This is a genomic window from Nonomuraea sp. B10E15, assembly GCF_039871615.1.
Lineage (GTDB): Bacteria > Actinomycetota > Actinomycetes > Streptosporangiales > Streptosporangiaceae > Nonomuraea.
In genome coordinates this window covers 57,554-112,971 of record NZ_JBDPMB010000025.1, presented here as the reverse complement: position 1 = coordinate 112,971, position 55,418 = coordinate 57,554, and the positions used below count along the sequence as shown (strand labels likewise).

At 71.7% G+C, this 55,418-nt stretch carries 52 protein-coding genes (1 of these 52 cut by a window edge); 30 read left to right on the top strand and 22 right to left on the bottom strand.

All coding sequences use genetic code 11. From position 1 onward, the window contains the following. Positions 1-206: 206 nt before the first annotated feature. Both ABGB14_RS42280 and ABGB14_RS42275 read left to right on the top strand, forming a co-directional pair. Entirely contained in the window at positions 207-1,454 is a 1,248-nt protein-coding gene (locus tag ABGB14_RS42280; RefSeq protein ID WP_347649513.1) for a sensor histidine kinase, read from the top strand. After that, on the top strand, positions 1,451-2,134 hold the full coding sequence (locus ABGB14_RS42275; protein ID WP_347649512.1) for a response regulator transcription factor: 684 nt from the start codon (positions 1,451-1,453) through the stop codon (positions 2,132-2,134). The genes ABGB14_RS42280 and ABGB14_RS42275 overlap by 4 nt, the downstream gene beginning before the upstream one ends. Before the next feature lie 86 nt (positions 2,135-2,220). Here the strand turns inward: ABGB14_RS42275 and ABGB14_RS42270 are convergent, their stop codons facing one another. From ABGB14_RS42270 to ABGB14_RS42260, 3 genes are read right to left on the bottom strand one after another with little or no spacing between them, the layout of a single operon-like run. Further along, positions 2,221-2,703 carry a hypothetical protein gene (locus ABGB14_RS42270; RefSeq protein WP_347649511.1) on the bottom strand — a complete coding sequence of 161 codons (483 nt, stop codon included), beginning with the start codon at positions 2,701-2,703 and terminating at the stop codon, positions 2,221-2,223. After that, positions 2,700-4,199 carry a HAMP domain-containing sensor histidine kinase gene (locus tag ABGB14_RS42265; protein WP_347649510.1) on the bottom strand — a complete coding sequence of 500 codons (1,500 nt, stop codon included), beginning with the start codon at positions 4,197-4,199 and terminating at the stop codon, positions 2,700-2,702. The genes ABGB14_RS42270 and ABGB14_RS42265 overlap by 4 nt, the downstream gene beginning before the upstream one ends. Before the next feature lie 6 nt (positions 4,200-4,205). Beyond that, a complete protein-coding gene (locus tag ABGB14_RS42260) occupies positions 4,206-4,880 on the bottom strand; it encodes a response regulator transcription factor (RefSeq protein ID WP_347649537.1) in 675 nt (224 codons plus the stop codon). A 189-nt stretch (positions 4,881-5,069) separates the two neighbouring features. Here ABGB14_RS42260 and vanY-N point away from each other — a divergent pair, with 189 nt between their 5' ends. Together vanY-N and ABGB14_RS42250 are read left to right on the top strand one after the other, a co-directional pair. Further along, positions 5,070-5,615 carry a D,D-peptidase/D,D-carboxypeptidase VanY-N gene (gene vanY-N / locus ABGB14_RS42255; RefSeq protein ID WP_347649509.1) on the top strand — a complete coding sequence of 182 codons (546 nt, stop codon included), beginning with the start codon at positions 5,070-5,072 and terminating at the stop codon, positions 5,613-5,615. A 67-nt stretch (positions 5,616-5,682) separates the two neighbouring features. Further along, positions 5,683-7,710 carry an ATP-binding protein gene (locus ABGB14_RS42250; protein ID WP_347649508.1) on the top strand — a complete coding sequence of 676 codons (2,028 nt, stop codon included), beginning with the start codon at positions 5,683-5,685 and terminating at the stop codon, positions 7,708-7,710. Positions 7,711-7,738: 28 nt separating this feature from the next. Here the strand turns inward: ABGB14_RS42250 and ABGB14_RS42245 are convergent, their stop codons facing one another. Beyond that, complete coding sequence (locus tag ABGB14_RS42245) at positions 7,739-8,431, bottom strand: aspartate/glutamate racemase family protein (RefSeq protein ID WP_347649507.1); 693 nt, start codon at positions 8,429-8,431, stop codon at positions 7,739-7,741. Positions 8,432-9,023: 592 nt separating this feature from the next. Here ABGB14_RS42245 and ABGB14_RS42240 point away from each other — a divergent pair. Further along, a complete protein-coding gene (locus ABGB14_RS42240) occupies positions 9,024-9,767 on the top strand; it encodes a siderophore-interacting protein (protein WP_347649506.1) in 744 nt (247 codons plus the stop codon). 155 nt (positions 9,768-9,922) lie between these two features. Next, positions 9,923-10,360, top strand: coding sequence for a DUF6640 family protein (locus tag ABGB14_RS42235; RefSeq protein ID WP_347649505.1), 438 nt, complete (start codon positions 9,923-9,925; stop codon positions 10,358-10,360). Between the two features lie 76 nt (positions 10,361-10,436). Here ABGB14_RS42235 and ABGB14_RS42230 read toward each other — a convergent pair whose 3' ends face one another. Continuing rightward, entirely contained in the window at positions 10,437-11,402 is a 966-nt protein-coding gene (locus ABGB14_RS42230) for a YafY family protein (protein WP_347649504.1), read from the bottom strand. Between the two features lie 95 nt (positions 11,403-11,497). On the opposite strand from ABGB14_RS42230, the gene ABGB14_RS42225 reads away from it, so the two are divergent. The 3 genes from ABGB14_RS42225 to ABGB14_RS42215 are packed head-to-tail and all read left to right on the top strand — an operon-like array spanning position 11,498 to position 14,140. Further along, on the top strand, positions 11,498-12,508 hold the full coding sequence (locus ABGB14_RS42225) for an ATP-binding cassette domain-containing protein (protein ID WP_347649503.1): 1,011 nt from the start codon (positions 11,498-11,500) through the stop codon (positions 12,506-12,508). Then, positions 12,505-13,293 carry an ABC transporter permease gene (locus tag ABGB14_RS42220; RefSeq protein WP_347649502.1) on the top strand — a complete coding sequence of 263 codons (789 nt, stop codon included), beginning with the start codon at positions 12,505-12,507 and terminating at the stop codon, positions 13,291-13,293. The genes ABGB14_RS42225 and ABGB14_RS42220 overlap by 4 nt, the downstream gene beginning before the upstream one ends. A gap of 28 nt (positions 13,294-13,321) precedes the next feature. Then, positions 13,322-14,140 (top strand): NAD(P)H-binding protein, encoded by an 819-nt coding sequence (locus ABGB14_RS42215; RefSeq protein ID WP_347649501.1) that lies wholly within the window; start codon positions 13,322-13,324, stop codon positions 14,138-14,140. Positions 14,141-14,240: 100 nt separating this feature from the next. Here the strand turns inward: ABGB14_RS42215 and murF are convergent, their stop codons facing one another. The 3 genes from murF to ABGB14_RS42200 form a co-directional block, all read right to left on the bottom strand. Continuing rightward, positions 14,241-15,620 (bottom strand): UDP-N-acetylmuramoyl-tripeptide--D-alanyl-D-alanine ligase, encoded by a 1,380-nt coding sequence (gene murF / locus ABGB14_RS42210; protein WP_347649500.1) that lies wholly within the window; start codon positions 15,618-15,620, stop codon positions 14,241-14,243. Beyond that, complete coding sequence (locus tag ABGB14_RS42205) at positions 15,617-16,573, bottom strand: D-alanine--D-alanine ligase family protein (RefSeq protein WP_347649499.1); 957 nt, start codon at positions 16,571-16,573, stop codon at positions 15,617-15,619. Before ABGB14_RS42205 ends, murF begins: the two co-directional genes overlap by 4 nt. Positions 16,574-16,736: 163 nt before the next feature. Further along, positions 16,737-17,909 carry an MFS transporter gene (locus ABGB14_RS42200; protein ID WP_347649498.1) on the bottom strand — a complete coding sequence of 391 codons (1,173 nt, stop codon included), beginning with the start codon at positions 17,907-17,909 and terminating at the stop codon, positions 16,737-16,739. Between the two features lie 99 nt (positions 17,910-18,008). Between ABGB14_RS42200 and ABGB14_RS42195 the strand changes: the two genes are divergently transcribed. Beyond that, on the top strand, positions 18,009-18,431 hold the full coding sequence (locus ABGB14_RS42195; protein ID WP_347649497.1) for an NADPH-dependent FMN reductase: 423 nt from the start codon (positions 18,009-18,011) through the stop codon (positions 18,429-18,431). Further along, positions 18,428-19,072: a TetR/AcrR family transcriptional regulator gene (locus ABGB14_RS42190; protein WP_347649496.1), complete on the top strand. Its 645-nt coding sequence runs from the start codon at positions 18,428-18,430 to the stop codon at positions 19,070-19,072. Before ABGB14_RS42195 ends, ABGB14_RS42190 begins: the two co-directional genes overlap by 4 nt. A 285-nt stretch (positions 19,073-19,357) precedes the next feature. On the opposite strand, the gene ABGB14_RS42185 is transcribed toward ABGB14_RS42190, so the two are convergent. Genes ABGB14_RS42185 through ABGB14_RS42170 form a run of 4 tightly spaced genes read right to left on the bottom strand, consistent with a single transcriptional unit; the run spans position 19,358 to position 23,900 of the window. Continuing rightward, a complete protein-coding gene (locus tag ABGB14_RS42185) occupies positions 19,358-20,512 on the bottom strand; it encodes an alpha/beta hydrolase (protein ID WP_347649495.1) in 1,155 nt (384 codons plus the stop codon). A gap of 12 nt (positions 20,513-20,524) precedes the next feature. Next, the gene (locus tag ABGB14_RS42180) at positions 20,525-21,943 is read right to left on the bottom strand and encodes a S41 family peptidase (protein ID WP_347649494.1); all 1,419 of its coding nucleotides are present in this window, start codon (positions 21,941-21,943) and stop codon (positions 20,525-20,527) included. Further along, complete coding sequence (locus ABGB14_RS42175) at positions 21,940-23,013, bottom strand: ABC transporter permease (RefSeq protein WP_347649493.1); 1,074 nt, start codon at positions 23,011-23,013, stop codon at positions 21,940-21,942. The genes ABGB14_RS42180 and ABGB14_RS42175 overlap by 4 nt, the downstream gene beginning before the upstream one ends. Beyond that, on the bottom strand, positions 23,010-23,900 hold the full coding sequence (locus tag ABGB14_RS42170; RefSeq protein WP_347649492.1) for an ABC transporter ATP-binding protein: 891 nt from the start codon (positions 23,898-23,900) through the stop codon (positions 23,010-23,012). Before ABGB14_RS42170 ends, ABGB14_RS42175 begins: the two co-directional genes overlap by 4 nt. Before the next feature lie 275 nt (positions 23,901-24,175). Here ABGB14_RS42170 and ABGB14_RS42165 point away from each other — a divergent pair, with 275 nt between their 5' ends. The 3 genes from ABGB14_RS42165 to ABGB14_RS42155 all read left to right on the top strand — a co-directional run bounded on the left by ABGB14_RS42165 (position 24,176) and on the right by ABGB14_RS42155 (position 27,129). Then, positions 24,176-25,555, top strand: a complete 1,380-nt coding sequence (locus ABGB14_RS42165) for a histidine kinase (RefSeq protein WP_347649491.1) — start codon at positions 24,176-24,178, stop codon at positions 25,553-25,555. Then, the gene (locus tag ABGB14_RS42160; protein WP_347649490.1) at positions 25,552-26,223 is read left to right on the top strand and encodes a response regulator transcription factor; all 672 of its coding nucleotides are present in this window, start codon (positions 25,552-25,554) and stop codon (positions 26,221-26,223) included. The genes ABGB14_RS42165 and ABGB14_RS42160 overlap by 4 nt, the downstream gene beginning before the upstream one ends. 177 nt (positions 26,224-26,400) lie before the next feature. Further along, positions 26,401-27,129 carry a phosphotransferase gene (locus ABGB14_RS42155; protein WP_347649489.1) on the top strand — a complete coding sequence of 243 codons (729 nt, stop codon included), beginning with the start codon at positions 26,401-26,403 and terminating at the stop codon, positions 27,127-27,129. A 125-nt stretch (positions 27,130-27,254) separates the two neighbouring features. On the opposite strand, the gene ABGB14_RS42150 is transcribed toward ABGB14_RS42155, so the two are convergent. Then, complete coding sequence (locus tag ABGB14_RS42150) at positions 27,255-28,412, bottom strand: cytochrome P450 (RefSeq protein WP_347649488.1); 1,158 nt, start codon at positions 28,410-28,412, stop codon at positions 27,255-27,257. Between the two features lie 181 nt (positions 28,413-28,593). Further along, positions 28,594-29,727, bottom strand: a complete 1,134-nt coding sequence (locus ABGB14_RS42145) for a hypothetical protein (RefSeq protein ID WP_347649487.1) — start codon at positions 29,725-29,727, stop codon at positions 28,594-28,596. Positions 29,728-30,165: 438 nt separating this feature from the next. Here ABGB14_RS42145 and ABGB14_RS42140 point away from each other — a divergent pair, with 438 nt between their 5' ends. Continuing rightward, entirely contained in the window at positions 30,166-31,242 is a 1,077-nt protein-coding gene (locus ABGB14_RS42140; protein WP_347649486.1) for a protein kinase family protein, read from the top strand. A 109-nt stretch (positions 31,243-31,351) separates the two neighbouring features. Here the strand turns inward: ABGB14_RS42140 and ABGB14_RS42135 are convergent, their stop codons facing one another. Together ABGB14_RS42135 and ABGB14_RS42130 are read right to left on the bottom strand one after the other, a co-directional pair. After that, the gene (locus ABGB14_RS42135; protein ID WP_347649485.1) at positions 31,352-32,221 is read right to left on the bottom strand and encodes a GNAT family N-acetyltransferase; all 870 of its coding nucleotides are present in this window, start codon (positions 32,219-32,221) and stop codon (positions 31,352-31,354) included. Positions 32,222-32,325: 104 nt separating this feature from the next. Next, positions 32,326-33,060, bottom strand: coding sequence for a VOC family protein (locus tag ABGB14_RS42130; RefSeq protein ID WP_347649484.1), 735 nt, complete (start codon positions 33,058-33,060; stop codon positions 32,326-32,328). A gap of 87 nt (positions 33,061-33,147) precedes the next feature. Here ABGB14_RS42130 and ABGB14_RS42125 point away from each other — a divergent pair, with 87 nt between their 5' ends. The 8 genes from ABGB14_RS42125 to ABGB14_RS42090 all read left to right on the top strand — a co-directional run bounded on the left by ABGB14_RS42125 (position 33,148) and on the right by ABGB14_RS42090 (position 41,131). Beyond that, positions 33,148-33,681 (top strand): PadR family transcriptional regulator, encoded by a 534-nt coding sequence (locus ABGB14_RS42125; RefSeq protein WP_347649483.1) that lies wholly within the window; start codon positions 33,148-33,150, stop codon positions 33,679-33,681. Then, positions 33,678-34,418, top strand: a complete 741-nt coding sequence (locus ABGB14_RS42120; protein ID WP_347649482.1) for an ABC transporter ATP-binding protein — start codon at positions 33,678-33,680, stop codon at positions 34,416-34,418. Before ABGB14_RS42125 ends, ABGB14_RS42120 begins: the two co-directional genes overlap by 4 nt. Before the next feature lie 5 nt (positions 34,419-34,423). Next, positions 34,424-36,214 carry an FtsX-like permease family protein gene (locus ABGB14_RS42115; RefSeq protein ID WP_347649481.1) on the top strand — a complete coding sequence of 597 codons (1,791 nt, stop codon included), beginning with the start codon at positions 34,424-34,426 and terminating at the stop codon, positions 36,212-36,214. 220 nt (positions 36,215-36,434) lie between these two features. Further along, positions 36,435-37,094, top strand: coding sequence for an urease subunit gamma (locus tag ABGB14_RS42110; protein ID WP_347649480.1), 660 nt, complete (start codon positions 36,435-36,437; stop codon positions 37,092-37,094). After that, positions 37,087-38,913: an urease subunit alpha gene (locus ABGB14_RS42105; RefSeq protein WP_347649479.1), complete on the top strand. Its 1,827-nt coding sequence runs from the start codon at positions 37,087-37,089 to the stop codon at positions 38,911-38,913. Before ABGB14_RS42110 ends, ABGB14_RS42105 begins: the two co-directional genes overlap by 8 nt. A gap of 22 nt (positions 38,914-38,935) precedes the next feature. Beyond that, entirely contained in the window at positions 38,936-39,610 is a 675-nt protein-coding gene (locus tag ABGB14_RS42100; protein ID WP_347649478.1) for an urease accessory UreF family protein, read from the top strand. 25 nt (positions 39,611-39,635) lie between these two features. After that, entirely contained in the window at positions 39,636-40,337 is a 702-nt protein-coding gene (gene ureG / locus ABGB14_RS42095; RefSeq protein ID WP_347649477.1) for an urease accessory protein UreG, read from the top strand. Continuing rightward, complete coding sequence (locus ABGB14_RS42090; protein ID WP_347649476.1) at positions 40,334-41,131, top strand: urease accessory protein UreD; 798 nt, start codon at positions 40,334-40,336, stop codon at positions 41,129-41,131. The genes ureG and ABGB14_RS42090 overlap by 4 nt, the downstream gene beginning before the upstream one ends. A gap of 93 nt (positions 41,132-41,224) precedes the next feature. Here ABGB14_RS42090 and rph read toward each other — a convergent pair whose 3' ends face one another. Both rph and ABGB14_RS42080 read right to left on the bottom strand, forming a co-directional pair. Continuing rightward, positions 41,225-43,822, bottom strand: coding sequence for a rifamycin-inactivating phosphotransferase (gene rph, locus ABGB14_RS42085; protein ID WP_347649536.1), 2,598 nt, complete (start codon positions 43,820-43,822; stop codon positions 41,225-41,227). 209 nt (positions 43,823-44,031) lie between these two features. After that, complete coding sequence (locus ABGB14_RS42080) at positions 44,032-44,337, bottom strand: hypothetical protein (protein WP_347649475.1); 306 nt, start codon at positions 44,335-44,337, stop codon at positions 44,032-44,034. A gap of 132 nt (positions 44,338-44,469) precedes the next feature. On the opposite strand from ABGB14_RS42080, the gene lexA reads away from it, so the two are divergent. Next, positions 44,470-45,138 (top strand): transcriptional repressor LexA, encoded by a 669-nt coding sequence (gene lexA, locus ABGB14_RS42075; RefSeq protein WP_347649474.1) that lies wholly within the window; start codon positions 44,470-44,472, stop codon positions 45,136-45,138. Between the two features lie 85 nt (positions 45,139-45,223). On the opposite strand, the gene ABGB14_RS42070 is transcribed toward lexA, so the two are convergent. Continuing rightward, positions 45,224-46,366 carry an agmatinase family protein gene (locus ABGB14_RS42070; RefSeq protein WP_347649473.1) on the bottom strand — a complete coding sequence of 381 codons (1,143 nt, stop codon included), beginning with the start codon at positions 46,364-46,366 and terminating at the stop codon, positions 45,224-45,226. A gap of 160 nt (positions 46,367-46,526) precedes the next feature. Here ABGB14_RS42070 and ABGB14_RS42065 point away from each other — a divergent pair, with 160 nt between their 5' ends. Beyond that, the gene (locus tag ABGB14_RS42065; protein ID WP_347649472.1) at positions 46,527-47,678 is read left to right on the top strand and encodes an NAD(P)/FAD-dependent oxidoreductase; all 1,152 of its coding nucleotides are present in this window, start codon (positions 46,527-46,529) and stop codon (positions 47,676-47,678) included. Positions 47,679-47,699: 21 nt separating this feature from the next. Here ABGB14_RS42065 and ABGB14_RS42060 read toward each other — a convergent pair whose 3' ends face one another. Then, complete coding sequence (locus tag ABGB14_RS42060) at positions 47,700-48,572, bottom strand: UbiA family prenyltransferase (protein WP_347649471.1); 873 nt, start codon at positions 48,570-48,572, stop codon at positions 47,700-47,702. A gap of 176 nt (positions 48,573-48,748) precedes the next feature. On the opposite strand from ABGB14_RS42060, the gene ABGB14_RS42055 reads away from it, so the two are divergent. From ABGB14_RS42055 to ABGB14_RS42040, 4 genes are all read left to right on the top strand, one after another. Continuing rightward, positions 48,749-49,801 carry a 3-oxoacyl-[acyl-carrier-protein] synthase III C-terminal domain-containing protein gene (locus tag ABGB14_RS42055; protein WP_347649470.1) on the top strand — a complete coding sequence of 351 codons (1,053 nt, stop codon included), beginning with the start codon at positions 48,749-48,751 and terminating at the stop codon, positions 49,799-49,801. Between the two features lie 45 nt (positions 49,802-49,846). Then, entirely contained in the window at positions 49,847-50,368 is a 522-nt protein-coding gene (locus ABGB14_RS42050) for an isoprenylcysteine carboxylmethyltransferase family protein (RefSeq protein WP_347649469.1), read from the top strand. A gap of 4 nt (positions 50,369-50,372) precedes the next feature. Beyond that, positions 50,373-51,386: an NAD(P)/FAD-dependent oxidoreductase gene (locus ABGB14_RS42045; protein WP_347649468.1), complete on the top strand. Its 1,014-nt coding sequence runs from the start codon at positions 50,373-50,375 to the stop codon at positions 51,384-51,386. A 167-nt stretch (positions 51,387-51,553) separates the two neighbouring features. Beyond that, positions 51,554-52,864, top strand: coding sequence for a family 43 glycosylhydrolase (locus tag ABGB14_RS42040; protein WP_347649467.1), 1,311 nt, complete (start codon positions 51,554-51,556; stop codon positions 52,862-52,864). 75 nt (positions 52,865-52,939) lie between these two features. Here the strand turns inward: ABGB14_RS42040 and ABGB14_RS42035 are convergent, their stop codons facing one another. Both ABGB14_RS42035 and ABGB14_RS42030 read right to left on the bottom strand, forming a co-directional pair. Then, positions 52,940-53,341 carry a VOC family protein gene (locus tag ABGB14_RS42035; RefSeq protein ID WP_347649466.1) on the bottom strand — a complete coding sequence of 134 codons (402 nt, stop codon included), beginning with the start codon at positions 53,339-53,341 and terminating at the stop codon, positions 52,940-52,942. Between the two features lie 34 nt (positions 53,342-53,375). Further along, positions 53,376-54,362, bottom strand: coding sequence for a zinc-binding dehydrogenase (locus ABGB14_RS42030; RefSeq protein ID WP_347649465.1), 987 nt, complete (start codon positions 54,360-54,362; stop codon positions 53,376-53,378). 217 nt (positions 54,363-54,579) lie between these two features. Between ABGB14_RS42030 and trpB the strand changes: the two genes are divergently transcribed. Next, a protein-coding gene (trpB, locus tag ABGB14_RS42025; protein WP_347649464.1) for a tryptophan synthase subunit beta crosses the window boundary here: on the top strand, positions 54,580-55,418 show its 5' portion. 367 nt of this gene lie beyond the right edge of the window; the window shows 839 of its 1,206 coding nt (coding positions 1-839); the start codon lies at positions 54,580-54,582; the stop codon falls past the right edge of the window.

Genomic DNA, 55,418 nt, shown 5'->3' with positions numbered 1-55,418 from the left:
GTCGGGGTTTGGTGACGAGCGTGAGCGCCCGGCGGGGTTTCACTGACTCGATCGTCGCGCCGTCGACGCAGGCACGGCCTCCGCCTGCGGATGGCTGCCTCTACGCAGTTCCGCGTAGACGGCTCGTGCCCCGGTACGCCCGTCGTCGTAGGCGGCCGCGCCGCTGGGCGGAGTGTTCTCGCGGGCGGCGACCGTAGGATCGAGGCATGAAAGGCCGCGCCGTGTCGTTGCGCCTGCCGGTGCCGGCGCAGGAGGTGTTGCTCGCGCTGTTCATCACCGTGATGCAGGTGCAGGGCACGATAGTCCGCAATGCCGGCGAGGTGGTCCAGCGTCCCCTGACCGACCTCGGAAACCTGGGATATGCCCTGCTGGTCGCCAGTGGTGTGGTCGTCGCCGTCCGCCGCCGGTGGCCGGTTCCGGTGTTCGTCGTCGCCGCGTCGGCCAGCTTGGTGTACTACGGTCTCGGCTTCCCGGACGGGCCCGGCTGGCTCGGGCTCTTCGTCGCCCTGTACACCCTGGCCGCCTACGGTGACGGGCGCCGGGCGCTGGTGATCGCCGGCGTGGGCACCTCGGTGCTCACCATCGGCTGGCTGGTCGCCGCGGCCGACATCGAACCACGCGCCGCCATCGGCTGGGTGTACTTCCGGATCGGCGCGTCGGTCATGAGCGCGGCCCTCGGCGAGTCCGTCCGGTCCCGGCAGGTCATCGCGGCCGAAGCTCAGCAGCGCGCCGAGCTGGCTGAGCGGACTCGTGAGGAGGAAGCGCGGGCGCGGGTGGACGCCGAACGGCTCCGGATCGCGCGCGAGGTCCACGACACCGTCGCTCACGCCATAGCGATCATCAACGTGCAGTCCGGTGTCACCGCGCACGTGCTCGACAAGCGGCCGGAAGTGGCGCGCGAGGCGCTGCGGGCCATCGAGCAGACCAGTTCCCGGGCGCTGCGGGAGATGCGGGCCATCCTCGGAGTGCTCCGTGACGACGACGATGACGGCGGGCGGGAGCCGTACCCCCGGCTGGGGCAGATCGACGAACTGGCCGCCAAGGCACGCCAGGCGGGACTCGACGTCAAGCTCGATGAGGCCTCGCCCGCGACGCCGTTGCCCAGCGCGGTGGGAAGCGCCGCCTACCGGATCGTCCAGGAATCGATCACCAACGTGATCCGCCACGTCGGCCCGACCCGCGTGACGGTGGAGCTGAAGGCAGGGATCGAGGATTTGGAGATCCGCGTGACCGATGAGGGCCGTACCGTCCGGGATCATGACTCGGCGGATCCGCGCCCGCCGGCCCGGCATCCGAGCAGCACGGGCCGCTCGGCCGAGCCCGGCCGCGGGATCGCCGGCATGCGCGAGCGCTGCCGGCTGCTGGGCGGGGAGCTCGACGCCGGGCCGCTCGCGGGCGGCGGGTTCGAGGTCAGGGCACGGCTGCCCCTCGCGCCGACCGGGTCGCGCCTGTGAACGCGGCGGCCGCCTCACCGATCAGGGTGCTGCTCGCCGACGACGAGGCTCTCGTGCGGTCCGGGTTCAAGGTCCTGCTCGACCTCGAGGACGACATCACGGTGGTGGGCGAGGCCACCAACGGCGCAGAAGCGGTCGAACGGGCCCGCGCCGGCCATCCCGACGTCGTCCTCATGGACATCCGCATGCCGCAACTGGACGGGATCCAGGCCACCGCCCAGATCGTCCGGACGCGCGGGCTGGAGCAGGTGCGGGTCCTCATCCTCACCACCTACGACACCGACGAGTACGTCTTCGACGCCTTGCAGGCCGGCGCCAGCGGGTTCCTGCTCAAGGACGCCGGGCCGGCCGAGTTGCTGCATGCCGTCCGGGTGATCGCCGCCGGGGACGCGCTGCTGGCACCGCGGATCACCCGACGCCTCATCGGCGAGTTCACCACCAGGCGAACAGCCGCCCGGGCTGCGGAGGACCGGCTCGCGGAGCTGACCGAGCGCGAACGCGAAGTGCTGGCCCTGGTGGGGCAGGGCCTGAGCAACCACGAGATCGGCGCCCGGTTGTTTCTCAGCCCGGCCACCGCACGCACCCATGTCAGCCGCGCGATGACGAAACTGGGTGCGCGCGACCGTGCGCAACTGGTCGTCATCGCTTACCAGACAGGGCTGGTCAGCCCGGCGACGTAGCGCGCGGCCAGGCCGGGCTCAGGGCAGCGACCGGGCTGCCTTCCTCCGCGTGTACGAGCCCCGCGGAGCTCGGGAGGACACCGTCGTCACCCCGGGCACTCCTGGGGGCCGATGCTCTGGCCCGCACCGAGGACGGTGACCTGGGCGGGGTTCTCCGGCGACAGGGCGGCGGCCGTGCACACGATCTGGTCGACGGCCAGTGCCGGCAGTTCGTCTGCCGGGGTGGCTACGGTCACCACCAGGTGGCCCGGCTTGGCGGCCACCGAGAACGGGGCGGCTTCGCGCGGGATGTCGGTGGTGATCCCTTCCGCCTGTTCGCTCTGCGTGGGTCCCTCCGCCAGCAGCATGAGCGCGTTCGTTCGGGCTGGTCCACGAGCGGATCGCCGCGTCACCGTGCTGAGCCGGCCGTCCTTCACCAGGTAGAGGGTGATCTTCCAGGTAGGTGCGACGGGTCCGCTCGGCGGGGCGCCCGCGGGGATGGCGTCGCTGGGTTGCACGCCGCAGCCGGCCACGGCGACGAACGACACGAGGCCCGCGGCGAGCACGCGGCGGGCGAGCCAGGCCTTCACCCGTGGCCTCCATCCGGGTCGGGTGCCCGGCGTGGCAGGCGGAGCGTGAAGACGGCGCCGCCGTCCGGGGCGTTGGTGACGGTGAGGTCGCCTCGGTGCAGGCGCGCGTTCTCCCGCGCGATGGCCAGGCCGAGGCCGCTGCCCTCGGACCTGGCCCTGGCCGCGCTGGCCTTGTAGAAGCGGTCGAACACGTGCGGCAGCACCGCTTCGTCCAGCCCCGGTCCGTGGTCGCGGACCTCGACGGCGATCCCGTCCTGGTCGGCGCGCAGCCGTACCGACACCGGTGGCTCGCCGTGCCGCAGGGCGTTGCCGACCAGGTTCGCGAGGATGACGTCCACCCGGCGCGGGTCCAGCCGGGCCGTCACCGCGGAGGCCAGTTCGGTGTGCACCCGCTCCGGCCAGCCCCGGGTACGCAGGGTCGCGCGCACCAGCTCGGCCACGTCGACCTCGTTCAGTGCGAGGGCCGCGACGCCGGAGTCGAACCTGCTGATCTCGATGAGGTCGTTCACCAGGCCGGTGAGGTTGAGCGTCTCCTGGCTGACCAGCCTGGCGGCCCTGCCGGCGGGCTCGGGCAGCCCGTCCGCCTCGTCGTCGAGGACGTCGGCGACCGCGGCGAGCGCGGCCAGCGGGGTGCGCAGCTCGTGCGACACGTCGGCCACGAACCGGCGGGCGTCGGCCTCCATCTCGCGCAGCTGCTCGACGTGCCGTTCCAGCTCCGCTGCGGTGTTGTTGAACGTGCGCGCCACGTCGGCCAGCTCGTCGGCGCCGCGGACCTCGACCCTGGCTCGCAGCTCGCCCTCGCCCAGCATGTGTGCCGCCCTACCGAGCTCGCGCACCGGCCGCAGCACGCTACGGGTGGCCAGCAAGGCCAGGACGACCGCGAACGCCAGGGCCGCCCCGCCGGTGAGCCAGGCGCGTGCGGCGAGCTCGTTGATGCTGCGCTGTTCGGGAAGCAGGCTGTGCAGGACGTAGACCTCCATGCCGGACATCCGCGCCGTCCCGTCCGGCTCGGCGATCAGCAGCGGCGCGCCGATGAGCAGGAAGGGCGCCCCCTGCCACACCAGCACGCGTTGCCACGCGACATTGCCGCCGGCCACCTCGCGCCGCAGGGACAGTGGAAGCATCTCGGGACGCACGACCGGCGTGTCACCGCCCTGCGTGCGGAGCCCCGGCGAGCCCACCGGCGGGTCGGCCGGCGCCGGGTCGCCTGTGGAGTACGCCCCGCGGTAGATGGCCATCGCGCGGACGTTTCCTTCGGTCATCTTGTTGGCGATGCCGCGGAGCTCGTCCGGGCCGGGCTCCGCACTCCGCAACGGGAAGAGCTCCTTCAGCTGGCTCTTCGTCGCCTGCACCGCGGCGTCCTGGGCTCGCTGGAGGATGGCGTTGCGAGCCCCGACGTACATCCCGCCGGCCACCGCCGCCGCGGTGACCACACACAGCAGCGCGAACGCGAACAGCAGCCGGGCACGCAGCCCCGGGCTCGGCCGTGGTGCCACCGGCGGTTACACCGGCCCGAACCGGTAACCGAACCCGCGCACCGTCTGCACGTAGACGGGCGCCGCCGAGTCCTCCTCGATCTTCGCCCGCAGCCGCTGCACGCACGCGTCCACCAGACGCGAGTCGCCGAAGTACCCGTGCTCCCACACCGACTCCAGCAGCTGCTGGCGGCTGTGCACCCGGCCCGGCGTGCCGGAGAGCTCGAGCAGCAGGCGCAGCTCGGTCGGGGCGAGGCTGACCGGCACGCCGCGGTGGGTGACCACCAGCCCGGCCCGATCGATGGTCAGGTCTCCGTGCCGCTCCAGCTCAGCCTGGTCCCGGCCGATCCGCCGCAGCACCGCGCGAATGCGGGCCTCCAGCACCCTGGGCTGCACCGGCTTGACCACGTAGTCGTCGGCGCCCGCCTCCAGCCCGGCCACCACGTCCATGTCGTCGCCGCGCGCGGTCACCATGATGATCGGCACCTCTCTGGCGGCCCGGATGCGCCGGCAGACCTCGAACCCGTCCATGCCGGGCAACATCAGATCGAGCACGACCACGTCGGGCAGGTCCGTACGCAGCCGGTCCAGCCCCTGCTCACCGGACTCCACCGCGCGCACCCGGTGCCCGTGCCGGGTCAGGGCCAGCTCCAGGCCCTCCCGCACGGCCGGGTCATCCTCGATCAACAACACTCGCGACACGCCGCCGAGTTTCACCGCACGCTCCGTAGCTCCCCGCAGGTCATCTCCATCCACTGTCGGCCGGTCGTGTCCCCGCCTCGTGCGCGCCGTGTCATGGTCGTGTCACGGTCGCGCCGGCGGTGGCCGCCGTCGAGAAACGATGACATGCGGCGGACAACGCACGCATATTCGGCGCCAATCGTAGTCGCCATGAACGAACCACGCACCATCCCACCTCGGCCCCGCGACCGGCTGTTCGCCGTGGTCACGCTGGTGCTCGCCGTTCTGCTGCTGCCCGCGGCGTTCGTCCGCCGTCCCGGCCGCGCTCGTGAACTGGCGTGCTCCTGGGCGTTACGGATGCGCTTCCCGGCCGAGGACCTCACCGGGCTCGCCGACGGTGCTCTGGCGGCGTTCACCGCGGCCCGTACCAGGGCGCTCTGGGGTCATGGCCAGCTGCTCGGCCTCACCTCGGGCTACCGCGATCCCCTCGTCCAGCAACGGATGTTCGACGAGGAGGTGCGCCGCTCCGGCTCCCCGGCCTCGGCGCGCATGCTCGTGCTGCCGGCGGCGGAATCCAGCCACGTCAAGGGCATCGCGCTGGACGTGCGCCCCCACGAAGGCGCGCGCTGGCTGGAGGAACACGGCGCCCGCTACGACCTCTACCGCATCTACGACAACGAGTGGTGGCACTTCGAGTACCGCCCGGACCGCGGCGGCACACCACCGCCCCGCCGGCCCCACCCCGGCCTGGGCTGACCGGGGCGGGGACGTTGACGGGTTCGCGCCCGAGAACCGACGGGCGATCGGAGAAGGGTCAAGGGATATGTCATCGGGACTGCTGGGATGGCGCCTGCAAGCCGCGAGGGAGACGGCGTTCGTGGGGCGGGAGGAGGAGCTCGCGGTTTTCACCGCGGCGTTGTACGGCAGCCGCTGCAGCGTTCTGTACGTGCACGGTCCCGGCGGCGTCGGGAAGTCGGCCTTGTTGCGGCGGTTCGCCGGCGAGGCCGCGGCGGCGGGGCGGCCGGTGTCCATGGTGGACGGGCTCCTGCCGGAGCCGGCGAGCTCCGAGGCCGAGGCGGCGCTTCGTGAAGCGGACGCGGTGCTGCTGGTCGACAACGTCGAACGCGTGCGGGGCTGGGAGGAGTGGCTGCGCGAGCGGTTCCTGCCGCGCGTGCCCATGGGGGCGCTGGTGGTGATCGCGGGGCGATGTCCGCCGGACATGCGATGGCAGGCCGATCCGGGATGGGCGGGTGCGCTGGAGGTGCTGCCGCTGCGCGACCTGCGGGCCGGAGACGCGCAGGCCCTGCTGGACTCCCGCGGGGTGCCGGCCGAGTCGCGCGAGCCGCTGCTGGCCTTCGCCGGAGGTCATCCGCTGGCGCTGCTGCTGGGGGCGGCCGTGGCGGTGAGGGACGGCGGGGCCGGCAGGCGGTGGACGCCGGATCAGGGCGTGGTGGGCACGTTGCTGGATCAGCTGGTGGGCGAGTTGCCCTCGGCGGCGCATCGGCACGCTCTGGAGGTCTGCGCGCATGCGCGGGTGACGACAGAAGACCTGCTGCGGGCGGTCTTTCCGCGGGACGCCGCGAATTTGTTCGGCTGGTTGCGGCGGTTGCCGTTCGTGGAGTCGTGCCGTCTCGGGCTGTTTCCGCATGACGTCGTGCGCGAGGTGGTGGAGGCGGACCTGCGGTGGCGCGATCCCGAGGGGCACGCGGCGATGCACGACCGGCTGCACGCGCATCTGGCGGACAGGGTGCGCACGGCGAGCGACGTGGACGTGCCAGGCGCGGTGGCGGCGCTGCTCTACCTGCATCGCGGCAACGGGGCGCCGGCCGGTTCGCACCGTTGCCGGGACGAGGACGAGTACCAGGAGGAACCGGTGCGGCAGGAGGACGTCGGCACGCTGGTCCGGGTGGCCGCAGCCGCGGAGGGCGCCGCCTCCGGGGCCGTCTTCTGTGCCGCCTTCTGGGCCGACCGGCAGCCGCAGGCGTTCCGGCTGTACCGGCGGGCCGAAACCGGCGAGCCCGTGGCCTTCTCCGCCTGGTTGCGCCTGGCGGAACCCGACGAGCGGGAGCTGGCGGCCGATCCCGTCGTGGCCGCGGCGTGGACGCATGCGCGGGCCACCACGCCGTTGCGCGCCGGCGAACACGTGGCGGTCGGCCGGATGTGGGCGCTGCCGCAGTATCGCGAGCACTCGCCGCTGTCGGAGGCGATCCGGTGGCGGATGATCGCCGATTGCCTGCGGGCCGAGCGCCTGGCATGGTCCTCCATCGCGCTACGGCATCCGGACCCGGAGTGGGTGGAACAGCTACGGCACTACGGAATGCGTACCCTCTCCGAGGAGCCGCGGCTCGGCGATGACGCCTACACCCTGTTCGTTCATGACTGGCGCGCGGTGCCGGCGCAGACCTGGCTGGAGCGCATGAACCACCCGCTCGTCGCGGGCCCGAGCGCCGCCGCGGCGGAACTGGCGGTGTTGTCGCGGGCGCAGTTCGCCGAGGCGGTGCGCAAGGCGTTGCGCCTGCTGTCGCGGCCGGACGCGCTGGCGGCTTCCCCGCTGGCGCGCACCAGGCTGATCGCCGAGCGGGCCGGGCGGGATCCCGCCGCGGCGCTGGGCGACGTGCTCCGCCAGGCGATCGACGAGTTGCGCGAGGATCCGCGTGCGGTCAAGTTCCACCGGGCGCTGTCCGTCACGTTCCTGCGCGGGACTCCCACCCAGGAGCTGGCCGCGGAACGCCTGGGCCTGCCTTTCACCACCTACCGCCGCCACCTGGCGGCCGGCATCGAACGCGTCTGCGCCGGCCTGTGGCACCGGGAACTGTACGGCGCAGGCGCGCCGGCGGACCGGTCCGCCTGACCCGCCATCCCGCCCACGGCGTGCACGATCAGTCGGCGAGCGCGAAGCCGGCCGCCGCCTCCGCGTGCAGCCGGGCGCTCGGCAGCACCGGGATGGCGCTGTCCTTCTCGCCGACCAGCAGCTCGATCTCCGTGCATCCGAGGATCACGCCTTCGGCTCCGTCGTCCGCGAGACCATCGATGATCCGGGCGTACGCGTCCCTGGACGACTCCCGGAGCACCCCGCGCACCAGTTCGTCGAAGATCACGCGATGGACCAGGTCGCGCTGCTCACGCCGCGGGACGACCACGTCGAAACCGTGGGCGGCCAGCCGGTCCCGGTAGAAGGGCTGCTCCATGGTGAACCGGGTGCCCAGCAGGCCGACCTTGCGCATGCCCCTGGCGCGGATCTCGGCGCCCAGCGCGTCGGCGATGTGCAGCACGGGCACGCTCACGGCCCGCTCGACGTCGTCGCTCACCCGGCTGAAGGTGTTGCTGCAGATGAGCAGGAGGTCGGCTCCGAGATCCGCCAGTTTCCCGCCGGCACCGGTCAGCAACGTGCTCACCTCGTCCCAGCGGCCGGCGAAGATGAGGTCCTCGACGGTCGTATAGTCGACCGACCAGATGAGGCTGTTGGCGGAATGGCTGCCGCCGAGTCGCTCGCGTACCCGCTGGTTGATGATCTGGTAGTAGATCACCGTCGATTCCCAGCTCAACCCGCCGATGAGACCGATAGTGCGCATGAAACCCCGTTTCGCCAGCTTGTGGCGGCAGGCTAGACGGGGTGCCTGCTCATTCTTAAGGCCAGAAGATGTCCAGCCGTCCGGACCCGGCCTGCCGCCGAAGCGGAATGGAGCGTACGTCGACACATGATCGGCACTTGTCGTCTGCTGGTATGTGCGGACACCCCTCACCCCTCACCCCTCAGGTCGTTCCCCTGACCGCCGTTGACATCTTAGGGCATCTATGTTTCCTTAATGCCTCTAAGTAATCTAGAAGCAATAAGGAGTCGTCGTAGAACCTCAGTGGTGGATCCTTCTCGCGGCGATGGCGATGGGCGCGGCCGTATGGTGGCGGATGTCCAGATCCGCCACCATACGGCGGCGTAAGGACTCCTGACGTGACTCCTCCGCTCCGTGAAGGAAGCGGCTTCTCGCCCCGCTTACGCGGGAGACGACGGCCAAGCCCTGACCGATGCCCGAAAGCACAAGCACCATCCTGTCCGCAGGAGGCGACGGTGTCCGAGGTTCTGCCCCTGAACGCCCGGGCCTTGGCGGCCCTCCCGCTCCCGACTCCCCCATCGCCTGAAGGCGACGGTCCCCTCAGGAGGCTCTGATGGCACGCACGATGCGCGACCGCTTGTTCGGCAAGTACGCCATGGAGGGGACCGTCACCGTCGCCGAGCAGGTCACCCCCGCCATGCGACGGATCCGGCTGGAAACCGACCAGCCCATCGCGTTCCCCTACACACCCGGGCAGCACATCAGGATCCAGTTGAAGGACCCGCTGTCGATGTCGGGCATCCTGCGCCCGGCCGAGACACTGCGCACCTACACGATCTGGGACCTCGACCCCGGCAGGACGGCGATCGAATTGCGCGTCCACCTGTATGCGGGCGACGGCATCGGCCTGACGTGGGCGCGGGCGGCCAGGCCCGGGGACCGGACGACCTTCTGGTGGCCGCAAGGCGACTTGTCCATCCGCGAGTCGGCCTACCACGTCTTCATCGGGGAGGAGACCGCCAGCGCCGCCTTCGGGCCGATGATCAGAGCGTTGGAAACCTCGGCCCAGGTGTTCGGCGTCCTGGAGAGCGAGACCCCCGAGCACGACCTCCCCCTGCCCGGGGCGCCGCCGCTGCGCCGCGTCCACCGCCACGGCGCCCCCGCCATCGCCTCCCCGGTGCTGCTCGCCGCCGCGGCAGAGCTCGACCTGCCGGGCAACGCCGGCGCCGCCTACGTGGCCGGCGAGGCCAGAACCTGCCAGCTGGTGCGCGACTTCCTGGTACGCGAGCGCAACTGGCCACGGACCTCGATCAAGACCAAACCGTTCTGGGCCCCGGGCAAGCGGGGCCTGCACTGACCGTCAAGGAGACGTACACGTGAAAGCGATCAGGCCGGAGCCGCCGCGCACTGGACTTCCGCGCCGCTGACCACCCTGCTGGACGCGGTCCTCCCTCTCCTGCCCAACGGGCTCTTCGACCGCTCACTCACCCCCGCCCACACCTGGACGATCTGATGCCTCTCCCGAGAGTCCTGCTCATTGCCGTCGCAGCGATCACGACGGTCAGCGCCGTGCTCGCCGACCTGGTCATCCCCGACCTGGCGGCACAGCACGCCTTCAACCCCGCCTGGCCGCCGCACGCCAAATTTCACGACGCCCAATACATGGTGATGACCGTGCTCCTCGGACTCGCCGGCCTGGCCCTCGCACTACGGCCTGGCCGCAACACGCTGCTGCACGCCGCCGCCATCCTGGCCACCCCGTGGCTCGGCATGATCGGTGCGCTCCCGTTCCCCGGCACCGCGACCTACGACCCGGAGTTCGCCGACCGGACCGTCTTCGTCCTCGGCCTGCACGGGCAGGTCTTCATGGCGATCGTCCTGCTCCTGTCCCTGCTCGTCGCGACAGCGGCGGCAGTGCGCATGCCCATGGACTCCCCTACCCGGTCATGAGCTGAGCGCCGAGCGCGGCGGCACAGCGCGTGGCTCGACGGCCAGCGGGTGTTCACCGTCCACCCTTCACCGGCCGTCACGGGCTCTCTTGGGTGCCGGCGGTGAGGCGTCGTCCCCAGGCGCGCATGTAGGCGACGGCTTCCGGCGGGCCGTGGACCACCACGGGGGCGTCCAGCGCTCCGATGCAGAAGGTGGCCCAGTCCAGGGAGTCCGTGGCGATCTCCACCCGGCACGAGGTGTCGTCGACGGGTTCCACCGTCCCGTAGTGCGCGATCTCCTCCCGGACCCGTTCGGCGGGGGCCCCGACCGTGGCGCGGACGGGATACCTGGCGGGCATCGCCCTGATCCGGGCGCGCACGTACTCGACGGGGTCGTCGGCGGGGAGGGGGCGGGGGGCGAACGTCGTGCCGGTGCGGCCCGCGTCACCGATGCGGTCGACGCGGAAGGTGCGCCAGCCGGCCCGGTCGAGGTCCCAGGCGATGAGGTACAGGCGGTTCTCGACGCGGACGATGTGGTGCGGGTGGACTGTTCTGGCAGCGGTCTGGCCGGTGCGGGTGCGGTAGGCGAACTGCACCGTCTCGGTGTCGCGGCAGGCCAGGGCGAGGGTCGTCAACGAGGCGACATCGGTGATGTCCACCCGCGCCTCGGGGTTGCGCGCCGGGACGGCGACGGCGCGAAGGCTGTCGATGCGGCGCCGGATCCGTACGGGAAGCACCTGGACGATCTTGGCCATGGCGCTCAGCGCGGCGTCGGCTGACGTCGGGGAGGGGCCGGAGGTGATCTCTTGGAGCCCCATGACGATGGCGGCGGCCTCGTCCTCGCTGAGTACCAGGGGTGGGAGCGAGGCGCCGGGGCTGAGTTGGTAGCCGCCGCCGGTGCCCCGTGTGGCGGTGATCGGATATCCGAGCTCCTGGAGGCTGTCGATGTCGCGGCGGAGCGTGCGCTGGCTGACGCCGAGGCGGCGCGCGAGCTCGTGGCTGGGCCAGTGGCGCCGGTTCTGCAGCAGGCCGAGGAGTTCGAGGACGCGGGTGCCGGTCGACATGAACCCACTCTAGGCCGACTTGTGGACATATAGCGGCCACAAGCCCGGTGATGATGGGGACCGCCATCGAAGCGGAATGGAGCGTACGTCGACACATGATCAGCACTGGCAATCTGTCCCGGAGTTTCCGGGCTCCCGACGGCGATGAGGTCCGCGCCGTCCGTGGCATCGACCTCTCCGTGGCGCGCGGGGAAACGGTCGCCGTTCTCGGCCCGAACGGCGCGGGCAAGAGCACGCTCATGCGGATGCTCTCGACGCTGCTCCCACCCACGGGAGGCACCGCGCGCGTCGCAGGCTTCGACGTGCGGACCCAGGCTCCGCTGGTGCGCGAGCGCATCGGCTATGTCGGCCAGGGCAACGGCGCCGGGCACGCCCAGCGAGCCCTGGACGAGGTCGTCACCCAGGGCCGCATCTACGGCCTCGACCGGGCCGCGGCCCGCGCCCGGGCCGCGGAACTGCTCTCGGCGCTCGGTCTGGAACAGTTGGCGCGCCGCAAGACGCAGGCGATGAGCGGCGGCCAGCGGCGGCGCCTCGACCTGGCGATCGGGCTGGTGCACCTGCCAGCGTTGATGTTCCTGGACGAGCCGACGACGGGCCTCGACCCGCAGAACCGCACCAACCTCTGGGACCACATCACCGGGATGCGGCGCCGCGGCGACATGACCGTCGTCTTCAGCACCCACTACCTGGAGGAGGCCGATCAGGAGGCGGATCGGATCGTCGTCATCGATCACGGGCGCATCATCGCCGAGGGGACGCCGGCCCAGCTCAAACAGCGTCATGTCGGAGACCGGCTGACGCTGGAAACAACCGACCACGCTTCCGCCGAGCGCCTGCGCGGGCTCATGGCGGCGATGGACGGTGTCGCGACGGTGACCCGGCAGGGTGACGCGGTCACCGGGCAGGTCGCCGACGGCCGCGCGGCACTGCCGAGCGCGATCGCCGCCGCCCGTGACCAGGGGATCACCGTGGTCGCCGCCGACACCCGGCTCCCCACGCTGGATGACGTGTTCCTCGAACTCACCGGCCGGAGCCTGCGCGACGCCGGCGGGCGACCGGACACCGGCACCGGGGACCGCGACCAGACACCGGAGAGGGTCGCATGAGCACCATCACCCCACCGCGCAGACGCAACGTCGCAGGCGACATCCTCATCGTGATGACCCGCGAGCTGCGCCCCGTGGCCGGTGACCCGTTCTCCCTGGTCGTCGGACTGATCCAGCCGCTGTTCTTCCTGCTCCTCTTCGGGCCCCTGGTCGTGCACGACACGACGACCGGGACCGCACACCAGTCCCCGTGGGCGTGGTTCGTCCCGGGGATCCTCGTGATGACCTCGCTCTTCGGAACGGCGGGGACCGGATCGAACCTCCAGTACGACCTCCAGGGCGGCTCGCACGAACGCCTCCTGGTCACGCCGTTGGCGCGCTCGTCGCTGTTCGTCGGGCGCGCGCTCAAGGAGTTCGTGCCACTCGTCGTCCAGGCCGTCGTGATCGTGCTGATCATGGTCCCGTTCGGGTTCCGCCCCGATGCCGGCGGCGGCGTCCTGGGCCTGGTGCTCCTGGGTGTCCTCGGCGTCGGGATCGGGTCACTCAGCTACGCGCTGGCCATCGCCGTGCGCGCGCAGGACTGGATGTTCTGGACCGTGCACCAGACGGTCCTCTTCCCGCTGATGATCCTCTCCGGGATGCTGCTGCCCCTCGATGAGGGACCGCAGTGGATCCGCGTCCTCGCGCAGTTCAACCCCCTCACCCACGTCGTCGAGGCCGAACGCGACCTCTTCGCCGGTCAGATCGCGACCCCCGACGTCGGCTACGGACTCCTCGCCGCCGGCACGACCGCCGCCCTCGGCTTCGTCCTCGGGCTTCGCGCCCTGCGCGCCAGCACCGACTGACAACACCCGCACGAAAGGACCTACGAACATGCGCATCCTCGTCACCGGAGCGACCGGCCAGGTCGGGCGGCACCTCGCCGCGCAACTCCACGAAGCCGGGCACGCCGTCCGCGCGCTCTCCCGCACCCCCGCCAAAGCCGCCCTCCCGACCGGTGTCGAGGTGGTGGCGGGCGACCTCACCGATGCCGCCACGCTCGAAGCAGCCTTCGAAGGGGTCGACGCGATCCACCTGATCACCTTCGGCGGCGACGGCGACCTGACCAACGGCCCCGAGATCATCGACCTCGCCGCACGCCACGGCATCGCGCGGGCCACGGTCCTCGGCGGCTGGTCGCCCACCAGTGTCGAAAGCGCCCTGGAGTCCAGTACGATCCGGTGGACCCTGCTCCAGCCGGTGGAGTTCATGTGCAACGCGCTCGAATGGGCCGACGAGATCCGCTCCCGGGGCACCGTGTCCATGCTCGCCACCTTCCCCAGCGCGATGGTGCACGAGGCCGACATCGCCGCCGTGGCCGCCACCGCGCTCACCCACGAGGGCCACGAGGGCCGTAGCTACCCGATCACCGGGCCCGAGGCCCTTACCCCTGCGGAGCGCACCCGGATCATCGCCGAGGCCACCGGGCAGGACATCGCCTTCGTGCACCTGAGCGAGGAGGCGGAGCGCGCCCGGCTGCGCGGCTACGGATACGACGAGGACTACGTGGAGTTCGGGATCCACCTGGCCACGAACCCGCCCGAGGCCGGCGGTGTGGTCCTGCCCACCGTCGAGGACGTCACCGGCACGCCCGCGCGAACCTTCGCCCAGTGGGCGCGGGAACACGCTGAACGGTTCCGCGCCGCGCCCTGACCCGCGCGGGCCGAACCCGGCAGGCCGACCCTTGCCCCCGTGACGTGCGGATGCGCCGGACGGTGTCCGCGTCCGGTGTCCGCGTCCGCGCCGGGACAGGTCAGGCGCCGGCCAGCGCGCGGGCGCACGCGCCGAGCCCGATCTCGCTGGAGGCCTTGACGAGCACCACGTCTCCCGGTTCGAGCAGCGCGGTGGCCAGGCTGAGGGCCCCGGCCACGTCCTCGACGGTGTGGACGGCCATCTCCGGGTTCGACGACCGCGCCGCCTGCGCCATCGCGACCGGATCTCCTGCTCCGACCGCGATCAGCACGTCGAAGCGGAGACCGGCGACGAGCCGGCCCATCTCCGCGTGCCGGGCGCGCGAGGCGTCCGCCTGCTGCCCCATCGTGCCGAGCACGGCGACGGTACGACGGACTCCGGCCAGGGCCTTCACCGCCCGCAGCCCGGCCCGCACGGATTCGGGGCTGGCGTTGTAGGCGTCGTTGACGATGGTGATGCCGTCAGGTCGTTCGGCGATTTCCAGCCGGCCCGCTGAGCGCCGCACGGCGGCGCTCAGCCCGTCGGCGATCTCGGCGGCGCCCAGGCCGAGCACGGTGGCGACGGCGGCGGCGGCCACGGCGTTGCTCACCTGGTGCTCGCCTATGAGGTCGAGCTCGACCGGGGCGCGACCGGAGGGCGTCACCAGCTCGAACGCGGTCCGCCCCCCGTCGATCATCCGCACGTTCCCGGCGCGTACCTGCGCCTGCGCCGACCGTCCGTACGACAGGATCCGCGCCCTGGTCCGGCCGGCCATGCCCCTGACGTACGGGTCGTCGGCGTTGAGCAGCGCGAACCCGTCCGCCGCGAGCGCCTCGACCAGCTCGCCCTTGGCCTCGGCCACGTCGGCGGGCCCGGCTCCCATGCGTTCCACGTGTGCGGTGCCGACGTTGAGCACCAGGCCGACCTGCGGCGGCGCGAGCCCGGTCAGATACGTCAGGTCGCCCTTGCGGCCCGCGCCCATCTCCAGCACCAGGTAGCGGGTGGTGGCATCGGCACGCAGCACGGTGAGCGGCAGCCCGAGCTCGTTGTTGAACGACCTGTCGGTGGCGACCGTCGCGGCGTGCCGTTCGAGCACCTGGGCCAGCAGGTCCTTGGTCGTGGTCTTGCCCACCGAGCCGGTCAGGCCGATCACGGTCGGGCTGATGCGTTCGAGCAGGTGCCTGGCCAGCAGGCCGAGCGCGACCTGGACGTCCTCGACCACGAGGGCGGGCACGCCGAGGGGCCTCGAGGCCAGCACGGCGGCGGCGCCGCCCGCGACGGCGCCGGCCGCGTAGTCGTGACCGTCGACGTTGGCGCCGGCCGTCGCGGCGAACAGGCCGCCGGGCAGCACCTCGCGGGAGTCGACCGCCGAGGGCGCCGTCACCGTCGCCTGCGGGTCGCGCACGTCGTGGAGGCTCGCGCCGACGACCCGCGCGATCTCGTTCAGCGTCATGGGGATCATGAGCGGCTCCTGGCGAAAGCCAGGTCGATGAGGCGGCGCAGCAGGTCCGGGTACGGGACACCGCTGGCGGCCCAGGCCCTGGCGTAGACGGAACGGGACGTGAAACCGGGCATGGTGTTGATCTCCAGCACGTACAGGCGTCCCGTGTCCTCCTCGTAGAGGAAGTCGACACGGGACAGGCCGTAGCCACCGATCGCCCGGAACGCGCGCAGGGCCAGCTCGCGCACGTCCTCGGCCACGCGCTCCGGCAGCGCGGCGGGGATGGTGGCGATCTCGGCCCCGCTGAGGTATTTCGCCTCGTAGTCGAGCCAGTCGCCGGGCACGATGAGCTCGCCGGGCACCGAGACGTCCGGCGCGTCATGGCCGCCGAGCACGCCGCAGATGATCTCGCGCGCCGTCACGCCCTGCTCGACGACGGCCATCCCGTCGTGGGCCAGCGCCAGGTCCACGCCCGCGCGCAGCTCCTCCATGGAGGTGACCCGCGAGATGCCGATGGAGGAGCCCATGCCGGCCGGTTTGACGTACATCGGCCAGTCGAGCGACTTCACCAGGCCCCAGGGGTCGGTGGTGGTGCGCCACTCGTGCTCGGTGAACCACACGTGGGGAGTGACCGGGATGTCCTCCGCCGAGAACGCGCGCCGCATCGCGACCTTGTTCATGCCCACGGCCGAGGCCAGCACGCCGCAGCCCACGTACGGGATGCCCAGCGTCTCCAGGAGGCCCTGGACGACGCCGTCCTCGCCGAACGGCCCGTGCAGCGCGGGGAAGACCACGTCCGCCAGATCGGGCCGCGGCTCCACCGGCCATCTGCCCTGCCGGTCGATGATGACGGGGACGGGCTCGTACAGATCTTGCGGCAGGGCGTCGAGCACGGCCTGCGCCGACTGCAGCGACACCTCGTGCTCGGCGGACGGTCCGCCCGCCAGCACGGCCACGCGCACGCGTTCGGTCACGATCGATCAGCCTTCCTCGGTGGCACGGAGACAACGCCGCCGGCGGTACGGCGTTCCGCCGTCGCAGGACCAGCCCGCCGAGTGTCGGCTCTTCGCCTGACCGGTTACCAGGCCATTCGCTGTCCGCTTCCCGACCGCGGCGCGTCCGCGGGCGCCGCGGGTTTCACACGAGCAGGAGAGTGGCCAGTGCCGGGCCGAAGGCGCCGCCCAGCTGGTAGCACAGGGTGAACAGGCTCACGGCGGTGGCCCGGTGCTCGTGCGGCACGACCTCGCCCACGCGGGCCGCGTACCAGGCCATCGCCGCTGTGGCGGCGAACACCGCGAACGCGGTGGACGCCGCGATGAGCACCGGCCACGGGGCGACCAGCGGCAGGGCGACGGCCACGGCGCCCGTGGCCGGCAGGACGGCCCGGGTGACGGCCGCACCGAGCCGGGAGGTCCACCGGGTGAACAGCAGCGAGGCGATCGAGCCGGCGGTCAGCATCATGAGCGTCATCCACCCGATCCGCTCGCTCGTCCAGTGGTGTTCCAGCAGCCGGGGCACGGTGTAGAGCAGAGCGAAGTAGGAGGTGGACAGCGTGCCGGCCGCCGCTGCCGCGGTGATGAACGGCCGGGAGCGGATGACCGGCCGAGGGACGAACCCGGCGGGTTTCCTGCGGACGTGCCGGGCCAGCAGCAGGCCGGCCACGGCCGCGGCGGCGGCCGCCGCCAGTTCCAGGCGAGGGATGAGGACGAAGGCGCTGACCAGCGCCATCACCAGAAGGGTCCCGACGGTGTCCGTACGGGTGGCGCCGGCGGCTTCGCGGCTGTCGTGATGGGGGGCGCGGCGCAGGACGGCGGGGACGGCCAGCAGCGCGGGCAGGGACAGCAGCAGCGGCACCCGCCAGGAGATCGCCGACAGCGTGGAGCCGGCCAGCGGGCCGAATGCGCCGACCAGGCCGACCCCGGCGGTGACGGCGCCCGCTCGCGAGGTGGTCCCGGCCAGGGTGATGGCGATGGTGACCAGGCCGCCTCCGCCGGCGGCTTGGGCGGCGCGTCCGGCCAGCAACGTCGGCAGCGTCGGTGCGCCGGCGACCAGAAGGGTGCCGAGGAGGACGAGCGCGGCGTTGGCGAGCGTGGCGGCGCGGACGCCGCGGGTGCGCAGCAGCGCGGCGGTGAGCGGGGCGCCGAGGACGCCGCCCCAGCCGAAGGCGGTGGCGGCCCAGGTGGCGTCGGCGGCCGAGACGCCCAGGGCGCGGGCCAGCTCGGGGATGACGGTGATGGTGCTGTTGGCGCTGAGCGAGGTCGGCGTGGCCAGGAGCACGAGGTAAATAACGGCGATTCGTCTCTTTTGCACGGTTACGGCGATCACGTGCCTCAAAGTACACCAAGCTGTTTCCTTTTGACACTGACTGGTGTACTTTTTCGTCGTTGGCGAGAACCCATGAGGAGAGACATGACCGAGCTCAACATCCTGGCCCTGTCCGGCAGCCTGCGCGCGGACTCCCACAACACGGCCCTGCTGCACGCGGCCCGCGCGCTCGATCCCGGCGGGGTCGCCATCGACATCGATCGCGACCTGGGCCGGTTGCCCCTCTACAACCAGGACCTGGACACCGGCACGCCACCCGCTCCGGTCACCACGCTGCGTGCCCGCATCGCCGGAGCCGACGCCCTGCTGATCGCCACGCCGGAGCACAACGCCTCCGTTCCGGTCTTCCACTGCGACACCCGCTTCACGCACGATCGCCGGCTGACCGACCCCCACACCACCGACCTGCTGCACGAACTGCTCGACGCCCTGGCCGGCAAGGCCCGCCCGCGCGCCGGACACCCCTACACTGCACCGAGGAGTCTCCAGCGGGAAGGACGTCGATGACCCTGCGCCAGGCCGAGCCGTACGGCCGGCCGGAGAAGCGACAGGCGATCACCCGGGCCGCCCGCCGCGTCTTCGGCCGCGACGGCTACACCCGGGCAGGCGTGGACGCGATCGCCGCCGAGGCGGGGGTGTCCAAACGGACCATCTACCGGCACTTCACCGACAAGGAGCAGCTGTTCCTGACCGTCGCGCTCGAAGGCGCCGACGAGGTCACCGCGGCCATCGCGCAGATCATGGACCGGCACCTGCACAAGATCGTGGACCTGGAGCAGGACCTGATCGACTTCTCCCTCGACCGGGTCGCCGCGGTCACCGCCTTCCCCGACCACTTCGCCCTGGTCCGGGCCATCGAGGCTGAGGCGGCCCACATCCCGCCGCCGATTCTCGAGGCGTGGGTCGTCGCCGGCCCGCAGACCGGGCATCTGCGGCTGGCGCCGTACCTGCGCCGGATCGCCGAACGCGGCCTGCTCCGGATCGACGACGCCGACGTCGCCGCCGCCCACCTCACCCTGCTGACCGTCACCGACGTGAACCAGCAGACCTTCTACGGCGCCGTCCCCCTTCCCCAGGAAGAAGTCACCCGGCTCGTCACCGCAGGCGTGCGGGCCTTCCTCCGCAGCTATGCGGCCTCCGCCGCATAGCGCACATGCCCACCTCGTGGCGGACGCCGCTGGTGACGTGCTGTTTTGCAACACTCGGGCTCCCGGCAGCCGAAACCCCGATGAGCCGGAATGGGAAGATGGCATCCCTAGCACCTGAAGCATGTGTGGCCAAAGGACCCGCGACGGGAGCAGCCTGTCCGCAACCTGGACCGCATGCAATCTGGCCAGGGGTTGTGGTGCGGCGCCCGACGAAGAATGCACCCGGGCCAGGCAGGCATCCGGCGTCTTCAGCATCCCCCGCGCGGCTGCAGGGGCCGCCGGGCCTCAGGAGTGAGCGCAGGTCGTGGGGCAGAACCTGGCCTCGGGGTAGCGCGAGGACGGCTTGTCCAGGAGGGGGTGCCGCTGCGCTTTCAGGTGTTGGCCGAGGAAGGCCGCCACGTACGTGCGGGTGAGCTCGGCGGCGCGTGCCGCGGGCAGGACGCCGGCGGTGGGCGTGATGCCGAGAGCGTCCGCGAGCAGCGGGGTGTCGGTGAAGGACTGGTGTTCGGTGCCCGACAGCACGATCCAGCGTTTCCATCCGGTGAGCAGCTTCCAGTCGCGGTCCCAGGTGGGGGCGGGGCCTCCGGAGACGCGCTGCGCCGAGCCCAGGAACATGAACGGCCGGGAGAAGCCGCTCTTGGGGATCCGGGCGTAGGCGGTGCCGTCCATGTCGATTCCGGCCCGCACGCGGGGGTCTTCGAGCATGGTCGCCATGACACTGGACCCGCCGATCGACTGGCCGGCCATGGCGATGCGGGAGCGGTCGATCCGGCCGGCTCCGTCCCACTTCGAGGGCAGCTGGTCGAGCACGAACGAGACGTCGGAGGCCCGGCCCTGGACCAGGCCGGCGCCGAAGCCGGGATCGGAGTTGCTGTCGCAGGCGAGGCATTCGGCCACCCGCCCATCGGGAAAGGTGGTGGCGTAGCTTTCGTAGGCGTGGTCGATGCCGGCCGCGACGTAGCCGCGGCTGGCCAGGTCCTCGGCCAGGGAGGTGAGGGTGCTCATCGGCTTGGTGAAGCCGGGAGAGAGCACTACCAGTGGCAGCATTTTGCCTGCGGGTTCGGCGTCTTTGATGGCGTTCGTCCGGGTCTTGCTGAGTGTGTCGTACGGCGCGCTCGCGATTCCGGTGCCTTTCAGGAGGAGTTCGGATTCCTTGGGCGTCATGTACGGCGCGCGCTGCCCGTCGCGCTGCTCGGTCGGGTACCACAGGGTGACCTTGAGCTCCCGGGCTTCGGCGTCGAGGTTCCAGGGGTCGGGACGGGAGGTGTCCTTGAGATAGAGGGCGGTGGTGCCGACCGGGTGGGGGCCGGTGGGGGCGGGCAGGGTGACGGGGCCGGCCGGCGTGGGTGACACGGCGGCGGCTCGGGGCGGGGTGGGTGCGGAGCACGCGGACGTGGCGAGGAGGGCCAGCCCCGCGGCGACGGACAGGAGGTGTCTCATCGGGAGGTCCGTTCACTTGTGCAGCAGGGTCAGGGCCTTGGCCAGGGCGGGGTCGCGCCCGGTGGCGGCGTCCTCGGGGGTCAGCGGCACATAGTGGTCGGGCGGCACGCCGATCCGGTCGATGACCTCGCGGTTCGGGCCCAGGTGGTGTTTGGCGGGCAGGCTGAGGATGGTGTTGTTGGCGAGCAGGTACCGCTGCGCCGGCCCGGAGATCATGCCGGCGGTTCTCGTGCCGACCAGCAGGCCGGCTCGCAGGTCCTTGACCGCGGAGGCGAAGTGCTCGCACGCCGAGGCGCAGTCGCGGTCGGTGAGCACCGCCAGCGGCAGGCCGAGCAGCTCGACGGTGTCGTCGGTCCGCAGGCTCTGGCAGGTGTCATCGGCGGTGCAGTGATAGGCGGTGACCTTGCCGTGGGCGAACGCGCTCAGCAGCCGGGTCGCTTCCGTGATGCTGCCTCCGCCGGCGCCGCGCGGGTCGAGCACGACACCGGACAGTGTCCGGCCCCTGCGCAGCCGGGAGATCGCCCGCACTATCCGGTCCGCGGAGTCGGGCAGGAAGCTGGCCACCCGTACGTGGGCGATGTCGTCGTCCAGCAGCTTCGACCGCACCACCTGCAGGTCGGAGAGGTCCTGCTGGTAGAGGCCGGGCTGGAGCGTCACGCTCCAGCGGCGGCCGGAGCGGGGCCGCAGGAGGCTCAGCTCGACGGGGCGTGCCTCCGGATATCGCGGATAGAGGGCGGGGATCGCAGTGGTGGCCTTCTGGTCGGTGAAGGGCGCCGAGCCGTTGATCGATTCGATGACGTCGCCCGGGCGCAGCCTGGCGGCCCGCGCCGCGCCGCCCCGCACGGCGATGACGAACAGCGGCGGTACGGCGGCGGCGAGGTTGCCGTCCGACTGCGACGCGCCGACGTTCGCCTCGAGACCCAGGCCGTAGCCATCGCCGTCGTAGTGGTCCAGCGGCTGCTCGACGTCGTGAGCCCAGGAGGCGTGCTCATCATCGAGGGCGGCCACGATGGCTTCGAGGGCAGCGACGGCGAGCTTGTCGCGCAGGTCGGGCACCTGGCCGGTGATCTTCCGGTAGACGGTTTCGAAGACGGCCCAGTCGGCTTTCCGGTCGCCGTTCAGCGCCGGCATGGTCGCCTCGGGCAGGTCGCGTCCGTTGCGGTCGAGCTCCTGGGTCAAGGCGGCGAATCCGGCGGTCAGCAGGGTGCGGGCGTCCAGCGTGGCGCCGCTGTGGTGGTTGGCGAGGAGGCAGAAGTACGCCTGCTCGATGACGTCGATCGTGGTGGCGGTCTCCTTGCCAGGGGTGCCCTTGGGCGGCGCGCAAACCGTGCCGGCCGCCGTGCTGGTCTCGCCACGCGGCGGCGCCGGCGCCGTGCAGGCGGCCGCCATGAGGAGGGCGAGCCCGGCGGCCGCTACCCTGACGGCGGTCATGACAGGCCTCTGCGTACCCGCCGGAAGCAGAGCCAGGCGAGAGCGAGGGTGAGCAGGGCGTAGATCCCGGTCTCGATCCACTGCAACGGCCAGAAGCGCTTCAGAGGCTGGTAGGTCGCCTGCTGCCGGTAGCCGAGCCGGTTGATCTCGGCTGTGCACGCCTCGGTGCCCAGTCCCCCCGTGGGTGCGCAGGGTCCCGACGTCGTGGAGACCGGGACGGACCGCGCGACCGTCGAGGACGGCCCCGAGGCTCCATCGCCGCCGACGACGCGTCCGGACGGATCGACCAGGTAGCTGGACAGGACCCAGGCACCCGCGTGGCCGGGCACGGCCGACGTGCTCAGGAAGATGTGCATGGCTCCGCCTTGCCGGCCTTGCGGCACCATGCCTTCCACGTTCGTCCGGCCGAGCTCGAACGTCGACGTGACCGGGGGCATCAGGTGAGGCCGGACCAGCAGCGGCATGGCGAGCTGAATCGCGGCGAAAGCGATCAATGTGAGGGCCATGGCGGGCAGGGTGCGGCGCACCAGCACGCCCAGGGTCACGCCCAGGACGAAGGCGAAGGCCGCGTACCCCATCGGGGTGATGCCGCGCGCGCCGAAGACCAGAGGAGCCATGCGCGCCATTTCCGGAACGGCCGACTGGTCCAGCGGGTCGGACCACCAGGTCACCGCAAGACCGCACACCCCGGCGGCGGCCATGGCGACCAGGCCGGTAAGCCCGAGCTTGACGGCCAGCCAGCGGGCGCGGGTGATGCTCTGGTTCCACACCAGCAGGTGCGTGCCCGCCTCCAGCTCACGGGTGACCAGCGGAGCGCCCCAGAACAGCCCGGCCAGCGCCGGCAGGATCAGCACGACGAGGGTGAGGGCCAGAAAGGGGATCTGGTACTCGCCGAAGAACCGGTCGAAGAAGTCGGCGCAGGTGTCGTTCGGGGTGCAGCCGGCGATTCCGGCGGCGTAGCGGGAGGCCAGACCCGGACCGGTCACAGCCAGGGCGATGCCGAGGACGACGAGTACGGCGGCCGTCATCGCGGCCGAGCCGCGGAACTGGCGCCAGGTAAGCCAGATCATCCCCGCACCTCCTGGGCATCCCGCCGGTGTTCGGCGGTGCGCCGGTCCATGTGGGCCAGGACGAGCTCTTCCAGGTCGATCCGGCTGACCGTCCAGGCCGGATCGTGCATCGGGGTACCGGCACGGACCACGAAGGTGCTCTGCCGGCCGGTGTGCCGGGCGGAGACCACGTACTGGCCGGCGGGCAGCCTGCCGGGATCGCAGCGCGGGCCGGTGAGCCGGTAATGGGTGGCCACCAGCTGGTCGATCCTCCCGGCGATCCGGACGTGGGAGTCGACGAGCACGACCAGGTAGTCGCAGACCCGTTCCAGGTCGGAGACCAGGTGGGAGGAGAGCACCACGCTCAGCTCGTGCTTGGCGGCGGCCTCCGTCAGGTGCTGCAGGAACTCGTGACGGGCCAGCGGGTCGAGGGCGGCCGCGGGCTCGTCCAGGATCAGCAGGTCGGGCCGCTTGGCCAGGCCCAGGGTGAGGGCGAGCTGGGCACGCTGGCCGCCCGACAGCCTGCCCGCCCGATGTGCGGGGACGAGGCCGAGCCGCGCGATGCGTTCGCGCGCCATGCCGTCGTCCCAGCGGGGGTTGAGCCGCGCGCCCAGCCGCAGATGGTCGGCAACGGTCAGGCTCGCGTAGACCGGGGTGTCCTGGGCGACGAACCCGACCTTGGCCAGTTGCGCGGGCGTGCTCCCCGGCCGGCCGCCGAGCACGGCGATGCCGCCCACGGTCGGTTCGAGCTGGCCGCAGGCCAGCTTCAGCAAGGTGGACTTGCCGGCTCCGTTGGGGCCCACCAGCCCCACGATGTGGCCCGCCGGAATGTCGATGGTGCACTCGCGCAGCGCCCAGCGTCTGCCGTACTTCTTGCCCAGTGCCTGGGCTCGCAGGACAGCGGTCACGCCATGTCCTCCTGGGTACAGGGTCGAAAGGATGATCATGAACAGCGCCTCGATCGTCGAGGCCGCCATGCGGGGCCGCGGCTGCACCGCGGCCTGGTGCCGGGAACGAAGCTAGGCGCCGCTCCTGCTGGCGCGCTTCGGCCGTGCTGCCGAGATCACCTAGTGCTTGAGAACGAGGCGGGGCCAGGTCATCCCTGCGGCCTAGCCCCGAAGAGCGTGCAGCCCCGTCACGACGGCCGATGTGGGACGGACGGGGCAGGCGTGACAATGTGCCGGTGGAGACCAGCGAACGACGGCCGTGGTGGCGGCGTGTGCTCGACCTGTACAGCCGGCTGAACGAGGACGGCTCGGCCCGGGACGCGCCAGGGCGGAGCGGCGGCGGGTCTCCGGGACTGTCGCGCCGGGCCCTCGCCTTCGACGTGGTGTTCGCGATCGTCCTGACGGTCCTCGCGGTGACCGTGGCGGCGGAGTATCCAGCGATCGGCGCCTCCGCACAGCACCCCGCAGTGATCGAGAGCCTGCGGCTCCGGGCTGACCCCCCACCGCCTCCCCGAGGCCTGCCCCATAACCCGTCAGAGCTCTTCGGTCAGCCGCCTGTCCAGCTTCCGTCCCAGGAGGCGCCCGCGTTCCTCGTGGCGCTGACGGCGTTGCCGCTGGCAGTGCGGCGCCGGTACCCCCTCATCGCCTTCTGGGTGGTGCTGCTGGCGGCGCGGGCCACACACGCGGACGCGACCTGGATCACAGTGCTGACGTGCACGATCGCCGCGTACGGCGCCATCGTCCACAGCCGCAACCGGGTCCTGGCGATGGGCGGCCTGGTGCTCGCGGGCGGACTCCTCGGCGCCGGGTTCGGGGACATCGCGCCTGTGCTGCCAGGTTGGATGGGTCCGTTCTTCGCCTTGCTGAGCGCCGGCGTGCTCGGGAACTTCGTCCGCTTCTGGCGACGCCAGCTGACCGAGGTGCGGCAGGAGCGGGCGGACGCCATGCGCAGGGCCGTCACGGAGGAGCGCTCCCGGATCGCCGCCGAGCTCCACGATGTGGTGACCCACAATGTCAATGTGATGGTGATCCAGGCCGGCGCCGCCCGCAGCGTAATGGACGTAGAGCCGGAACAGTCGAAACAGGCCCTGTTCGCGATCGAGTCCGGCGGCCGGGCCGCCATGGCCGAGCTGCGCCATGTCATGGGCCTGCTGGCCGGTCCGGGCGGCGAACGCCTCGACGGGCCTGCCGACGGGCTCGAACCCCAACCCGGGCTCGACCGGCTCGACGCCCTGGCGGAACGGGTCCGCGCCGCCGGAGTGCCGGTGGACGTCACGGTGTCGCCGCCCGGGCCGCTGCCTCCCGGGATCGAGCTCGCCGCCTACCGGGTCGTGCAGGAAGCCCTCACCAACACGATCAAGCACGCACCCGGGGCCGCCGTGTCCGTGACGATCGGCCATGACGGCGACTGGCTGGAGATCGAGGTCACCGACACCGGCGGCACACGCGGCGCCAGGCCCCGGACCGGCAGCGGCAGCGGCAGCGGCAGCGGCAGCGGCAGAGGGCTGATCGGGCTGCGCGAGCGGCTCGCGGTCTACGGCGGAACCCTCGACGCCGGACGGACAGCCGGGGGCGGATTCCGCATCAAGGCCCGCGTCCCGTGGAGGACCGCATGACCGAGCCCTTGCGCGTCGTCATCGCCGACGACCAGGCACTGGTCCGCACGGGATTCCGCATGATCCTCACCGCCAACGGCATCGAAGTGCCGGCCGAGGCCGCCAACGGGGACGAAGCCGTCGCCGCGGCCCGCCGTACCAGGCCCGACGTCGTGCTCATGGACATCCGGATGCCGCAGATGGACGGCCTCGAAGCCACCCGGCGCATCCTGGCAACCGGCAGTGAGGACACCCGCGTGCTGATCCTAACCACCTACGACCTCGACCACTACGTGTACACCGCGCTCACCGCGGGCGCGAGCGGGTTCCTGCTCAAGGACGTCTCACCCGAGCACCTGGTGGCCGCGGTACGCCTGGTGCGCTCCGGCGACGCCCTACTCGCGCCCACCATCACCCGCCGCCTAGTCGAGCGGTTCGCCCGCCGCGACCACCTGAAGCCCGCCCTCCACCGCGACCTGTCCGACCTGACGCCTCGGGAACTGGACGTGCTGCGCCTGCTCGCCACCGGCCTGAGCAACGCCGAACTCGCGGACCAGCTGACCCTCAGCGTGGCCACGGTGAAGACCCACGTCGCCAGCATCCTGTCCAAGCTCGGCCTGCGCGATCGTGTCCAAGCCGTGGTGGTCGCCTACGAGACCGGCCTGATCTCTCCCGGCGGCACCGGATGACCTGAGCCCACCCGGACAGCAACTCCCGGCAGATCCGGACTCGAGCACGGTCAGTGACCGTCGAGCTCGCTTCACCCGCAACATCCAGCAGTTGAAGAGGCGAGCACGCCGATAACTACACAACTCCGTATCACCCCCCGCTCGTGAGCCTTGAAGGCATGACTCACCATGGTTGTTGTGACCGAGGAGCCTCTCCCTGGCGGGAACAATGCCCTGCAAGTCGTGCGGGCCGGCGAGACGGTGCGCCGCACGCGCGATGCCGGTTCCGCGTTCGCTGCCCGGGTCCTGACGTACCTGGAGTCCGTCGGCTACCTCCACGCGCCGCGCTACCTCGGCATCGACGACCACGGACGCGACATCCTCAGTTTCATCCCCGGCACCACCACCGATCACCCCACCCAGCGAGCACACGGCGCCTACGCTGCCGGCGGCCGGATGCTTCGCGAGCTGCACGCCGTCACCGCTGGCCACGCCCTGGCCGCCGACCGGGAATGCGTGATCCACGGCGATCCCGGTCCGTTCAACGCCATCTTTCAGCAGGGGCTGCCGGTGGCCTTCATCGACTGGTCGTCCTGCCGCCCCGGCGACCGGCTCGACGACTTGGGCTACATGGCGTGGACCTGGTGCATCCAGTCGCAAGGCCGGGTAACGATCGCCGAACAAGCCTGGCACCTGCGGGAACTTCGCGACGGTTACGGCACGGTCGAACCGGCGCACCTCCTGGAGGCGATGGTGCGAAGGCAGACGCACATCGCGGACGCGGAAGCGGCGAACATCGACGATCCCACGCTTACGCCCGCTCGCCGCCGCCACGCGCAGGCAGCCGTCGCCTGGGCCACAGCCGATCGCGAACTCATCCACCGGCACCAGCCGCTCCTGCTGTCTGCACTGCAACGGACCGGCTGACCTCCGACCGTCCCACTCCAGATCCGCATCCACGGATTCTGATTACGTCAGCGGCGCATGAAGCAGGTCTACCGCTGGAGATCACGGTCAGTTACTGCCGCCCTCTGCTCACACCAGGCACGGCTTCACCAGGTGACGTGGAGAGCCTTCGGGCCGGCGTCGACCCCGTCGCGGACCCACTCGACGCTCTCGGCCGTGCCCGCCAGGCGCAGACCGGGCAGCTGCCGGGCCAGCGCTCCGATCACGGCCGCGACCTCGAGGTGGGCCAGTGGCGCGCCGAGGCAGTAGTGCACGCCGTGCCCGAATACCAGTGACGGGCTCGATGTCCGCTCCGGCACGAAGGCGTCGGGATCGGCGAAGTGCCGGGGGTCGCGGTGTGCGGCCTCGAGCCGTACCAACACCAGGTCACCGGCTTGGATCCGCGTCCCGGCCAGCTCGACGTCGGTCTGGGCGAAGCGGGGGAAGGGCTCGCCGGTCTGCCCGGACTGCAGGCGCAGCACCTCCTCGACGGTCGCGCCGAGCCGCTCGGGAGCCGTGGCCAGGTGTCCCTCGCGCAGCAGCCTGAGCACGGCCGCGGAGATGGCGTTGCGGGCCGACAGGTATCCGGCGGAGACGATGGTGGCGGCCATGGCGACGAGCTCGCCGTCGCTGAGCCTGCCGTCCTCGGCGTCCCGTACGGTGATCAGGGAGCTGAGCAGGTCATCGCCGGGGTCCTCGCGCCTGGCCTCGGCCAGGGTGGCGGCGTACGCCAACAGTTTCTCCCATGCCTGCGCGCCCCGGGCCATCTCCTCCTCGCCGCCGAAGACGAAGTCGACACCGCCGGCGCCCACGGCCACGGCCTGGAAGTGCTCGCGGTCGGCGATCTCCACCCCGAGCAGCTCGCTGATCGCTGCGATCGACACGGGCCCAGCCACTTCCGCCACGAGTTCGGCGGGCGGTCCGCCCCGGGCGATCGCGGCCACGTGGTCGTCTGCGAGCCGCTCGACTCGATCGCGCAGCGCCTCGATCCCGCGCGGCCCGAACGCCTTCGACACCAGCCGCCGCAGCCGCCCGTGCGCCTCGCCGTCCTGGAAGAGCGTGTCGTTCCCGGGGTGCGCGGTCCCGGGCGGGGCGAGCCCGAACCTCCGGTCCGCCAGGATGTCGGCAACGGCGTCGTAGGAGGTGACGAGCCAGGCGGGCCCGCCGCCGGGGGTCTTCACCTGGGCGACGGGGGTGGTCTCGCGCAGGGCCGCGTACTCGGGAGGGGGCGTGAGGGGATCAGGGCGGTCGTACGGGAGCGTCATCGCCTTCGGTGCCTTTCTTGATGGGCAGCGGGTGGTTGCCCGCCTGGCCAAGTCAAGACGTTGACGTCGCGTCAAGGTCAAGCCGATGGGATTCCGGCTCTCTTGACCAACCCACCACAGGGCGGCCACATGCCTCCGTCAACGCAGGTAAGAGGCTACTTCGGTGGAAATTTCTTCATCGCTACGGGAGCCCCACTCCCGTCAGCCGGTCATAACGGTAGACCCGCACGCTGGAATCGGCGCGGTCCCGCAGCCCTTCGACGCGCACGACCAGCACGCCCTGGCGGACGCGGTCGTCGGTGCTGACGCGCAGCCAGGGCTCGCCGTCACGCAGCGCGGTGACCTCCTCCACCAGATCGCCCCCGCGCCCGGCCGCGATGGCGTACGTGCGGCCCTGCGGCGAAACGATGTCGATGCCGCCGTCCTGCCGGAGGGTGAAGGTGACGACGAGGTCGCCACGGCCGCCGTTCGCCTCCCCCACGAAGTCGTACAGCGGCGCCGGATCGCCCACGTAGTACTTCAGCCGGCCCAGACCGGTGACGTCCATGCCGTTGTAGAAATTACGGCCGGACGGGTCGAGCCAGAAGTGCGGATTGTGGGTGGGCGCGCTGAAGTCCGCACCGGAGTTGTACGAGATGTGCCAGTGCGGAGGATTGTCGGCGTGCAGCGTGTTGTTGGTCTCGATGCCCATCAGCACGAACCGGTGTCCCTTCGCCGCGGCGACGTCGACCATGCCGGAGTCCCGCAGGATGGTGTGCGCCGCGACGAGCTGGTGGATCACCGATCTGACCGGGCCTGCCGGCCACGGCACCGTCGTCCATGGGCCCGCGGCGCGGTCAGGGTCGTTGTGCTCGATCCGCCAGTTCATGCCTGGCGAGACGTCGGGATGGCTCCACACCTGCAGCGTCGGCTGGTTGGCGTCGGGCGAGGGCTGCGTCATCGGCAGCGTGAACGACACGCTGTGCCTGTCGCCGGGAACGCGGCGCAGCTCCAGCCGCGTGTCCTGGTGGACGACGGCCTCGACCCGCTCGTCCGGCCAGCGGACCGTGACCTCGATCCCCGCGGCGGTGTGCGGGCCCTGGACGAACGTGTAGTACTCCGCCCGAGAAGCCACGGAGTATTTCTCACCGGGCAGGATCTCGTAACCGGCGGGCAGCACGACCTCGGGCCGGCCGGGCTCGCCGGGGCGGCGACGTACGACGCGGAAGGCCGCGTAGGCGCTCTCCGCGGCCGAAGCGGCGCCGGGCAGCGCGACCGCCAGGCCGACGGCGGGCACGCCGGCCAGTAAAGCTCGCCGGGACAGGGAACCTGACATGGGGACGTTCCTCTCGATCGCGCCATGGGGCTGGGCCATCCGTCATACGGGAGGCACACCTTCATCCTCCGTCTCGCGGCCACCAGCGAAACCTCCCCTCCCCTAACGATCGGTGAACAGGGGAGCATCTATCCACGCCCTCACGACCGTGCTCGAAGCGGCGTGAGGCCGGCACACCGCTCCCGGCGACGTGCCGGACGGTTGACGCGGACCGCGGTGCAGCGCAGGTCGTCCCTGATGACGCCCAGCTCGCGCTCTTCACTAAGGTGCAGTCAGTGGGCGCTCAGGTCTGTCGTCTTCTACGGATCTTGTCCGCCCTCCTGCCCGTTCCGGAGGCCGATCCGCGGAGCCACGCGCCGTTGCGCTGGGCGCGACTGCGCGGCCATGGTGAGAATCGAGGTCGGCGCCCAGGTGGAAGCCGCAGTGAAGTGTCCTGACATGTCCCGCGGTGCGCGCCTGACCGCCCACGGTTCCGTCTCCACGGCCCTGGCTCTGCGCAGCGATCGCGCCCTGCGCGAGCTCGTGGACACGGCCCTGCCGATCGGATCCGGCATCGGCGGGACGTCGGCCCTGCTTGAGGTCGCCGGAACCCCGGTCTTCGTGAAGCGGGTGCCCCTGACCGACCTGGAGAGGCGGCCCGAGCACGTCCGGTCCACGGCGAACCTGTTTGATCTGCCCGACTTCTGTCACTACGGCGTCGGCATCATCGGCGGGCCGGGCTTCGGAGTCTGGAGGGAGCTCGCCGTGCACACCATGACGACGAACTGGGTGCTGGCGGCGGAACACGAGGGCTTTCCCCTGATGTATCACTGGCGGGTGTTGCCGGACTCGACGCCCCTGCCCGACGAACTGGCCGACGTCGAGCGGGCTGTTGCCTACTGGGGCGGCGGATCGCAGGTACGCCGCCGGATCCAGGCCCTGCGGCAGTCGTCGGCGAGCGTCGCGCTGTTCCTGGAGTACATCCCGCAGAACCTGCACCAGTGGCTGGGCGCTCAGGTCGAGGCAGGGGGCCGAGCCGCCGGCCGGGCCTGCGTCATGGTGGACAGGGAACTGGCGGCCGGCGTCTCCTTCATGAACAGCCGCGGGCTCCTGCACTTCGACGCGCACTTCGAGAACATCCTGACCGACGGCCGGCGCCTGTACTTCGCCGACTACGGCCTGTCCGTCTCCTCCGGGTTCGAGCTGTCGCCGGCCGAGGCCGGCTTCTTCGACCGCCACCAGACCTACGACCGCTGTTACAGCGCCACCTATCTGACGAACTGGCTGGTCACCGCTCTGTACGGACTCCGGAGAGAGGACAGCGAGGGGCGCTACGCTCTGGTGCGCGCCTACGCGGAGGGCGAGCGCCCCGCAGGAATCCCGGAGGAGGCCGCGGCCGTCCTCGCCCGGCACGCGCCGGTCGCCAAGGTGATGTCCGACTTCAACCGCGCGTTCCAGCGCCAGAGCAGGCGGACCCCGTACCCGATGGAGGCGATCCGCCGGCTCGGCGGGATGCGGAGCTCATCGTCATGCTGACGTACGCCTGGAGGCCGGCCCCGGCATGGATGGCTCACCGGCTTCCCGGCGCCCGTAGGTGTCGCCGGCAGGACGCAGGGAACCACCGGCCGGCCTGAGCATCGAAGCCTCAGGAAGCGTCGCGGTACAGGTCACGTCTCTCGGGCAACGGCTCGAGGCCGGCCGACCGGTAGGTGGCGACGGCGCCGACGTTGGAGCTGGGGGTGCACACGTCCACGCTGGACGCGCCCGCCTCCTGGAGTGCGCGCGCCGCGGCGACCGTGATCGCCCGGCCGTAACCGTGACCGCGGTGCGCGCGGTGCACCCCCAGCGGCTCTATCAGCCCTGGCCTGCCCGCACCCGCCGACCACACCGTCACGGCCGCCACCGCCTCGCCCCGCTCGTCGCGTACGGCCAGGCACCGCGCGCCGGCATACGGCGCGCCTGCCGCCATCGCGTGCCAGCGCTCCTCGGTGAACGTCGACCCGTCGAACGACGCCCGCAGGACCGCGGCCCACTCAGGCGCCTGTTCCGGCCCGACCACCTCGACGCGAAAACCGGGATCCGGCACAGGCGCGCCCAGGTCACGCCGGAGCGGCGTCCACGCCTCGCCGCTCTCCCAGCCGTCCCCGGACAGCAGGTCCCGGACCAGGGCGCCCATCGGCGCCTCGACGTACACCTTGCCCTCGGGCAGCACACCGCGCTCAGACGCCGACACGTCGCCGGCCACCTGCCGCGCCAGCTCCTCGTCCTGCCACGCCTGCGGAGCGAACGCCAGCCGCACCAGGTCCGCGCCATCGAGCAGCCCGACGGCCAGAATGTCCCCAGCCCGGCTCCAGGTCCGCGTAGCCTGCGCAGTCCGCTCCGCGCCGAACCGCCAGAACCACCCCAAGTCCCCCGGATGCACCTGCACGGGCTGCCCGTCGTGCTGCCACTCCCCCAGCACTCGCACCACGTCACCGAGCCCGTCGACCCCGGGCCCGCCCATCTCGATCGTCATCCCCCAATCACACACCACCCCGCCGCCCCTCCGCACCCGGATTTCCGGCCCGCGGCCGGCGACCGCGGTCGCCGTGGTCACGCCCCGCGCCCGGCCGCCCCGCGTCAGGCCGGGCCGAGGACGCAGAACTCGTTGCCCTCCGGGTCGGCCAGGACCGTCCACGGGACGTCGCCCTGCCCCACGTCGGCGGGCGTCGCGCCGAGGGTCTGCAGCCGGGCCACCTCCGCGGCCTTGTCGCCGCCGTGGTACGGCAGGAGGTCGAGATGGACGCGGTTCCACACGGTCACGCGCGGCGTGCGACGGAACTTCAGATACGGGCCGACACCCGTCGCGGAGCGCAGCAGCGCGCGATCGTCGGTGACCTCGAGCAGGACCCAGTCCGTCGCCTCGTCCCAGAACCTGGCCATCGCCCGCGGGTCCGCGCAGTCGACCACCACGGCGGCGATCGGCCCGGTGTCCCGGTGGCTCTCCCGGGGTTCCGACACGCAGAACACGTTGCCCTCCGGGTCGGCCAGGACCGTCCACGGGACGTCGCCCTGGCCCACATCGGCGGGCGTCGCGCCGAGCTCCTTCAGGCGCGCGACCAGCTCCGCCTGATGGGCCGCAGAGGTGGTGGCGAGGTCGAGGTGCACGCGGTACTTCACCGTTTCGGGGTCCGGGACCCTGACGAGGTCGACGTAGAAGGCGCCGGGGTCCGGCCAGGCGAAGCCCTCGGGTTCGAGGTTGGTCACGCCGGGTCCCTCGCTGGAAACGCCCCAGCCGAGCGCCTGCGCCCAGAACCGGCCGAGCGCCGAGTCGTCCCGAGCCTTGATGTTCACCTGGACCGGTCGCAGTGCCATGCCGCCAACCCTATGCCCGGAGGATGCCGTGCTTTGACACCTCCTATGGATAACCGCTATCTATTAGCCAACCGTTAGGGAGGTGCCATGCAGGACGCGGTGCTGGCGATGCTCGCCAAGGAGCCGTCGCACGGATACCACCTGCACGCTCGGCTGCGGCGCAGCCTTGGCCCGCTGGGCGAGTCGATGAACCGCGGTCAGATCTACGTGACGCTGAACCGGCTGGAGCGAGCGGGGCTCGTGGCCTGCGAGCGGGCGGACGGCCTGCCCGAGCGGCCGGAGCGCAAGGTCTACGCGCTGACGCCGGCCGGGCAGCAGCGCGTGGCCGCCTGGCTGGCCGAGGTGGGCTGGCCGAAACCGGACCTGGCGGAGTTCCATCTCAAGCTCGCCGCCGCCGCCGCGGCCCGGCTGGCCGACCCGGTGGAGCTGGTGGCGGCGCAGCGCCGCGAGCTGCTGCGCCGGCTGCGCGAGGCGCAGCAGGCCGCGCTGGCCGAACCGGCAGGATCGGGCGCCGGCCTGCTGCTGGAAGGGGTCGTGCTGCGGCTGCAGGCCGACCTGCGCTGGCTGGACGCCTGCGAGCGTGCCTGGTCCAAGGCCGACGACGAAGTCGAGGGTGGATGAACGTGCCGAGTGCCGCGGTCCGGGCCTGCGGGCTGGTGAAGACGCATGGCCAGGGACAGAGCCGGGTCCGCGCGGTGGACGAGGTCGACCTGGAGGTGCCTCAGGGACAGACGCTGGCGGTGATGGGGCCAAGCGGCTGCGGGAAATCCACGCTGCTGCACCTCCTTGGCGGCCTGGAACGGCCAACCGGCGGGGAGGTGTGGGTGGCCGGGCGGCGCATCGACACGCTGAGCGAGCGGGCCCTGGCGCGCATGCGCCGCCGGTCGGTGGGATTCGTCTTCCAGGCCTTCCACCTGGTGGAGGAGTTGTCGGCGGCCGAGAACGTGGAGCTGCCCGCGCTGCTGGCCGGACGCTCGCGCCGCCAGGCCAGGCGCCGCGCCGGCCTGCTGCTGGAACGGGTCGGGCTCGCCGCGCGCTCCCGGCACCTGCCCTCGCAGCTGTCGGGCGGGCAACGCCAGCGGGTCGCCGTCGCCCGCGCCCTGGTCAACGACCCGCTGGTCGTCCTGGCCGACGAGCCGACCGGCAACCTCGACACCGCGGCGACCCTCGATGTGCTGAGGATCTTCCAGGAACTGCGTTCCGCCGGGCAGACCCTCGTGATCGTCACGCATGACGAGCGGGTGACGGCCACGGCGGACCGGCTGGTCTCGATGCGCGACGGGATGTTCGTCGACGACACCCGGCTGACCGGCTCGCACCCGCGCGGGCTCGGCGGGCTGATCGGGCTGGAGGGCTGAACGTCATGGGTTCCATCGTGCTCGTCCTGCGCCTGGTCCTGGCCGACCTGCGCAGGCACCGGGCCCAGGCCGCGATGCTGCTGCTCGCGGTGACCGTGGCCACCGCCACGATGGCCCTGGGCCTGTCCCTGCGGGGCGTGAGCGACGCGCTGTACGAGCAGACCCGCGCGGCCACCGCCGGGCCGGACGTGGTGGCGCTCTCCGGCGCCGCGGGCCCCGCCGTGACCTCGGCCCTGGCCTCGCTGGCGAGCGCTCCCGACGTGATCGCCCACCACGGCCCCTACCGCATCGTCTACGCCGACCTCACCACGCGCGATGCCACGCCGTCCCGCGTGGTGGTGCACGGCTTCGCCGACAAGCCCGGCCCGGTCAACCGGCCGCTGGTGACCGCGGGTCACTGGGTACGCTCCGGCGGCACCGTCCTCGAGCGCGGCTTCGCCACCGCGCTGGGCGCCGGCGTCGGCGACCGCGTCACCATCGCCGGCCGGCCGTACCCCGTCGTCGGGATCGCCGTGACCGCGGCCACCTCCGTCTACCCCGGTGCGTCGCAGATCGGCCCGGGCGGCGGGGGGAGCGACTACAGCGGCCTGGCCTGGATGACCCGGGAGGACGCCCGCACGCTGGCCTCGTCCCGTGATCTCCCGGTGACCACGGCCGTGGACCTCAAGTTGCGCGACCCCGCCGCCACCGAAGCCTTCCGCGACGCCCACCGCGACCCCGCCATGCCCGTCAACTTCCACTCCTGGCAGTTCACCGCCGCAGCGGACATGGGCCTGCTCAAGAACAGCCAGCCGATCCTGGTCGTCGGGAGCTGGCTGCTCAGCTTCCTGGCCATCACCGGAGTGGCGGCACTGGCCGCGGGACGCGCCGTCGAGCAGACGCGCCGCGCCGGGCTGCTCAAGGCCGTCGGCGCCGCACCGGGCCTGATCGCCGCCGTCCTGCTCACCGAGTACCTGGCGCTGGCGCTGGCCGGCGACGCCCTGGGGCTGGTGATCGCCCGCCTGGCCGCGCCCGTCATCGCCAGCCCCACCGCCAGCCGGATCGGCGAGGCGGCAGGACCGAGCGGCGCCACCGTGGCCACGGCGACCGTCCTCGCCGTGGCGGTGGCGGTCCTGTCCACGCTGCGTCCCACGCTGCGCGCCCTGCGCACGGCGACCGTCACGGCGCTGACCGCGCCCGCGCACCAGCCCCGCCACCGGCCGTGGCTCACCTCGCTGTCGGCGCTGCTGCCCACGCCGCTGCTGCTCGGGCTGCGGCTGACCGCCCGCCGTCCGGGCCGCGCCGTGCTGCAGGCGTGCTCCACCGCCACCACGGTGATCGGGATCGTCACCCTGCTGACCCTCCACGCCCAGCCCGAGAGGGGCTACGGCCTGAACGGCTCCGCCGTCCTGCCCAACCTGCGGGGCGAGCACGACCGCCTGCTGATGCTCGCCGTCACCGTCCTGCTGATCGCCCTCGCCGTCGTGAACACCATCACGTTCACCTGGACCACCGCCATGGAAGCCCGGGCGACCATGGCCGTCGCCCGCACGCTCGGCGCCACCCCGGGGCAGGTCTCCGCAGGGCTGTCCGCCGCCCAGCTCCTGCCCGGCGTGCCCGGCGCCCTCATCGGCGTCCCTCTCGGCACCGGCCTGCTCTCGCTCTTCGCCGCCAGGAACGCGGTGGACCCTCCCTCGTCCTGGCTGCTCGGCGCCGTGATCGCGACGCTCCTCGCGACGGCGGCACTCACCGCCCTGCCCGCACGCCTGGCGGCGCGCCGGCCCGTGGCGCAGGCCCTCAGCACCGAAACAGCGTGATCCGGACCGCCGCCGGAACCGCATAGGGACGAGCGCGGTCCGCCCTGGGCTGATCCCGGCCACGGGTGAGGGACCCCTCACCGTCACGCAACATCACACAAAGTATCCGGCGCGTTACGTTCAGTAGGCGATAGCCGATCTTACAGGCGGGCACCACTCCCCGCCCCAAGCGAACCGACGGCTCCGGCGGACCCGGAGCGCAGCGAAAGCGAGGTGGCGGGTGCATCTGACCCCGCACGAACAGGAACGCCTGCTGATGCACGTGGCCGCGGACGTGGCACGCAAACGCAAAGAACGGGGGATCACGCTCAACTACCCGGAGGCGGTCGCCATCCTGACGGCCTACGTGCTCGAAGGCGCCCGGGCGGGCACAAGCGTGGAAAAGCTCATGGCGATGCCGCAACCGCCAGAACCACCCGTGCTCACCCCCGAAGACGTCATGGACGGGGTCGCGGAGATGATCCGCGACCTCCAGATCGAGGCCACCTTCCCCGACGGCAGCAAAATGGTCACCCTCCGCGACCCCATCCCGGCGATCACCAGAAAAGCACCACTCCTTCACCCCGGCAAGATCGACCACCCGCGCGACGCCGGCCCTGTCGCCTTCAACACCGGCCGCGAGGTCACGACCGTGACGGTCACCAACACCGACGACCGTCCCGTCCAGGTCGGCTCCCACTACCACTTCTACGAGGCGAACGCCCTGCTCGACATCCAACCCGGCCGCGACCTCGCCTACGGCAAGCGCCTGAACATCCCCGCCGGCAGCTCGGTGCGCTTCGAACCCAACTGCCCACTGGAGATCGAACTGGTGCCCATCGAAGGCACACGCATCATCGAAGGCCTCAACGGCAAGGTCGGAGGCGAACTCCATGCTTAAGCCCCCGGCACCAGAGCCCGCCCCGCCCGCGCCCCAGCCCTCACGCCACGAACGCCATCAGCCACTCACCCGCGAGCAGTACGCCGACCGGTTCGGCCCCACCACCGGAGACCGCATCCGCCTGGCCGACACCGACCTGCGGATCGAAATCACCGAGGACTGGTGCGGCGGCCCCGGCCACAGCGGAAACGAGATGATCTTCGGCGGCGGCAAGGTGATCCGGGAATCGATGGGCCAATCCTGCGCGCCACGCGACTCCACCCGCTTCGGCTCCCCCGAACCCCCCGACACGGTCATCACCGGCGCGGTCATCCTGGACCACTGGGGCGTGGTCAAAGCCGACATCGCCATCCGCGACGGCCGCATCACCGCACTCGGCAAGGCCTACAACGACGAAACCATGGACCGGCTGCACGACGGGCACACCACCGCCACCGACTTCGTGATCGGCCCGGAAACCGAGGTCATCTCCGGCAACGGCAAGATCCTCACCGCGGGCGGCGTGGACACCCACGTACACTTCATCTGCCCCGAACAGATCCACGAGGCACTGGCCTCCGGAGTCACCACCCTCATCGGCGGCGGCACCGGCCCCGCCGAGGGAAGCACCGCCACCACCGTCACACCGGGCTCCTGGCACATCGCCCGGCTGTTCGCGGCGCTGGATGCCTTCCCGGTCAACATCGGACTGCTCGGCAAAGGCAACACGATGTCCACGGAGTCGCTGCTCAACCAGGTGGAGGCGGGCATCCTGGGCTTCAAGATCCACGAAGACTGGGGCGCGACCCCGGCCGTCCTGCGCCGGTGCCTGCAAGTGTGCCGCACGACCGGCGTCCAACTCGCCCTGCACGCCGACTCCCTCAACGAAGCCGGCACCGTCGACAACACCATCGCCGCCATCGGCGACCACCCCATCCACGTCTTCCACGTCGAAGGCGCGGGCGGCGGCCACGCCCCAGACATGATCAAAATGGCGGGCCTGCCGAACGTCCTCCCCGCCTCCACCAACCCCACCCGGCCCTACACCGTCAACACGGTCAAAGAGCACATCGACATGGTGATGATCTGCCACCACCTCAACCCGATGGTGCGGGAAGACCAGCAATTCGCCGATTCGCGGGTCCGGCCCGCCACGATGGCCGCCGAGGACATCCTGCACGACCTCGGCGCCATCTCCATCATGTCGTCCGACGCCCAGGCCATGGGCCGCATCGGCGAAGTGATCATGCGGACGTGGCAGACAGCCCACGTGATGAAACACCGACGCGGCCCTCTCGAGAACGACCGAAACGGCGCCGACAACCACCGGGCCCGCCGCTACATCGCCAAATACACCATCAACCCGGCCATCGCACACGGCATCGACCACGAGGTCGGCTCAGTCGAGGTGGGCAGGCTGGCCGACCTGGTGTTGTGGGAGCCGAAGTTCTTCGGCGTCAAACCGCACCGAGTGATCAAAGGCGGCCAGATCGCCTACGCCCAGATCGGCGACGCCAACGCCTCCATCACCACGCCACAGCCGATCCTGCCCCGCCCGATGTGGGGAGCCACCGGCCACGCCCCCGCCGCCAACTCCGTCAACTTCGTCACCGCACGGGCCATCGAATCCGGCCTTCCCGGACGGGTCAACACCGACAAAACGTTCAGACCCATCCGCGACACCCGCAAAACCTTCAAAAAGGACATGCGCCACAACGGCGCCACACCCCGCATCGAAGTCGACCCCAACACCTACGAAGTCACGATCGACGAGGAGACCATCGACCACCACCAACCACCGGCCGACCTGCCCATGGCCCAGCGGTACTTCCTGTTCTGACCACCACGAACAAGGACACCCCATGAACCGCGCCGCACTGCTCCTCCTCGCCGACGGCCGCTTCCCCTCCGGCGGGCACGCCCACTCGGGCGGAGCCGAGGCGGCCGTCACCACCGGGCGCGTACACGACGCGGCAAGCCTGCGAGAATTCTGCCGCGGCCGACTGCACACCAACGGCCTCGTCGCAGCCGGACTGGCCGCCGCAGCCGCCACCGGCCACGACCCACTCCTCCTGGAAGAAGCCGCCGACGCCCGCACCCCCACCCCCGCCCAACGGCAGGTCACACGCACACTCGGCCGACAACTCCTGCGCGCCGCCCGCGCCACCTGGCCCTCCCCCGAACTCGACACCCTGGCCGCAGCCCGGCCACGCGGCACACACCAGCCCATCGTCCTCGGCCTGACCGCCCGCGCCGCGGGCCTGACCCCGCAAGACGCCGCCCACGCGGCCGCCTACGACAGCGTCAGCGCCCCCGCCACCGCCACCGTCCGCCTGCTCAGCCTGGACCCCTTCGACGCCACCGCCATCCTCGCCCACCTGACCACCGACCTCGACCACATCGCACAACACGCCACCGACGCCGCGCAACGCCTCCGCACCGAGGGCGTCGCGGCCCTGCCCGCACGCTCCGCCCCACTACTCGACATCACCGCCGAACAACACGCCGCCCGCCCGACGCGCCTGTTCGCCTCCTGACCCACCCGTCCACCACAGGAGCACCATGCACCTGCACCACAACCACGAACCCCCCGAAAATCACCCGCACGGCCCCGGCCACTCCCCCTCCCCACACCCCGGCAGCCACCACCGCGCCCTGCGCATCGGACTGGGCGGACCAGTCGGCACCGGCAAGACCGCCACCGTCGCCGCCCTCTGCCGCGCCCTACGCGACGACCTGTCCATCGCCGTCATCACCAACGACATCTACACCCGCGAAGACGCCGAATACCTGCTACGTGAAGCCGTCCTGCCCACCGAACGCATCAGAGCCGTCGAAACCGGCGCCTGCCCCCACACCGCCATCCGCGACGACATCTCCGCCAACCTCGAAGCCGTCGAAGACCTCGAACACCGGCTCGGCCCTCTCGACCTCATCCTCATCGAATCAGGCGGCGACAACCTCACCGCGACCTTCTCCAAAGGCCTGGCCGACGCCCAGATCTTCGTCATCGACGTCGCCGGCGGCGACGACATCCCCCGCAAAGGCGGCCCCGGCATCACCACCTCCGACCTCCTCGTCATCAACAAAACCGACCTCGCCCCACACGTCGGCGCCGACCTGCACACCATGGCCCGCGACGCCAAGGCCCAGCGCGGCGACCTGCCCGTCGCCTTCACCGCCCTCAGAACCGAAGACGGCGTCAAACCCGTGTCCGACTGGCTCCGCCACCGCCTGACCGCCTGGACCACGGCCACCACATGACCCTCACCACCCAGACCGCACCCGGCGAACCCACCACGCTCGGCGTACACGCCACCGCCCGCATCAAAGCCACCCGAACAGGAAAGACCACCACCCTTCCCCTCCTCCACGGCTCCGGCCCCTTCGACCTGCGCCGCACCCACCCCCACGGCGACCACGCGCGCGTCTGCATCATCGGCGCCATGAACGCCCCCCTCGGCGGCGACCGGCTCCGCATCGAAGCCACCGCCGAAGCGGGCGCCCACCTGCACATCACCACCGCCGCCGCCACCATCGCCCTGCGCGGCCCCACCCCCGGCCACGCCACCTACGACCTGCACCTGACCGCGGCCGACCAGGCAAGTCTGCACTGGCTGCCCCAGCCGCTGATCTCCGCCGCCGGCAGCAACCTCCGCCAAACCTGCACCGTCGAACTGGCCCCCACCGCACGCTTCGTCCTGCGCGAAGAACAGGTCCTCGGCCGCACGGGCGAGACGCCCGGCCGGCTGACCACCCGCCTCACCGTCAGCCGCGACGGCCACCCACTCCTGGACCAGGAGACCCGCTACGGACCGGACGCCCCCGGCTGGGACGGCCCCGCCGTCCTGGCCGGCCACCGCGCCGCCGGCCAGCTCCTCATCGTCGACCCGGCCCTCGACGACCGGCCACCCACCGTCAGGCTGCTGGACGATGACCCGGCGCACGGGCAGGCCGTGCTGACCCCGCTCGCGGGCCCCGCCGTCCTGGTCACCGCCCTCGCCACGGACACGCTGCACCTGAGCCGCCTCCTCGACGCGGCTCAGGCCCTCACCTGAACGCGGAGCTCTCTTGCAGTGGAGTACGGGCGAAGCCCGTGCCTTGTGGGAACAGGAGGTCAGTGAAACCGGCCGGGGCCTTTACATTGTAGATCAATCGAGGATCTCGACGTAGCCGTCAGTCCCGTGAACGCGGATCCGCTGCCCGTCCCGGATCAGCCGGGTGGCCTGCTCCACGCCCACCACGGCCGGCAGGCCGTACTCCCGCGCGATCACCGCCCCGTGCGTCATGAGGCCGCCCACCTCCGTCACCAGTCCGGCGACGGTGACGAACAGCGGCGTCCAGCTGGGGTCGGTGAAGGCGGTGACCAGAATGTCGCCCTCCTCCAGGTCGGCCCGCGCCATGTCCATGACGACACGGGCACGGCCCTCGACGGACCCGGCCGAGACCGGAAGGCCGACCAGCGCGCCGGGCGGGGCGTCCTCGCTCCGGTACCGGCCCGTGATGACCTCGCCGTCCGACGTGAAGACCCGGGGCGGAGTGAGCGGCTCGTACGAGCGGAACGCCGCACGCCTTTCCAGCACGAGCTCGGCGTCCACCTTGTTGGTGCGCACGACGTCCTGCAGCTCCTCGAACCTGAGGAAGAAGATGTCGTCATTCTCGCGCAGAACGCCGGACGCGACGAGGCGATCGGCTTCCTGCAGCAACGCCTGCTTGTAGGCGAAATAGCGGCGGATCATGCCGTACTTGGGGTATTCCCGGTAGCCGGTGAAGGTGCGGACGCGGTCGATCATCCGCTTGGTCTCCTCCGCCTTCTGCTCCCCGTGGGGCAGGGCGCGCAACCTTGCCAGCAGTTCCTGCTCCTTCCGCTGCGCCTCCTGGCGTCCCTGTTCGAAGCGTCGTTCGCCGGCGCCCGGCTCGAAGTTCTTGATGTTGCCGAGAATGGTGCGCACGAGCATGGCGGGATTCTCGCTCCAGCGCGTTCTGGTGATGTCGATCTCGCCCGCGCAGCGCATGCCGTACTCGTCGAGGTAGGTGCGGATGGCGTCATGCGCCTCCTGCCCGCCGGCCAGCCCGGGCAACTCCCCCAGGAAGGCGTCGCCCTCGCGGCCTTCGTCCACGACGCGGTGCAAGAACGCCACGACGTCCGCGTGCGGCCGGATCGTGTCAGCGACGTCGAGGAGCGCCAGCCCCATCTCCGACGTGACGTTGTGGGGGACGGACTGCGTGAGCGTGTCGGCCGCGTTCTTCTCGCCCAGCCACGCCTCCAGGCGGTCGTTGAGCCACCAGGCCGCATCGAACCCCGCCATGATCACCTGGTGGCTCCGCGGGTCGAACAGGACCCGCTTCAGCTCCGCGATGTCGTCCAGGATGAAGTCGAGCAGCGCCGGCCCGGACAAACTCCGGATCTTGCCCCGCAGGGTGGCGACGGACTCCTCGTTGTTCCGGATCAGCTGGGCCACGATGGCCGGATCGGCCTCGATCGGTGCGGGTGAGTCACCGGCGGGCGCGGCGCCGGAATCGTCGTCAGGAAGCGAGGGCAGGAAGTCGCCGCGGTCGACGACGCTCTGCAACGCGTCCCTGATGAGCGGGTCGGACCTCCCCAGCCCTTCGATGAGGTTCGCGCGGCCCGAGGGCCTCGCCAGGAGGGGGGCCACGTCGACGAACAACCGTCCGCCGGCCTCGTGCATCGACCGTGGGGTGGTCAGACACCACAGGGAGAGTCCCAGCGGCTTCATCGCGTCGGTCATCATCTGCTGGTGACCGACGGAGACGTAGAGGTGGTTCTCCTGGTCATCGGTCGCGGGAAGGGGGAACAGGGTGGTGATCGGCCGGCTCTGGACGATGTGGAAGTCGTCGCCGGCCAGGCACCACTCGATGTCCTGGGGCCGGCCGAAGTGCTCCTCGACGCGCCGGCCCAACCGCACCAGGCGCACGACCTGAGCCTCCGTCAGGGCCGGCTGTGCCTGCCGCCCCGGATCGGTCGGCGCCTCCCGCGTGCCGCCCCCCGGCGACGCCTGGACGAAGCGCGTCTTGGTGGCGACCTCTGCGGTGACGACCTGATCGTCGCGCACCGTGTAGACGTCCCCGGCGACCAGACCGGACACCAGCGCCTCGCCGAGCCCCCAACCGGCCTCCACGGTGGCGACCCTCCGGTTGGAGGTCACGGGATCCGCCGTGAAGAGGATCCCGGCCGCGTCGGGGAACACCATCTGCTGGACGACCACCGCCATCCGTACCTTCCGGTGGTCGAAGCCGTTACGGCACCGGTAGGTCACCGCCCGCTCGGTGAACAGCGAGGCCCAGCAGCTCCGGACGTGCCGCACGACGGCCTCCACGCCCACGACGTTCAGGTAGGAGTCCTGCTGGCCCGCGAAGGACGCGGTGGGCAGGTCCTCGGCCGTCGCGCTGGAACGCACCGCGTAGGAGGTCCGCTCCCCGAACCGGGCGAGCGCCCCGCTGATCGCCGCCACGAGATCGTCGGGGACCGCGACGCCTTCGACGGCGCGCCGGACATCGGCGCTCAGGGTGCGGATCGCCTCGCGATCGTCCGGGTTCACTCGCGCCAGCAGGTCAAGCTGAGCGTCGATCGACGGGGCCCCGGCCACGACCCGCTCGAAGGCGTCCGTCGTGACGCAGAAGCCGTCCGGCACGCGGACGCCGTCGATTCGCGAGAGCTCGCCCAGGTGCGCCCCCTTCCCTCCGACCTCTGCGATGTTCGTCGCATCGATGTGCTCGAAGCCCATCACGTAACCCAATTTTCCGTGCTCCATCGTTCGTCGGGTCGTTCGCAGTGGGCAAGTATGGAGCACTTTCCGAGGTCTCATGAGGCGCCAGGATCTGCTATAAAGTGAAAGTGGCGGGAGGAGGCTCTCAACCCTCGCCAAGGCCTTGACGCTCAGGCTCGGCCCTCTCTTCCCTTTCAGGGCCCGATGTCCCGCGCAGGCAGCGGAAGCAGTCAAGAAGAGTGACGCATCCAGAGCATCTCCAGCCCCAGGACGATGGCGCACAACACCGCCACGGACCCCGGAACGGCCACCGACGCCACGTGGATCAGGCTGCTCTCGTCCGGCAGGAAAAGGTCCACCCATCCCAAGGCGAGGGCCAGGGCGGTGGAGATCCCGCCGACCCTGGAGGTCCATCCGAACATGCGCGCATGCCACGGGCCCGAGGCCGCCGACTCCCTCGACCGCACGTCGATGCTGAAGAAAATCAACAAGACGGCGAGAAACGAGATCAGGGTGACCATCTCGGCCGACGGCATCGGGCGCATGGTACGGACCATAACCCACCGTCGATTCCCGCCCTTCGCGGCCCGCGGGGCGTGTCCGTCAAGGTCATGGCGCTTCGATCCGCACAACCAGGAGCAGCGGCTCGCACCGACCCGGCCTTTACCATGTCGCAGGTGACCACCTACGGCGACACCGACGCGTTCGAACATCTCGACTTCTCCGTTCTGCCGCAGCGCCAGCAGCGCATCCTGGCCACGATCCGGGACTGGGTGGTCAGGTACGGTTATCCACCGAGCACACGCGAGATCGGCCGTGCGGTCGGGCTCCGGTCGTCCTCGTCGGTGGCGAGACACCTCAGAAGCCTGGAGGAGCGGGGTTTCCTCCGCCGGGGCACGTCGATGACCCGGCCGATCGACGTGCGTCTGTTCCTGCGGGCCGCGTCGCCGGAACCGGCCGCGGACGTGGTGACCGTGCCCGTGGTCGGGGACATCGCCGCGGGCATCCCCATCCCGGCGGACGAGCACGTGGACGGCACGCTGCTTCTCCCCCGCGACCTCACCGGACGCGGCGACGTGTTCGCCCTCCGGGTGCGGGGCGACTCGATGATCGACGCGGCGATCTGCGACGGCGACATCGTCGTCGTACGGCAGCAGCCCGAGGCTCACTCGGGCCAGATCGTCGCCGCGATGATCGACGGTGAGGCCACCGTCAAGGTGTTCCGCCGGCGCGACGGCCATGTCCGTCTCGAACCACGCAACCCCGCCTACGACATCATCGACGGCGACGATGCCGTCGTGCTGGGCATCGTCGTCTCTGTCGTACGCAGCGTCTGATCCACCGGCCGGCGGCTGCGCGACGCGGCGTGCGTGCATTCCCAGCCAGCCCAGGTGGCGTGGCCGGATGCCCGTGAGCAAGCGATCAGGACGGGTACGGGCCCCACGCGGCCCGACCCGAGGTGGACGGCTTGCGGCCCAGCTTGCCGGCCCGCACCTGCACGGCGAGGCTGTCGAGGATGACGCGGCTGCTCATCAGGCAGGTCATCTCCGCCCAGTCGTAGGGCGGAGAGCACTCCACGATCTCGATCCCGGCCAGGCCGGGCTCGGAGACGAGCCGTACCAGGTTGAGCGCCTCGCGGGGCAGCAGGCCGCCGGGCTCCGGCCAGCCGGTGCCGGGCACGAACCCGGCATCGATCACGTCGATGTCGAAGGACAGGTAGACCGCCCTGGCATTCTTCCAGGCGATCTCCAGCGCCATCTCGGCGACCTTCTCCACGCCGGCGCGTTCGACGTCTCCCACCGTGATGATCGTGGTGCCCCGCTCCCGGCCCACCTTGACGCCGGCGCGCGGCGATTGCCAGCCGCCGATCCCGATCTGGACGAGGTTGGTGGCCGGGGCGTTCTTGATGTTGGTCGCGTGGAACCAGGGCGTGGTGTGCATGCGCTCGTCGAGGTCGGTCTCCTGGGTGTCCACGTGCCGGTCGAAGTGGATGATGCCGATGTTGCCGTCCACGTGTGGGGTCAGGCCGCGGACGGTGGGGAAGCCGATTGAGTGGTCGCCCCCCAAGACGACCGGGAAGACGCCCTGCGACATCACGTGCGACATCGCCTGGCTGATCTGGTCGAAGGACTTCTCCAGGTTGCCGGGGATGGTGAACACGTCGCCGATGTCGACCATGTTGAGCTGCTCGCGCAGGTCCACGCCCAGCTCGTAACAGTACGTGCCGAACAGGCCGGTGCAGCGGCGGATGCCCTGGGGACCGAACCGGGTGCCCGGCCGGTAGGTCGCGCCGGCGTCCAGCGGCACGCCGAACACGGCCACCTCGGCGTCGCCCACGGCGTGGACGTCGTCGATGTACGGGCATTTCAGGAAGGTGCCGGTTTCGCCGGCGAAATGCGGTAGCTCGCCTCTGGCGAAGGTCGAGATGGTCCGGTCCTCGATCGTGGGGGCGCCCTCCAACCCGTGCGCCAGGCGTTGTTCGATCTCCTCCTGGTGCCTGCGCGTGGGCAACTCGCCCTCGACCCGCTGGGCCCACGCGCCTTCCCGGTCAGTCTGCTCGGCCATGGAACCTCCTCTGCGAGTCAGGGGGAGTGGAGAAGCCGTACCCGGGCAGGAGCAGGTCACACGGGATCAAGATCAGCCGCGGACGCACGCCGAGCCGGTGGGCGAGTTCCCGCGGAGCGTGAGGAGTTTCCGATCGGGCGTGCGGTGGGACAGACCTCGCATGGACCGCATGTGGGACGTGGCGATCGTGGGAGCGGGACCGGCGGGCTCGGCGGCGGCGCTGCGGGCCGTGCAACTGCGTCCCCAGCTGCGGGTGCTCCTGCTCGACAGGGCCGACTTCCCCCGCGACAAGCCGTGCGGTGACGGCATCGCCGCCCACGGGCGCGACGAGCTGGCCCGGCTGGGAGTGCCCGCGCTCATCGACGACTACCGGCCTGCTCCCCGCCTGACCGTGGTCTCGCCGGGCGGCATGCGGGTCTCCGCCGAGGCCGCGCGGCCCAATCACGTGGTGCCGCGCCGGGTGTTCGACGCCCGTCTGGTGGCCGCCGCGCGGGCCAGGGGCGTCGAGGTACGCCGGCACCGCGTCAGGGATCTCGGCTTCGACGGGTCCTGCGTGGTCATCGACGGAGGGCTGCGGGCCCGTACGGTCGTGGCCGCCGACGGGGCCGGCTCGGTCGTGCGCCGCCTGATCGGCCTGCCCGCCGCCGCCGAGAAGCACACCGCCATCGCCGTGCGCGGCTACGCCGACGTGCCCGAGGAGGACGATGTCCAGCTCATCGCCATGCAGAAGGCGGGCTGGCCGGCCTATGCGTGGTCGTTCCCCATCGGCGACGGCACCGCGAACGTCGGCTTCGGCATGCTGCTGCCGAAGCTGCGCGCGGCGGGAGCGCCGGGGCGTCAGGTGCTGCACGGCAGGCTCGCCGAGTTGCTGCCCGACCGGCACCCCCGCGATCTGCGCGCCCACCACCTTCCGCTCTCGACCGGACGGCCGGCGCCCGGCGCCGGACGGGTGCTGCTCGCCGGTGACGCCGCGGGCCTGATCAACCCGCTCACCGGGGAGGGCATCTACTACGCGCTGCTGTCCGGGCGGCTGGCGGCCGAGGCGGCGGTGGAGTCGCCGGGCGATCCGCTGACGCTGTACCGGAGCAAGCTGCGCGAGGCCCTCGGACGGCACCTGCGCACCACCGACGTGCTGGCCCGCCTGGCCCAGTCCCCCGGTTTCATCGACGCGGCGATCGCGACCGCGGCGCACCGCAAGGAGGTGTTCGACCTGCTGGTGGAGGTGGGACTCGGGGCCGGTACGGTGCCCGCCCCGCTCGCGCTGGCCGTGGCGACGCGGTGGCTGCGCGGATCCCTGCGCGCCGGGCGGTGAACGGGCCGGGAACCGTGCGCGTCACGCGGTGAGCGAGGCGCCGCCGGCGATCAGGAGGATCACGTCCACGGCCGCCACGGCGACGGCGGTGACGAACGGCACCCGTGACGACCTGGCCGCCGGCAGCAGCCCCGTGGCCGCGAGGACCGAGGCGGCGGCCACGGCCAGCCAGCCCGCCACGCCGGGCGCGCCTCCGGGGCCGAGGACGAGCAGGCAGGTGGCGGCCAGCAGCGGCACGGGAACCACAAGCCGTACGCGTGAGGCGCCCATGCGCTGCGGCCAGCCGCGTACGCCGGTGTCCAGGTCACCCGCGATGTCCGGCAGCACGTTGGCCAGGTGTGCGCCCACTCCGAGCAGCGCGGCGGCCAGGACCGCCCACCACGCGGGCCACGGCTCGCCGGGCAGGCCCAGCGTCACGAAGGCCGGGAGCACGCCGAACCCCATGGCGTAGGGCGCCCACGACAGGAGCGTCGCCTTCAGCCCGAAGTCGTATCCCCAGGCCGCCAGCACGCCGGCGAGGTGCAGGGCGCCCGCCCGCCAGCCGGAGGCCAGCGACAGCGGGACGCAGCAGGCCAGCGCCACGAGAGCGGCGATCCGGACGGCACGCGCGCTCACCATGCCGCCCGCGACGGGCTTGCCCGTGCGCCCGGCCGCCGCGTCGCGCCCGGCGTCGATCGCGTCGTTGCACCAGCCGATCGAGAGCTGCCCCGCCAGCACGGCGGCGCCCGCCAGCACGCACCCGGCCGCGTCGCGTCCCGCGGCCACGGCCAGCGCCGTGACCAGAGCGGTCACGGCCACGGTCGGGCCGGGGTGGCACGCGAGCACCAGCCCGACGGCCGGCCGTCCCGGCCCGCCGTGCACGACCGCGGCGGCCGCGGGGTCGCGGTCAGTCACAAGGTGATCGTAGTCCGGGCGATGGCCGCCGGGAATTCCCGTGCGGCTCGGCGGCTCCCCTGGCGTGCTCGGGTACGCGTTCGGCGCGAACTCCGCCGTCCCGGCGTGGCTTAAACGACCGGTCGGACGGGAAACGTGCGGGAAGCAGGAGTTGTCGGCTGACGAGGGAGAACTGCATGACCCGTATCGCCGCAGTCCGTTGTGCCTTCCCTCCCCACCGCTACCCGCAGTCCGAGCTCACCGACATGGCCGCCCGCATCTGCCTGCCGGAGAACGGCGACCGGCGCCTCCTCGACCGCCTGCACCGCAGCGCCCGGGTGGACTACCGCAACCTCGCCCTGCCCGTCGAGCAGTACGAGAAGCTCAGCGGCTTCGGCGCCGCCAACGACGCCTTCGTCTCGGTCGCCGTGGATCTGGGGCTCGAAAGCGTGAAGGCCGCCCTGGACGCGGCCGGGCTGGAGCCGGCGGACGTGGACATGATCATGTTCACGTCGGTGACCGGCATCGCCGCGCCGTCCGTCGACGCCCGGCTGGCGGCGGCGCTCGGACTGCGGCCCGACGTCAAGCGGGTGCCCGTCTTCGGCCTGGGCTGCGTTGCCGGAGCGGCGGGCATCGCCAGGGTCCACGACTACCTGCGCGGCTGGCCGGACCACGTGGCCGTGCTGCTGTCGGTGGAGTTGTGCTCGCTCACCGTCCAGCGGGGCGACTCCTCGCCCGCGAACCTGGTCGCCAGCGCGTTATTCGGCGACGGCGCGGCCGCGGTGGTGGCCTGCGGCGGCGCACGCGAGGCGGCCGGTCCCACCGTGGTGGCCACGCGCAGCCACCTGTATCCGGGTTCGGAGCACGTCATGGGCTGGCAGGTGGGCGACACCGGGTTCCGGGTGCTGCTGGACGCGAGCGTCCCGGAGGTCGTGCGGCGGTATCTGGCCGACGACGTGCACGGCTTCCTGGCCGAGCACGGCGTGACGGCCGGGGAGGTGACGGCGTGGGTGTGCCATCCCGGCGGGCCGAAGGTGCTCGAAGCCGTGTCGGACGTGCTCGCCCTGCCCGCGGACGCCCTCGAGGTGACGTGGCGCTCGCTGGCGGCCAACGGCAACCTGTCCTCGTCCTCGGTCCTGCACGTGCTCGGTGACACCCTCGCCACCCGGCGGCCGGAGCCGGGGGCCTGGGGACTGATCATCGCCATGGGGCCGGGCTTCTGCTCCGAACTCGTCCTGATCCGCTGGTGACCGTGCCCGTTCCGTGCTCATGACCCGATTGCTGGTGCCTGCCTTATGACCTGGTATCTGCTGCTCGTCGTGCTGGTCGGCCTGGAACGTGTGGCCGAGCTGGTCGTCGCCCGGCGCAACGCCGCGTGGAGCATGGCCCGCGGCGGTGTCGTCTCCGGCCAGGGTCACTATCCGTGGATGGTGGCCCTGCACACGGGGTTGCTCGTCTGCGCGCCGCTGGAGGTCGTGCTGGCGCAGCGGCCCTTCCTGCCCGCGCTCGGCTGGCCGATGCTCGCCCTCGTCGTGGCCGCCCAGGGGCTGCGGTGGTGGTGCATCGCCTCGCTCGGGCCGCGCTGGAACACGCAGGTGATCGTGGTGCCCGGCCTGCCGCTGGTGACGCGCGGCCCCTACCGGTTCCGGTGGCTGCGGCATCCCAATTACGTGGCGGTGGCGGTCGAAGGGCTCGCGCTGCCGCTGGTGCACACGGCCTGGATGACCGCGCTGGCGTTCACGGTGCTCAACGCCGTGCTGATGGTGGTGCGGATCCGCTGCGAGAACGCGGCTCTCACCCTCGCGTCCGAGCGGTGACGGCGTGATCGACGTGCTCGTCGCGGGCGGCGGCCCGGCGGGGCTGGCGACGGCCGTGCACGCGGCGCTGGCCGGGATGGAGGCGGTCGTCGTCGAGCCGCGGGCCGGGCCCGTGGACAAGGCGTGCGGCGAGGGCGTCATGCCGGGCGGGGTGGCGGCGCTGGCGGCGATGGGGGTCGAGGTGGAGGGACACGCGTTCCGCGGCATCCACTACCTCGACGGCCGGCGGGAGGTGCGGGCCGCCTTCGCCGCCGCTCCCGGCCTGGGCGTGCGCCGTACGCACCTGCACGCGGCGCTCGCGCGGCGGGCCGCCGAGCTGGGCGTCACGACGGTCACCGGCAAGATCACCCGCGTGGAGCAGGACCGGGACGGCGTGCGGGCCGCCGGGCTGCGGGCCCGCTGGCTGGTGGCCGCCGACGGGCTGCACTCCCCGCTGCGCCGCTCCCTAGGCCTCGGCCTGCCCCCGCGCGGACCCCGCAGGTACGGCCAGCGCAGGCACTACAGGATCGAGCCGTGGACCGACTTCGTCGAGGTCCACTGGTCGCGCGCCGGCGAAGCCTACGTCACGCCCGTCGCCGGGGACCTGATCGGCGTCGCGATCCTCAGCTCGGTGCGGCGCGGCTACGACGAGCACCTGCGCGACTTCCCCGGCCTGAGCCGCCGCCTGCGCGGCCCGGCCGTCACCGTGGTGCGCGGCGCGGGCCCGCTGCGCCAGGCGGTGCGCGCCCGCCGCTCCGGACGCGTCCTGCTGGTCGGGGACGCCGCCGGCTACGTGGACGCGCTCACCGGCGAGGGTGTCTCGCTGGCCGTGCGCTCGGCCGAAGTGCTGGTCAGGTGCCTGGCCGAGGACCGGCCTGAGGACTACGACGGCGCGTGGCTGCGGCTTTCTCGCACGCACCGGCTGTTGACGGGCGCGCTGGTGCAGGCCGCCCGCCGCCCCGGCACGGCCCGGCTGGTGGTGCCCGCCGCCCGCCGCCTGCCCGGCCTGTTCACGAACATCGTGAGGATTCTCGCCTGACTCGCGTACGCGATCCTCGCGCGGCAGGCGACACCACCCACCGCCGCACGGGGGCGGCCGGACGAAGCAGCTGATTTCTTCCGACTTATTGACGTAAATCAACCGACTTCGGCAGACTCTCCGCATGCCGGCCGCTGGGCAGTGGCTGACGCGAGAGGACGTGACCGATGACTGATGCCGGAAACGAGCCGCAGGTGAACCGGAGATTCTTGCTGGCCGGAGCCGCTGGAGTGGTGGGGGCGGCGGCGCTGCCCGCGAGCGCGGAGGCCGCGTCGATGCGGAGACACCCGTCCAACTGGCCCGACCCCGAGCCCTACGGCCTCGCCGACACCCGCCCGGACCTGTGGCCGCGCGCCGACAACTCCTTCATCCTGCCGCTGGAGCTGCGCCCCAGGGACGAGGAGCTGGGCCGGGTCTGGATGCGGGACACCTACGTGAACTGCTTCGTGGTCAAAGGCCGTCCGGTCTACGTCGCCACGGGCACCACCCGGGCCGCCGGCCAGAACGGGCCGGCCCCGTGGAACGACGGCATCTTCGTCTGGGTGTCCTCGTCGCTGCGAGGGCCGTGGAGGCTGGCGGACACCACGCGCATCCGGCCCGGCGCCGAGAAGGGCAAGGTGTGGTCGCCCGAGTTCGCCGGCGAGAACCGGCCGGGAAGGGTGGTGGTCGCCCCGTGGCAGGAGTACTGGAACGACGAGCAGTTCGGCAAGCGGGCCGCGGCCTGGGCCCCTGAGGTGCACCACTTCCGCGGCACGTGGTACATCGTGGCGTGCATGGGCGACCACTCCCGGAAGGTCGGCTCGTTCATGCTCGTGAGCGAGGGCGGGGTCGAAGGGCCGTACCGGCTCGTGGAGGGCAACCACGACAAGCCCTTCGGCGACTCCTTCATCGGCGGGCCCGGCTTCATCGAGCCCGGCGCGTACCACCACATCGACGGCAGCCTCTACACCGAGGGCGGCGACGCGTGGCTGGTGCTGCACAACCACCTGTACGCCAAGTTCAGGGACGACATGGAGGACATCGTCCCGGTGACCGGCCTCCCGGCGTTCCGGCAGACGCCCTACGCGCCCGAGCCGTACCTCGAAGGCGCGTACGTGTTCAAGCACCACGGCAGGTACTACCTCCTGCACGCCGCCTGGAACCGCAGCTCGGCCAACCCCGACGGCAGCACCCGCTACGCCTACGACCCGCCCGGCGAGGGCCGCGCGCAGTACCACTACGACGCGGTCGTCGCCGTCTCCGACCGCTTCGAGGGGCCGTACTCCGAACGGTGGACCATGGGCGTCGGGGCCGGCCACAACAACATCTTCAAGGACCACGAAGGCCGGCTCTGGGCGACGTTCTTCCGCAACCCGCGCTTCGGCTACTGGTCCGACCCTTCGCGCCGCGACGAGGCCGCCGTACCCGGCGTCGTCCGGCTGGAATGGACCGGCCCGCGAGGCCGCCGCCTGTACGTCCGCCGCCGCGACCACGGCTGAGGTCCGGTTTCCGCCGCTCCGCGGCCCCAGACCCGCGCCGCGACCGGCCGCGGGGCGGATTCCGGAGAGCGGCCGTCATGCGGGATTCTCTGACGGCTGCAGGACGCAGAACTCGTTGCCGTCGGGATCAGTGAACACGTGCCAGGCCAGGCCGCCTTCCACGACGAGATCGCCGGTGACGCGCCGCCCTCCCAGGGCCACCACCCTGGCCGCCTCCGCCTCCAGGTCAGGCACCCGCAGATCCAGGTGCACCCGGTTCTTGGCCGCCTTCGGCTCGGGAACCTGCTGCAACAGCAGCTCGACGCCGTTGCCTCCTGGAGGCAGGAGCCGGCGACAGTGCCCGGCCGAGCTCGCCTCAGCGGTGTAGCCCAGGACTCCGCACCAGAACGCCGCCGACCGGTCGAGATCGGCGCAGTCCAGGACCACGACCAGGACGACATCATCTCGCCCGCCGAAACGAGCCGGTCCATCGGTCATGGCGACACGCTACGCCAGTGCCGGACCCGAACGTCTAGGGACGGGCACCGCCGGCGGTGATCAGAGTCTTGCCGAACACGGTGCGGCTCTCGATCGCGGCATGGGCCGCCCCGGCCTGGTCGAGCGGGAACGTCTGCCCGATGGCCGGCGCGATCACGCCCGCGGCCACCTCGCGCAGCGCCTGCTCGATGTAGCGCGTACGGTCGTGGTCGGCGAGTTGCGCCACTTCGATGCCGGTCACCGAGAGGTTCAACGCGTCGGCCACCTGCCGGTCGACGCTCGAGAAACGGCCGCCGGCCGCGCCGTGCGCGGAGAACCGCCCGCCACGGGCGAGCAGCGTCGAGGCGGCTTCGCCGAGCGGAGCGCCGATGTTGTCCAGCACGACATCGGCGCCGTGCCCGCCGAACACCGCCCGAGCCTGGTCGACCCAGTCCCGCTGATCCACGTCGATCAGCGCGTCGGCGCCGTACCGCTCAAGCCGCGCCAGCTTCGCGCCGCGGGCGACCGCGACCACCTTCGCCGCGCGGGCGCGGGCGAGTTGCACGCACAACGCTCCCAGGCCCCCGCTGGCTCCGACCACCAGCACCTCGTCCCGTCGGCCCACTTTCGTGGCGTCGAACAGGGCCAGGGCGGTCGTCGCGTCGTGCACCAGGGCCGCGGCCACCGCGAGGTCGACGGTGTCGGGCACCGTCACCGCCGCCTCGGCGGCGGCCACCGCGCGGTCGGCGTAACCGTTCTCCGCTCCGCGGATGCCGGCCACGACTCTTCGGCCGAGCAGGTCCTGGCGCACGTCCTCGCCGACCTGGAGAACCCGGCCGGCCACCCCGCCTCCGGGCACGTACGGCGGGCGCATCGGCCAGTAGTCCTGCGCCGTCCCCGAGCGCACCACCGTCTCCATGAGCAGGGTGTCGATCATCTCCACGCCGATCAGAACCTCTCCGGCGCCCGGCACCGGATCGGGCATCTCGACCAGTTCGAAGACCTCCGGCCCGCCGAACCTCGTCACCATCGCCGCTCGCATCACGACACTCCGTTCTGTCAGTTGTCGGAGCAGGGACCTGCCGGCCCCTGCTCCGGGCCACCACCGGGACGCTAGAACCTCAACCAAGGTTGACGTCAAGCCGCGGAGGGCGTCATGACCGGGAGCGGCGAGTTCCCCCTTGCCGGTCCCGCGCCACACGTGCCATGCTCACTGTTATAGAACTCATCCAAGAGTTATAGAACGAGGTGAGCACGGGATGCGATACGTGTCGTCAGGACGGGAGCCCGTCCCATCGACGGGGACGATGGGCGAGCCGGGGGCGCGGGGCCGGTTCGGCGCGTTCGGCGGGCGGTTCGCGCCGGAGTCGCTGGTGGAGGCGTGCCGCGAGGTGGAGGAGGCGTTCAGGGAGGCGTGGGCGGACCCGGGGTTCCGCGGCGACCTGGCGGAACTGCTCGCCCTGAACGCCGGACGTCCGACCCCGCTCACACCGGCCAGGCGGCTGTCGCGGGCGCTGGGCGTGCAGCTGTACCTCAAGCGCGAGGACCTCGCCCACACCGGATCGCACAAGATCAACAACGTGCTGGGCCAGGCCCTCCTCGCCGCGCGGATGGGACGGCGCAGGCTGATCGCCGAGACGGGGGCGGGCCAGCACGGGGTGGCCACCGCGACCGCCGCCGCGCTGCTCGGGCTGGAGGCCACGGTGTTCATGGGCGAGCGCGACATCGAGCGGCAGGCACTGAACGTCTTCCGGATGCGCATGCTGGGCGCCGAGGTGGTCCCGGTGACCACGGGCAGCCGCACCCTCAAGGACGCGACCAGCCAGGCCATGCGGCACTGGGTGGGCGTCACGGGCGACTCCCACTACTGCGTCGGCTCGGTCATCGGACCGGATCCGTACCCGTGGATGGTCAGGGAGTTCCAGCGGGTCATCGGCGAGGAGGCCCGCGGGCAGTGCGCGGCCGAGCTGCGGACCGGCGTGCCGGACCTCGTGGTCGCGTGCGTGGGCGGCGGCTCCAACGCGGCCGGCACGTTCGCCGGATTCGCCGACACCCCGGCGCGCCTGGTCGGCGTCGAGGCGGAGGGCGGCGCCGGAGC

Excerpts from the sequence above, each read along its gene's own strand:
- ABGB14_RS42280 (WP_347649513.1), top strand. The coding sequence starts at position 207 with ATGAAAGGCCGCGCCGTGTCGTTGCGCCTGCCGGTGCCGGCGCAGGAG.
- vanY-N (WP_347649509.1), top strand. The coding sequence starts at position 5,070 with ATGAACGAACCACGCACCATCCCACCTCGGCCCCGCGACCGGCTGTTC.
- ABGB14_RS42250 (WP_347649508.1), top strand. The coding sequence starts at position 5,683 with ATGTCATCGGGACTGCTGGGATGGCGCCTGCAAGCCGCGAGGGAGACG.
- ABGB14_RS42245 (WP_347649507.1), bottom strand. The coding sequence starts at position 8,431 with ATGCGCACTATCGGTCTCATCGGCGGGTTGAGCTGGGAATCGACGGTG.
- ABGB14_RS42240 (WP_347649506.1), top strand. The coding sequence starts at position 9,024 with ATGGCACGCACGATGCGCGACCGCTTGTTCGGCAAGTACGCCATGGAG.
- ABGB14_RS42235 (WP_347649505.1), top strand. The coding sequence starts at position 9,923 with ATGCCTCTCCCGAGAGTCCTGCTCATTGCCGTCGCAGCGATCACGACG.
- ABGB14_RS42230 (WP_347649504.1), bottom strand. The coding sequence starts at position 11,402 with ATGTCGACCGGCACCCGCGTCCTCGAACTCCTCGGCCTGCTGCAGAAC.
- ABGB14_RS42225 (WP_347649503.1), top strand. The coding sequence starts at position 11,498 with ATGATCAGCACTGGCAATCTGTCCCGGAGTTTCCGGGCTCCCGACGGC.
- ABGB14_RS42220 (WP_347649502.1), top strand. The coding sequence starts at position 12,505 with ATGAGCACCATCACCCCACCGCGCAGACGCAACGTCGCAGGCGACATC.
- ABGB14_RS42215 (WP_347649501.1), top strand. The coding sequence starts at position 13,322 with ATGCGCATCCTCGTCACCGGAGCGACCGGCCAGGTCGGGCGGCACCTC.
- murF (WP_347649500.1), bottom strand. The coding sequence starts at position 15,620 with ATGATCCCCATGACGCTGAACGAGATCGCGCGGGTCGTCGGCGCGAGC.
- ABGB14_RS42195 (WP_347649497.1), top strand. The coding sequence starts at position 18,009 with ATGACCGAGCTCAACATCCTGGCCCTGTCCGGCAGCCTGCGCGCGGAC.
- ABGB14_RS42190 (WP_347649496.1), top strand. The coding sequence starts at position 18,428 with ATGACCCTGCGCCAGGCCGAGCCGTACGGCCGGCCGGAGAAGCGACAG.
- ABGB14_RS42185 (WP_347649495.1), bottom strand. The coding sequence starts at position 20,512 with ATGAGACACCTCCTGTCCGTCGCCGCGGGGCTGGCCCTCCTCGCCACG.
- ABGB14_RS42180 (WP_347649494.1), bottom strand. The coding sequence starts at position 21,943 with ATGACCGCCGTCAGGGTAGCGGCCGCCGGGCTCGCCCTCCTCATGGCG.
- ABGB14_RS42175 (WP_347649493.1), bottom strand. The coding sequence starts at position 23,013 with ATGATCTGGCTTACCTGGCGCCAGTTCCGCGGCTCGGCCGCGATGACG.
- ABGB14_RS42160 (WP_347649490.1), top strand. The coding sequence starts at position 25,552 with ATGACCGAGCCCTTGCGCGTCGTCATCGCCGACGACCAGGCACTGGTC.
- ABGB14_RS42150 (WP_347649488.1), bottom strand. The coding sequence starts at position 28,412 with ATGACGCTCCCGTACGACCGCCCTGATCCCCTCACGCCCCCTCCCGAG.
- ABGB14_RS42145 (WP_347649487.1), bottom strand. The coding sequence starts at position 29,727 with ATGTCAGGTTCCCTGTCCCGGCGAGCTTTACTGGCCGGCGTGCCCGCC.
- ABGB14_RS42140 (WP_347649486.1), top strand. The coding sequence starts at position 30,166 with ATGTCCCGCGGTGCGCGCCTGACCGCCCACGGTTCCGTCTCCACGGCC.
- ABGB14_RS42135 (WP_347649485.1), bottom strand. The coding sequence starts at position 32,221 with ATGACGATCGAGATGGGCGGGCCCGGGGTCGACGGGCTCGGTGACGTG.
- ABGB14_RS42130 (WP_347649484.1), bottom strand. The coding sequence starts at position 33,060 with ATGGCACTGCGACCGGTCCAGGTGAACATCAAGGCTCGGGACGACTCG.
- ABGB14_RS42125 (WP_347649483.1), top strand. The coding sequence starts at position 33,148 with ATGCAGGACGCGGTGCTGGCGATGCTCGCCAAGGAGCCGTCGCACGGA.
- ABGB14_RS42120 (WP_347649482.1), top strand. The coding sequence starts at position 33,678 with ATGAACGTGCCGAGTGCCGCGGTCCGGGCCTGCGGGCTGGTGAAGACG.
- ABGB14_RS42115 (WP_347649481.1), top strand. The coding sequence starts at position 34,424 with ATGGGTTCCATCGTGCTCGTCCTGCGCCTGGTCCTGGCCGACCTGCGC.
- ABGB14_RS42105 (WP_347649479.1), top strand. The coding sequence starts at position 37,087 with ATGCTTAAGCCCCCGGCACCAGAGCCCGCCCCGCCCGCGCCCCAGCCC.
- ABGB14_RS42100 (WP_347649478.1), top strand. The coding sequence starts at position 38,936 with ATGAACCGCGCCGCACTGCTCCTCCTCGCCGACGGCCGCTTCCCCTCC.
- ureG (WP_347649477.1), top strand. The coding sequence starts at position 39,636 with ATGCACCTGCACCACAACCACGAACCCCCCGAAAATCACCCGCACGGC.
- ABGB14_RS42090 (WP_347649476.1), top strand. The coding sequence starts at position 40,334 with ATGACCCTCACCACCCAGACCGCACCCGGCGAACCCACCACGCTCGGC.
- ABGB14_RS42080 (WP_347649475.1), bottom strand. The coding sequence starts at position 44,337 with ATGCCGTCGGCCGAGATGGTCACCCTGATCTCGTTTCTCGCCGTCTTG.
- lexA (WP_347649474.1), top strand. The coding sequence starts at position 44,470 with ATGTCGCAGGTGACCACCTACGGCGACACCGACGCGTTCGAACATCTC.
- ABGB14_RS42070 (WP_347649473.1), bottom strand. The coding sequence starts at position 46,366 with ATGGCCGAGCAGACTGACCGGGAAGGCGCGTGGGCCCAGCGGGTCGAG.
- ABGB14_RS42065 (WP_347649472.1), top strand. The coding sequence starts at position 46,527 with ATGGACCGCATGTGGGACGTGGCGATCGTGGGAGCGGGACCGGCGGGC.
- ABGB14_RS42055 (WP_347649470.1), top strand. The coding sequence starts at position 48,749 with ATGACCCGTATCGCCGCAGTCCGTTGTGCCTTCCCTCCCCACCGCTAC.
- ABGB14_RS42050 (WP_347649469.1), top strand. The coding sequence starts at position 49,847 with ATGACCTGGTATCTGCTGCTCGTCGTGCTGGTCGGCCTGGAACGTGTG.
- ABGB14_RS42040 (WP_347649467.1), top strand. The coding sequence starts at position 51,554 with ATGACTGATGCCGGAAACGAGCCGCAGGTGAACCGGAGATTCTTGCTG.
- ABGB14_RS42035 (WP_347649466.1), bottom strand. The coding sequence starts at position 53,341 with ATGACCGATGGACCGGCTCGTTTCGGCGGGCGAGATGATGTCGTCCTG.
- ABGB14_RS42030 (WP_347649465.1), bottom strand. The coding sequence starts at position 54,362 with ATGCGAGCGGCGATGGTGACGAGGTTCGGCGGGCCGGAGGTCTTCGAA.